The organism is Hydrogenophaga sp. (genome assembly GCF_030373225.1).
Taxonomy (GTDB): Bacteria; Pseudomonadota; Gammaproteobacteria; order Burkholderiales; family Burkholderiaceae_C; genus Hydrogenophaga.
Genome location: NZ_JAUCZG010000028.1, coordinates 1 through 57,671 on the forward strand (window position 1 = coordinate 1; position 57,671 = coordinate 57,671).

Here is a 57,671-nt window from a genome sequence, read left to right on the forward strand (position 1 = left end):
GGCGCCGGGCCGCCCCAAGCCGGATCAGCCCCCTCGGGGGGCAGCGGACCACGCGAAGCGGGGGAGCGTGGGGGCCACGCCCCTAAATCAGACCGATCCAGCAAGCCCGCTGCACGGCGGCCAGCTTGTTGTCGGTCTTGAGCTTGGCCATGGCGTTGGCCAGGTGGTAGTTCACCGTCCGTTCGGAACAGTCCATGCGCAAGGCCGTTTCACGCGCCGTCAGGCCTTCGAAGGCCATGTTCAGGCTCTCCAGCTCGCGCGGGCTCAGGTTGACCCGGGCTTCGGCGATGGCGCGGCGCAACATCGGCCAGATGTTGAATGCCGACCAGGCCAGCGCAGCCGCCTCGGAACGATCGGCGAAGGCGCGCGGGCTGAACATGAAGCACTCGAACGCGCGCCCGGCCGGCAGGCTGAACGCCACCCTCACCAAGGTCTGGTGGCCGTGCGCCAGCCACAGGCGTCGCCACCGGCTCGATTGTTCAAAAACCGATTTGGATATGTCCTGCCACGCCACCAGCGGCGCATCGCTGTCGCGCCAGCTGGCGCCAAAGTCGGCGCTGTCGGCCAGTGCCTGCGCGGCCGACAGCAGACGGGGCGGGTGGACCGCCAGCACTTCCCGCTCTTCCCGGCCGCCGGTGGGCACCGGACCGAGCACCATCACGGCTTCCACACCCTGGTCGTGCAAGGCACACACCCAGTCCGCCAGGATGCTGTCCAGGCTCACGCTGTCAAAGTTGACAGGCAAGGTCATGACCGCAAACACTCTGTTGCAGACACAATGGGCCCGGCGCCGGGGCAACCCATGGGGGCAGTGGTTGTTCTGCAGTTCAAGGAGTACATATTGCCGATGGACCGGTTGAGGTTGCTCAGCGCCAAGGCGCGTTTGTGGCGTTGGTGGCTGGACGAGGTGGTGAATGCGCCTCTGGAGCCGATTCTGCACCCATCGCGCGCCCGGCTGCAGTATCTGGGCGCCTTCACGATCCTCGGACACCTCGCCTTCGGCTGGATCTGGATCGCCTTGCTGCCGCAGCCCTACGAGAACCTGGGCACACGCCTGGCCATGGCCAGCCTGGGCATTCCGCTGCTGGTCGACCTGATCAACCGCGATCTCACGTCGAAAGCCACCCTGTGGATCTATTCGGCAACCTGCTGGTTGCAGTTGCCGATGTTCTTTTCCCTGATGTACTGGCTCAATGGCGGCAACGCCGTGTGGCTCGCCTCCATGGCCTGCATGCTGGTGATCTATTACCACCTCACCGACTGGCGCCTGGCGACGCTGGGTGTGGTGGCTGGCGTGATCGCGAGCATGGGGATGGCCCACACCATGCAGGCCGGTTTCGGCACAGAAGCCACACAGGCCGACCACCTGGTGGTGCTGGCTTTCGCCTGGGGCGCCGCACTCGTGCTGGGCGCTTCCAGCGCCAACCTGCGACGCACCCGCCTGATCAACACCCTCAGCACCATGGGCGTGATGGCGCACGAACTGCGCACGCCGCTGGCCACGGTCCACCTGATGGGTGACGTGTTGCGCAACCTCTCGCAGCACGATCTGCCGGAGTCCAGGCAGAAGAAGTTCGACGAACTGGCCACCCGCCTGCAAAACCTGGTGCGCAGCATGAACCGCCAGATCGACACCCAGATCTCCAACGCACAGCTGACCCGGCTGCCGCGCGACCAGTCGTTGATCCAGGCGGCCGAGCTGGTGCAGGAGGTGGTGCTGAACTATCCGTACCGGTCATCGCGCGAGCGCGACTGCGTGCTGGTGCACATCCAGCAGGACTTCCAGTTCGTGGCATCGCGCCAACTGTTTTCGCAGGTGCTCACCAACCTGCTGAAAAACGCACTGCACGCGCTGGCCTCGGCCAGCCAGGCACCGAGCCCCGGCGACCTCCGGGTGGACGTCGGCGTGCATCACGGAAAGGGCCGCATTGCAGTATCTGACGACGGAATCGGCATTGCTCACGACCAGCAGGCGAGAATCTTCGAGCCGTTCTTCTCGACGCTGGCAGGTGCCGGCAACGGACTGGGTCTCACGTTCTGCAAAAACGTGGTGGAAGCCGCCCGGGGAAGCCTGAGCGTGCACTCCGAGCCCGGACTGGGCGCGGTCTTCATGATCGATCTCCCAATGAACAAACCGACTGTCCCCGCTCCCGTTTCTCCACGCTGACCACCCGATGGCTCTGACGATTCCCCTTTTTCACCGTCCCGGCAGCATCCTGTTCCTCGACGACGACACCGACTACCTCGACATGCTCGGGCTGGTGATTCCGACGCACTGGCAGGTGGAACTGTTTTCCCGTCCGTCCGGCTTCTCGAGCCGCATGCAGCAGGAGCCGGCCCGCTGGGAGGCCGACGCCATGGTGCAGTTGCAGATGCTCGAGCGCTGGCGACAGGGCCAGCCGCTGCTGCCGCAGATCCTGCGCTACTGGGCGGTGAACCCATCGCGCTACCAGTTGGTCAAGACCTGCGTGGTCGACTACGCCATGCCGGGAACCGATGGGCTCAAAGTGCTCAACACCCTGCTCGACTGGCCCGGCTCGCGAGTGCTGCTGACCGGGCAGGCCGACGAGCAGATTGCGATCCAGGCCTTCAACAACGGCCTGATCGACCAGTTCGTGCCCAAGCAGACCGCCGACATCACGCGCCACCTGCTGGGTGTGCTGCGCAAGTTGATGCATGCCCCGCATCCCCGGCTCAACACGCTGTGGCGCAGCGCCTTGCAGCCATCACAACAGTCGCTGCTGCAGATTCCGTCGGTGGCCCAGGCCCTGCAAGCGTTCACGAGCCAGAACTGGGTGGAATACGTGGTGGTGGGTGAGCCGTTCGGCCTGATGGGACTCGACGCCGCGGGTGGCTGCCACTGGCTGCAACTCGAGCCCACCAGCAGCCTGGGCGATCTGGCCGAGCTGGCCGGATCGGCCGGGCTCGGCTTCGACATGATCCGTGCGGTGCAGGCCGGTCAACAGCTCGCGGCGGTGGAGCTGCACCAGCAGCTCGGCCTGGCGGGTCCGATCCGCACCGCACCGGCGTTCGGGCTGGGCGAGGACAAGCTCATCACGGGCGCGGTGTTCTCGCTCGATACCGGCGATCTGCCGCAGCCGATCTATGGCTACCGGCGTTTTCTGGACGCCGAAGGCCATCGCGTCGTTCAGGACAACTGAGCGCAGGCCGCGCGGGCGCGCCGCGCGATCGGCCAGTCCCAGGGCTTGACGATCGGTGCCACCTCGCGCGCCGCAGCGGCCACGTGGTCGAGCTCGGCCCCGGTGAGCGCGGCATGCAGGGTCAGGCGCACCATCGTGCGGTTGCGGCTGGTTGCCGGTGCGCAGAACACCGCACCGAACACGTCGCGCTCCTCCAGCAGGTCACGCAGCACCATGGTGGCGGGTTCGGTGCCCGCTTCCAGCGCGATGATCTGCTCGGTGCCCTGGTGGATCGGATAGCCCAGGTCGCTGAGCATGCCGCGCAACTGGCGGGTATGGGCGTGCAGCCGCTCGCGCTCGGTATCGCTTTGCCGAATCACCTCCAGCGTGGCGTCGAGCGCGGCGATCTCGTGCGGCAACAGGCAGGAGCTGAACATGTTGGGGTAGCTGGTGCTCAGCACGTAGTTGCGCATGGCCGAAGGCACGCTGAGAAATCCGGCGCGCCCGGCAAACGCCTTGGCCAGGCTGGCGGTGATGAAGTGCACGCGATGGGCCAGGCCGAGCTCGGCGCAGAGTCCGGCCCCCTGGGGTCCGTGGGTGCCCAGCGAATGCGATTCGTCCACCAGCGTCATGCAGCCCCGACGCTCGGCCACTTCGACGATCTGCACCAGTGGCGACAGCGCCCCGGTGGTGCTGTAGACCGAGTCGACCACGATCAGACCGGCACCGTGGCGCTGCACCAGCCGCTCCAGGTGATCGGCATCGTTGTGGCGGAAGGGGTAGGTCGTGGCGCCAGCGCGGCGCGCGCCCTCCCACAGCGAGGTGTGGGCCAGCGTGTCCATGTAGATCACGGTCTTGTCGTCGGCGATCGACTGCAGCAGGCCCAGGTTGGCGGCATAACCCGACTGGCAGATCAGACCGTCCTCCTGTCCCAGCATTCGTGCGAGCTTGAGTTCCAGCTGGCGCGCGGGGTGTTCGTCAAGCAGGAACACGCCCGACTGGATGACGAACTCGGCGTCGGTCCTGATGGCAAGTGTCTGTGCCTGCACGATGTCCGGATGGCCGGTGAGACTGAGATAGTCGTTGCCATTGAGGCGAACGGCACCCGGGCCTGCCGCGCGCCCGTGCAGCAGTGAGCGCCCGCTCCACAATGTGTCCCAGCGGTTGGTGAATTCGCGCTGGATGCGCCCGGCCAGATGGTCGGAGATCGGCGGGTGGGCGGGCGCTTTTTCGCGGGTGCAGGCCAACGACGTCATGGGGCAATCCTTTGGAAACGGAAAACCCCATTGAAAAAAGAAATGTGTAAAAAGTCACGGCCACCCTGTCAGGCCTGACAGGGGTTGTGAATCTTTCTTATCAGTTCAGACGCATGCAACCCGACCGGCGGTTGGCGCACCGCTGGAGACCGGCCCTCGCAGTCAGTTCTGCCGCCAGGGCAGTCCCCGCTGGCGCCAGCCGCCAGATTGACCCCGGTGGGCATGCGCGTCCGGGTCGCCTTCAAACCCCTCCAGGATGTTGTAGGCCTCCAACCCGAGTTCGGTGGCGCGCCTGGCCGCTGCGATGGAACGCACGCCGCTGCGGCACAGCAGAACGATCTTCATGCCGCCCGCGGCCTGACGCACCTGGGCGTCGAAATCGGGGTTCATCACCATGCCGGGCCACTGCTTCCAGGCCACCGGCACGGCGCCGGGCACGAAGCCCACCCACTCGCGCTCGGCGTCGGTGCGCACATCCACCAGCACCGCCTCGCCGGCCTGCACCCACTGCCAGGCCAAGGGCGGCGTCACATCGCCAGCGTAACTGCCGGCATGCGGGCCGGCGGCGGGCCGCGGCTCCAGCAGCGACGCACCGCCCGCGTCCTGGCGTTGTCCGGACCTCTGGTTGGCCGGCACCGCCTCGTCGATGCGTCGGGGCTTGGGCAGGTTCAGCGCCTCCATCAGCGCCACGAACTCGGCTTCGGTCTTGCCCGCCACGCGCCCGTTGTGCTGTTTCTCGGCGCCGATGGTGGAGTGATGGCGCCCGTGGTAGTCGTGCCCCGGCCACACGAGGGTGTCGTCGGGCAGGTCGAACAGCACCTGGGTGATGCTGTGGTACAGCGCCTGGGCACTGCCCGACTGGAAATCGGTGCGACCGCATCCACCGATCAGCAGCGTGTCGCCGGTGAAGACATGGTGGCGCCAGACCAGGCACATGCTGCCGGCGGTGTGGCCGGGCGTGTGCAGTGCGCGCAGCACCTCGCCGCCAAAGCTCAGGGTGTCGCCATGGGCCAGTTGCACACCGGCCGTGCCGATGTCGCACCCCTGGGGAGCAGCGGTTTTGGCGCCGGCCAGTTCGGCCAGCTTGCCGGCGCTGGTGATGTGATCGGCATGCGCATGGGTCTCCACCGTCCACACGAGCTTGAGGCCGTATTCGCGCAGGGTGGCCAGATCGCGCTCGATCTGGTCGTCCACCGGATCGATGATCAGGGCATCGCGCGTGGTCTGGTCGAAGAGCACGTAGGTGAAGGTGCTGGACTCGGGGTCGAAGAGCTGGATGGGTTTCATGGAGGCTCCGGGGCAGTTCAGGAAAATCGGGCGAGCAGACCGGTCAGGGCCTCAGACGGCACATCACTTTGCACGATCACACAGGCCGCCCATCTGAAAAAGGTCTTGTCCAGCGCCTTGCTCGCCGCGATGCCTCTTTTGCGGTCGGCGTCGGGAGAGACCACCGCAGCGTTTGGCAAAGGCGGGTGTTGGGGTTCCGGTGGGAGGCCACCGCATGCCAGCAGAATGTCAATCGATTTTCGCCGTTTTAACTCCGCGGGCGCTGCGATCCGGCGTGCACGCACGGTGGATATTTACAACGTATGCAACAGGTCAAAAAAATATTGACGCCCCCATGTGTCAATTTGTTTTTAGAAATCAAGCACCTGGGACAGTTAGGGGAAATGCCGATCGGGAAAACCCGAGCACGCGAAAGCCGGCTTGGCTGTGACCATCGCAGGAGACCCTGTCGGAATACCGACCTCCGTACCGGGGCAGCCCAGCAACATCACAGGAGACACAATGACCCAAGTTCACGAAGACGCTCAATCTCAGGCCAGCAAGGCTCCCGACGCAAACCGCCGCCGCTTCTTTGGCAAAGCGGCCACGGCCGTGGTGGCTGCCCCCCTGATTGGCGCCCCCATGATTGCCATTGCTCAGGCCCCAGTGGTCTTCAAGATGCAGGGATCCTGGGGCCCCAACGAAATCTTCAGCGAAATGGCGCAGCAGTACGTCACCCGCGTGAATGAGATGTCCGGTGGCCGTTTGAAAATCGAATACTTGCCTGCGGGTGCCGTGGTCAAGCCTTTCGAGATCATTGATGCTGTGAGCAAAGGCGTGCTCGACGGCGGTCACCACGTCTCCGGGTACTGGTATGGAAAGTCCAAAGTGGCGTCCTTGTTCGGTACTGGCCCTGTCAATGGTGCCACCCCCGAAATCGGGCTGAGCTGGATCCACACCGGTGGCGGCCAGCAACTGTGGGACAAGCTTGTGGCCAAGATGAACCTGAACGTCGTTGGCTTCTTCTCCTTCCCCATGCCCTCGCAACCGCTGGGATGGTTCAAGCAAGCCCCGCCGAAGACCGCCGCTGCGCTCAAGGGCTTCAAGTACCGCACCATCGGTCTGGCGGCCGACCTGATGCAGGAACTGGGCATGGCCGTTGCACAGCTGCCCGGCGGTGAAATCGTTCCCGCCATGCAGCGCGGTGTGATCGACGCGTTCGAATTCAACAACCCCACTGCCGACATGCGCTTTGGTGCACAAGACGTGTCCAAGTTCTATTCGATGGGCTCCTTTCACCAAGCCCAGGAATTCTTCGAGATCATTTTCAACAAGGACAAGTACAACGCCTTGCCTGCGGACCTCAAGGCCATCCTGAAGTACGCTGCCGAAGCCGCTTCGACCGCCTCCACGGCCCTGGCTCACGAGAACTACTCGAAAGATCTGCAGGAGTTGATCGTCAAACACAAAGTCCAGGTGTCGCGCACCACCGCCGACGTGTACCAGGGTCAACTGGCCGCCTGGGACAAAGTCACGGCCAAGCTGGAGAAAGAAGTCGACATGTTCAAGGAAGTGAACGACTCCTTCAAGGCGTGGTCGCGGCGGGTGGGCTTCTACCACTTCACCAACGAAGCCAACTACAAAATGGCTTTTGAGCACGTACAGAAAACCAAGCTTCCGGTCTAACGACTGGTACACACCCGAAGGCTGTCGGATCTGGTTCCGGCAGCCTTTGTTTTTGTTGGGAAAGAGGTAGATCGCATGGAACTCTGGATTCGCAGGATCGACGTATTGAGCAAATCGATCGGGCACGCTTTTTCGTGGTGTGTGCTGATATTGACCGCATCCACCTGTTACGAGGTATTCATGCGCTATGTGCTCAACAGCCCCAGCGTTTGGGCCTTTGACATGAGTTACATGATGTACGGCGCTTTGTTCATGATGTCGGGCGCCTACGCTGTGTCGCGCAATTCGCATGTGCGCGGCGACTTTCTCTACCGCAAATGGTCCAACCGCACGCAGGCCAAAGTCGACCTGACGTTGTATCTGGCGTTTTATTTCCCGGCCATTTTTGCAATGGTTTTCACCGGCGGTCAGTACGCCTTCGAAAGCGCGAGAATTCTGGAGTCCAGTGTGAACAGCCCTGCTGGTGTACCAGTGTGGCCATTGAAGTCGGTCATATTTTTCGCTGGCCTGACCTTGTTGATCGCTGGCGCGGCCGAGGTGATGCGCTGCCTGGTGTGCATCCGCACCGGCGAGTGGTTGTCGCGAAGCGGCGACGTCGAAGAACTGGAACAGGTCCTGATCCAACAACACACCGAGAAGACCGCGTCATGAGCGACCCCATCATTGCCCTCTTCATGCTGGGCATTTTCATATTCTTTATTTTCCTTGGGTTTCCCATCGCCTTCACCCTGATGGCCATGGGCATCGGCTTCGGCTTTTACGCCTACTTCATACCCGAACAGCTGATCTGGGACAACCGCATTCTTTACCTCTTCACGCAAAACACCTTCAGCGTGATGAACAACGATGTGCTGATATCGATACCCTTGTTCTTGTTCATGGGCTACATCATCGAGCGGGCCAACATCCTGGACAAACTGTTCCTGAGCCTGCAGGTGGGTTTGCGCTTTTTGCCAGGCTCCATGGCTGTGGCAGCCTTGGTGACCTGCGCGCTCTTTGCGACAGCCACCGGCATCGTGGGTGCGGTGGTCACCCTGATGGGCTTGATCGCCTTGCCGCCCATGCTCAAAGCCGGTTATGACCAGAAACTGGCGAGTGGCGTCATCACCGCAGGCGGCACCCTGGGTATCCTGATTCCGCCTTCGATCTTGCTCATCGTGTACGCTGCCACGGCCAGCGTGTCGGTGGTCAAGTTGTACGCTGCGGCCATCATTCCGGGCTTCACGCTTGCAGGCTTGTACCTGATCTACATCATCGTGCGCGCCACCCTGAACCCCTCTTTGTGCCCTAAACCCAAAGACGTGGATCACTACACTGTGCTGCAGAGTGCGCTGATGGTGCTGAAGGCGTTCGTGCCTTTGGCGGCGCTGATCATGGCGGTGCTGGGATCCATTCTGTTTGGCCTGGCCACCCCAAGCGAAGCCGCAGCGATGGGCGCCCTGGGCGGCATCCTCCTGGCCGTTATTTACAGAGCATTCACCTGGCAGCGTCTGCGCGAGTCGGTGTACCTCACAGCTCGCACTTCGGCCATGGTGTGTTTCCTGTTCGTGGGTGCAGCCACCTTTGCGTCGGTGTTCTCGTATTTGGGGGGTGAGCATGTGGTCAAGGACTTCATGCTCGCCCTCAATCTCTCCCCCGTGCAGTTTCTTTTGCTCTCGCAGCTGCTGATCTTCATTCTCGGCTGGCCCCTGGAGTGGAGCGAGATCATCATCATCTTCGTGCCCATCTTCCTGCCACTGCTGCCTTTGTATGGCATCGACCCGATCCTGTTCGGCATCCTGATTGCCATCAACTTGCAAACGTCGTTCCTGACGCCGCCGATGGCGATGTCAGCCTACTATCTGAAAGGGGTTGCACCCAAAAATCTGCATCTTGTGACCATCTTCAAAGGGTGTTTGCCATTTGTCGGCATGGTGTTGTTCACACTGGCCATGACCTATGTCTACCCGGCCATGGTGACCTATTTGCCTGATCAGTTTTTCAACCAGGCGGAGGAAATCGAAAGAGATCCCAACGATGGGTCCATCGTCAACCCCGATTTCTTCAAAACCGAGTGATGACAGACAGCACAAGAAACGTCTCCGAGCTCACCGGCCTGGAGATTCGGGAGCATCTGCTCAGTGGCCAGGAATCGGTGGAAGAGTTCACGGCCAAACTCGGGCGCTTCGCCGATGTGGCAGACCAGGCAGTCAAGGCCTTCGCACACCGCGATGACCGCGTGGTGGCCTTGCAAGCCGACAACCTGCACCGCGAGCGCGCCGCGGGTCACCTGCCTGGGCCGCTCTACGGTGTGCCATTCGGCATCAAGGACATCATCGACACCACAGATTTCCCGACCGAGTACGGCAGCCCGATTCATGCCGGGCGCTATTCTGTGGGCGATGCCACCGTGGTGTCCCGCTTGCGTGCGGCAGGTGCGGTGATCTTCGGAAAAACCGTGACCACCGAGTTTGCGACCTCGCAACCCGGCCCGACACGCAACCCACACAACGTGGAGCACACCCCTGGCGGTTCTTCCAGTGGTTCGGCGGCCGCCGTCGCCGCAGGCATGGTGCCTGTGGCTTTGGGTACGCAGACCAACGGTTCGGTCATCCGGCCCGCTTCGTTTTGTGGGGTATACGCGTTCAAGCCATCCCGCGGCCTGTTGCCACGAACCGGGATCCTTGACCAGTCACCTTCGCTCGACGAAATCGGCGTGTTCGCACGCAACCTTGAAGACATCGCGAAAGTCACCGAAATCATGTCGGGCGACGATGGCCACGACCCAGCCAGCGCACGCCAGCCTCCACGGCTTCTCTACGATGTGGCGATGTCGGAGCCCCCTCTGCAGCCCAAATTCTGTTTCGTCAGAACCCCTTGGTGGAACGACGTGGAGCCCGAGGCGCGTGAGGCCTATGAGGCCTTCGTGGATCATCTGGGTGATTGCGTCGAATACGTTGAATTGCCCGACATTGTGAAAATGACGGCCCTCTGGCTGGCCACCATCAACGAGGTCGAACTCGGCGTGTGCCTGCAGCGAGAGTGGAACCACAGCCGGGAGCTGTTGAGCGAGACCTTGCGCGCGCGCGTCGAAAAATCCATGGCCATTTCAGGCACCGAGTACCTGATCGCCAAAGATCGCATGGTCCATGTCATGAGTGCGTTCGACGAATACTTCGCCTCTTACGATGCGATTTTGTGTCCGGCAGCCTTGGGCACGGCTCCGCACAGTCTGGCGTCCACCGGCAACCCGATCATGCAGACCGCGTGGAGCTTTGCTGGATTGCCCAGCGTCAACTTGCCACTGCTCAACCTATCGAATGGATTGCCACTGGGCGTTCAGGCGGTCGGTTCGTACCGGAATGACGGCCGGCTGCTGCGCTCTTCGCGCTGGTTGGTGTCTGAGTTTTTCAACAGGAACATGTCATGAAATCGTTTCGACGCGTCACGGGCCTCGTTGGTCTGATCTTGATGACCGCATTTTTGGTGCCTTACATCATGAAGCTGCCGCAACTCGACATCACGATCATTCTGCTGGGAGGTTTGGCTCTGGCTGTTTATGACTACTTTTCAAGCGGCGACGATGACCAGTCTCATTGATCGACATTGATCGGTGATTGGGACCATCCGCGCGGCGATACGACCTGGGGCCTGTTGGCGCCTCCACCTGAGGGAAGGTCACAAAGTGGGAGAAAAACGCTACTATTGACGTTTACGTAAACGTCAATCAACAGCGGCTCGCCAGGGTGCGCTGCACACCAAGGAACGCCATGTCCAGCTCCAGCGACGTCGCCTTGCCCTTTCCCGCTTCGGTACTGCAAGCCAACAAAGGCAGTCCATGGCGGGACTGGCAGGTGGCACCCGACAACGGCAACAAGAAACCCAAGGGCGTGTCCCTCAAGTCGTTCAAGCCCGACGCCAAGCCGTTTTCCAGTGGCGACAAGAGCACCGACCAGGCGACCCTGGCCACGCTCACCGAAGAACTCGACGCGCTGCAGAACCTCTTCTACGCCGATGGCCGCTACAAGATGCTGGTGGTGCTGCAGGGCACAGACACCTCGGGCAAGGACGGCACGGTGCGCGGCGTGTTCGCACGCACCAGCCCGCTGGGCGTGCACACCGTGGGCTGGAAGGCGCCCACCGAAGCCGAGCGCGATCACGACTACCTTTGGCGAATCCACCGGATGGCGCCGGGCGCCGGCCAGATCATGGTGTTCAACCGCAGCCACTACGAAGACGTGCTGGTGCCCACCGTCAACGACTGGATCACGCCGCAGCAGACGCTGCAGCGCTACGAGCACATCAAGGATTTCGAACGACTGCTGGCCGAGACCGGCACCGTGATCCTGAAGTTCATGCTCCACATCAGCCATGACGAACAACGCCAGCGCCTTCAGGAGCGCGTGAACGATCCCGAGAAGCACTGGAAATTCAGCCTCGGCGACATCGAGGTGCGCAAGCAGTGGGACGACTACCAGAGCGCCTACGAAGCCTTTTTGAATGCCACCAGCACGCCATGGGCGCCATGGACCGTGGTGCCGGCCGATTCCAAGACCCATCGCAACCTGATGATCGCCACCGTCGTGCGCGACACGCTCAAGGCGCTCGACCTGCGCTTTCCACCCGAAGACCCGACGCTGACCGGCCTGAAGATCGTTTGAGCCACGAACCGACTCCGAGACCGACCCCGACCGCCACCGACAGACCGAGAGATCCACCATGAGCAACCTCGCCGCCGAATACCAGGCCCTGGCCAACTACCGTCCCACGCACAAGGTGCGTTTCGTCACCGCCGCCAGCCTGTTCGACGGGCACGACGCGGCCATCAACATCATGCGGCGCATCCTCCAGAGCATGGGCGCCGAGGTGATCCACCTCGGCCACAACCGCTCGGTCGACGAGGTGGTGACCGCCGCGCTGCAGGAAGACGCGCAGGGCATCGCGATCAGCTCCTACCAGGGTGGCCATGTGGAGTACTTCAAGTACATGGTCGACCTGCTCAGGAGCCGTGGTGGTGAACACATCCAGGTGTTCGGTGGCGGCGGCGGCGTGATCGTGCCCAGCGAGATCCGCGAGCTGCAGGACTACGGCGTGACGCGCATCTACAGCCCCGAAGACGGCCAGAAGATGGGCCTGGCCGGCATGATCGGCGAGATGGTGATGCGCTGCGACCGCGACCTGAGCCCGTTTGCCCCGAAGGCCTTGAGCGCGATCGAGGGCCAGCACGAAATGGGCTGGCGCGCACTGGCGCAGTTGATCACCGCGCTGGAGAACGGCAGCGCCGACGCAGCCATCGTCTCAGCACTGCGCGAGCAGGCCGCGTCGAAAAGGGTGCCCGTGCTCGGCATCACCGGGACCGGCGGCGCGGGCAAGTCCTCGCTCACCGACGAACTCATCCGCCGCCTTCGGCTGGACCAGGACGACAGCCTGCGCGTGGCGGTGATCAGCATCGACCCGAGTCGCCGCAAGAGCGGTGGCGCCCTGTTGGGCGACCGCATCCGCATGAATGCGATCAATCCTTGGAGCCAAGGCCAGCGCGTCTACATGCGCTCGCTCGCCACGCGCGACTTCGGCAGCGAGATCAGCGCCGCCCTGCCCGACGTGATCGCCGCCTGCAAGTGCGCCGGCTTCGACCTCATCGTGGTCGAGACCTCGGGCATCGGCCAGGGCGACGCGGCGATCGTGCCGCACGTGGATGTGCCCATGTACGTGATGACGCCCGAGTTCGGCGCCGCCAGCCAGCTCGAGAAGATCGACATGCTCGACTTCGCCGCCTTTGTCGCCATCAACAAGTTCGACCGCAAGGGCTCGCTTGACGCCTTGCGCGATGTCTCCAAGCAGGTGCAGCGCAACCAGGAAGCCTGGAGCATCCCGCCCGACCAGATGCCGGTGTTCGGCACCATGGCCGCGCGCTTCAACGACGACGGCGTGACCGCGCTCTACCAGGGCCTCAAGGCACGGCTGATCGAGCTGGGGCTGCCGCTGAAAGAGGGTCGGCTGCCGGTGGTCAAGGTCCGCCACAGCACCAACCAGACCCCGCTCGTGCCGCCCGCGCGCACGCGCTACCTGGCCGAAATCAGCGACACGGTGCGCGGCTACAAGAAGAAAGCGGTCGATCAGGCCCGCCTGGCGCGCGAGATCCAGCAACTCAACGCGAGTGCGGCCATGCTGCGGGTGGAGAAACCCGAGCGCTCGCGCGCGGCCGAAGCCGTGATCGATCTCGCGCAGGTGCGCGAACTCGACCAGGACCCGGCAGCCCGCAAGCTGCTGGTGCAATGGCCCGACATGCAGAAGGCCTACGCGGGCGACGAGTACGTGGTGAAGATCCGCGACAAGGAAATCCGCACCGCGCTCACCACCAGGAGCCTTTCGGGCACCGTCATCCGCAAGGTGGCGCTGCCGAAGTACGAGGACCACGGCGAAATCTTGAAGTGGCTGATGCTCGACAACGTGCCGGGCAGTTTCCCCTACACCGCCGGCACCTTCGCCTTCAAGCGCGAAGGTGAGGATCCCACGCGCATGTTCGCCGGCGAGGGCGACGCCTTTCGCACCAACACGCGCTTCAAGCTGCTCTCGGCCGGCACGCCGGCCAAGCGCCTGTCCACCGCGTTCGACTCGGTCACGCTGTACGGCAACGACCCCGATCCACGCCCCGACATCTACGGCAAGGTGGGCAACTCGGGTGTCTCCATCGCCACGCTGGACGACATGAAGGTGCTCTATGGCGGCTTCGACCTGTGCCACCCGGCCACGTCGGTCTCCATGACCATCAACGGTCCGGCGCCCAGCATCCTCGCGATGTTCATGAACACCGCCATCGACCAGAACCTGGAGAAGTTCGAGGCCGAGAACGGCCGTGCACCCACCGACACCGAAGCCGCCAAGATCCGCGAGTGGGTGCTGGCCAATGTGCGCGGCACGGTGCAGGCCGACATCCTGAAGGAAGACCAGGGCCAGAACACCTGCATCTTCTCCACCGAGTTCTCTCTCAAGGTGATGGGCGACATCGCCGAGTACTTCGTGCACCACGACGTGCGCAACTTTTACTCGGTGTCGATCTCGGGCTATCACATCGCCGAGGCCGGCGCCAACCCGATCAGCCAGCTCGCGTTCACGCTCTCCAACGGCTTCACCTTTGTCGAGGCGTATCTGGCGCGCGGCATGCACATCGACGACTTCGCGCCCAACCTGTCGTTCTTCTTCAGCAACGGCATGGACCCGGAGTACACGGTGCTCGGCCGCGTGGCCCGGCGCATCTGGGCCGTGGCCCTGCGCGACCGCTATGGCGCCAACGAGCGCAGCCAGAAGCTCAAATACCACGTGCAGACCAGCGGGCGCAGCCTGCACGCGCAGGAGATCCAGTTCAACGACATCCGCACCACGCTGCAGGCGCTGATCGCCATCTACGACAACTGCAACAGCCTGCACACCAACGCGTTCGACGAAGCCATCACCACGCCCACCGAAGACTCGGTGCGCCGTGCCATGGCGATCCAGCTGATCATCAACCGCGAGTGGGGCCTGGCGAAGAACGAGAACCCCAACCAGGGCGCCTTCATCATCGACGAGCTCACCGAACTGGTTGAAGAAGCGGTGCTGCAGGAGTTCGAGAAGATCGCCGAGCGCGGCGGCGTGCTGGGCGCCATGGAAACCGGCTACCAGCGCGGCAAGATCCAGGACGAGTCCATGCACTACGAGATGCTCAAGCACACCGGCGAGTACCCGATCGTGGGCGTGAACACCTTCCGCAACCCGCATGGCGACGCGACACCCGAGACGCTGGAGCTGGCCCGCTCCACCGACGAAGAAAAGCAGAGCCAGCTCAAGCGGCTGGCCGAATTCCACACCCGGCACGCCGCCGAGGCGCCCGCCATGCTGCACAGGCTCAAGCAGGCGGTGATCGAGAACGGCAACGTGTTCGAGGTGCTGATGCAGGCGGTGCGGGTGTGTTCGCTCGGCCAGATCACCTCGGCCCTGTTCGAGGTGGGCGGCCAGTACCGCCGCAACATGTGAGCCCCCTGTGAGAGCGGGCGTGCAGCGCTGCGTCCTGCTCAACCCGCATGCGCGGGGGGGGCGGGCGATCTCCCTGCTGCCCCTGCTGCAGGCCGCCCTGCCGCCCGACGCGGTGCTGCACGCGCCGCGCGATCTGGTCGAGGCGCTCGCCCTGCTCGAGGCCTTGCCCGAAGGCAGCCGCGTGGTGGCGGTGGGCGGTGACGGCACGCTCAACCGCTGGCTGCCGGCGCTGTTGACGCGGCGGCTGGAGCTGGGCCTGGTGCCCATGGGCAGCGGCAACGACGTGGCCCGCTCGCTGGGCATGCACCGCAGAAAACCACTGGCCGCCCTGGTGCATGCGCTGAACGCCGAAACACGCCCGATGGACGTGGGCTGTGCCCAGTGGCGCGACCCGACGGGTCGCGAATGCCGGGCCGTGTTCCTCTCCAGCTTCACCGCCGGCTTCGATTCGGCGGTGGTGATGCGCACCCTCACCGGGCCACACTGGCTGCGCGGACGGCCGCGCTACCTGTGGGCAACACTGGTCGAACTGATGCACCTGCAGACCTGGACACTGGAGATCACGGCCAACGGCAAACCGCTGCACAAGGGCCCGGCCCTGTTTGCCTCCAGCCTGAACACGCCCACCTTCGGCAGCGGCATGCCGGCAACACCGGCGGCGCGCACCAACGACGGCCTGCTCAACCTGCTGCTGGCCGGCCCTTTTGGTCGCCTGGGTGCGCTGGCCATGCTGCCGCGCCTGCTCACCGGAACTCACCTCGGCCACCCGCGCATCAGCACCCGCGCCTTCGAGACCATGACCCTGAACAGCCACACCGACCTGCCCCTGGCCGCCGACGGTGAGTTCCTCGGGCATGCGCGCCTGCTCGAACTGAGCGTCTTGCCCGGTGCACTGCGGGTGGTCAGCGTCGGCGCCTGACGGCGGCCTGCCTCAAGCCGCCGTGTCGGCCACCGCCAGCGGCAGGTTCAGCAGCAGGTTCTGCGGCTTCAGCTTGAGCAGACCTTCGGCGGTCATGGCCAGGCCCAGGTACACCGGCTTGCCGCGCAAGTCGGCACGCATGTCCAGCGGCTCGTCGAAACCGAGCCGGAACAGGCTGATCAGGCGTTGCTGGCGCTCGGGCGCCACGTCGCGACCGAGGTACAGGTCGTTGAGCAGGGCCGTGGATTCGGCGTCCAGCCCCAGGTGCCAGCGCCAGGCTTCATCGCTGACCCGCGCCTCGGGCCGCACCTGCACCGCCACGCCGTGGAAATGCCGCACCCATTTCTGCAGCACCAGCGCCAGCGCCTTGAGGCCCGATTGCGACCGGTTCATGGTGAGCGTGAGGCCGTGCGAGAGCTCGCGCTGGACTTCGTGCGTGAGGTCGAGCACGAAATTGAAGCGGCCCACGCCCGCGCGGCTCTTGAGATAACGCGCGGCGTTGTCGTCACCCAGCACCTCGATCTGAACCTCTGGAATGGCCGCCCCGCTCTGCATGAGCAGGCGGCCCACCGCCCCCAGACCACCGGTCTCGTTGAGCATGTCCAGCACCTCGCTGTCGCCGCTGAGCACACGCCCGTCCTGCACACGAACGCGCTGGCGGCGAAACAGCATCTCGGCCGCGCGCCACTGCCAGGCGTCGTCCACACCCTCCAGCAGGTTGCACACCAGGGCCTGCACCACCAGATCGAGGAACAGCGGCGGGATCTGCACCGCACCGGCCTTGAAGAAACCGGCGTAGGCCGCTTCCAGCGAACCGGCATGGATCACCGCATCGCGAAAGCCCAGGAACAAACGGTGGTTGGCGCGCGCGTCGGCGTCTTCAAACGCATCGAGTTCGTGCTGCGCCACCGGGCGCGAGGGTGCCTCGGTGAGCGAGGCATGCAAGGCCTGCTCGGCTGCACACGACTCCTCGACCAGGGCCAGTTCGGGCCGCTGCAGCCACAGGCGCCAGTAGGCGTCGGTCGGCACCAGCCAGCCGCGCGGGTCGCGCATCAGGTGGTCGAAGCCGCAGGAAGTCCAGAGGGGTGGGTCTTGGGAAGGCATGGCATCCAACCGCCGCGCGGCGGCGGGTCTCGCAGGAACACAGGGGGCCTGCATTGTCGTTCACCCACCCAGGCCCTTGCCGTCACGGGGGCGGCTGCAAGGCCCGAACGCCGACCGCCCTTCTCAAGGACAATCGCACGATGCAGAAAAACCTCAGCCTCATCGGCGTTCCAACCGACATCGGCGCCGGCGCGCGCGGCGCTTCCATGGGCCCGGAGGCCCTGCGGGTGGCGGGCCTGGCGGCGGTGCTGGAGAGCCACGGCCTGAACGTGATCGACCGCGGCAACCTGAGCGGTCCGGCCAACCCCTGGCAGCCGCCCACCGAGGGCTACCGCCACCTGCCCGAGGTGGCCGCGTGGAACGAAACCCTGCACCACGCGGTGCACGCCGAACTGGCACTGGGTCGCCTGCCCATCGTGCTCGGTGGCGACCACTGCCTGGGTCTGGGCTCGATCAGCGCGGTGGCGCGCCATTGCCGCGACAGCGGCCAACAGCTGCGTGTGCTCTGGCTCGACGCCCACGCCGACTACAACACCGCTGCCCTCACGCCCAGCGGCAACATCCACGGCATGCCGGTGGCGCTGCTGTGCGGCCACGGCCCGGCGCTGCTCACCGGCATCGGTGGCACCACACCCGCCATCAGCGCCAGCGTGGTGCGCCAGATCGGCATCCGCAGCGTGGATGCGGGCGAAAAGCGGCTGGTGCACGAAGCGGGGCTGGAGGTGTTCGACATGCGCTACATCGACGAGATGGGCATGCGCCACACGATGGAGCAGGCACTCGGCGGCATGGACGACAACACCCACCTGCACGTGAGCTTCGACGTGGACTTTCTCGACCCCGACATCGCCCCCGGCGTGGGCACCACGGTGCCCGGCGGGCCGACCTACCGCGAAGCCCAGCTGTGCATGGAAATGATCGCCGACACCGGGCGGCTGGCCTCAATGGACGTGATGGAACTCAACCCGGCACTCGACGTGCGCAACCGCACGGCGGAACTGGCGGTGGACCTGATCGAGAGCCTGTTCGGCAAGTCGACGTTGATGCGGAAAGGGTGACCCCCCGCGCCGCGCTGCGCGCGTCACCCCCCAGGGGGCAATGCCTGTGGCCCGGCAAAGCCGGTTCCACGGCATTCCTGGTCAAGACACGCGAGCCGGACGCTTCAGCTCTGCGCTACCAGTTGCAGGTGCTCGACCACGGGCGGTTGAACGAAAAACGGGCCGACGATGGCGCGCCACTGCGGAAACAGGTCCGAGCCCCGGAAGCCCACCGTGTGGTCTTCCAGCGTGTCCCATTCGATCATCAACAGGTAGCGCCCCGGTGTCTCGACGCTGCGGTTGACCTTGCAGCCCCTGAAGCCCTTTGCCTGCGCGATGACGGTCGTCACCCCGCGCAGGATGGCTTCTTCAAACGCCGACTGTTTGAGGGGATCGATGCGGATGTCCGCGTGTTCGAGAATCATCAAAGGGCTCCTGGTGGGGTGAAGTGGCGCGGCGGTCCGAGCGGATCATATCGACGGCCTTCTCGGCCATCATGATCACCGGTGCATTGGTGTTGCCACCCACCACCGAGGGCATCACCGACGCATCGACCACCCGCAGACCCGACACCCCGTGCACCCGCAGCCGCGCGTCGACCACGTCCATCGAGCCCGCCGCCCCGCCCGGACCCATGCGGCAGGTGCCTACCGGGTGGTAGATGGTGTCGGCGTGGTTGCGCACGAACTGCTCGATCTGCGCTGCGCTCTGCACCTGCGCCGAGGTGGCCGACTCGACGCCGCCAAACCGGGCCAGGGCGGGCTGCTGCAACAGCCGGCGCATCTCCTGGAAGCCGCGCACCAGGCGCGCCGTGTCGTCGGGGTCCTGCAAAAAGGCGGGGTCGATCAGGGGTGCGGCTTGCGGGTCGGCGCTGGCCAGGCGCAAGCTGCCGCGGCTTTTCGGCCGCAGCAGGCACACGTGGCACGAGTAGCCGTTGCCCAGCACCGTCTTGCGACCGTGGTCCACCAGCTTGCCCACCACAAAATGCAGTTGCAGGTCGGGAATGGCCTCCACGGGTGAACTCTTGATGAAGCCACCGGCCTCGGCGAAGTTGGTGGTGAGCATGCCGCTGCGCTGGCGCCGCCATTCGAAGATGCCGCGCACCGCCTTCCACAGGCCCCCGGGCGTGAGACCCAGCAGGTCGGTCACTTTCGGCGCGTTGACCACGATCACCACGTCCACATGGTCGTGCAGGTTCGCGCCCACCCCGGGCAGGTCCAGCACGGGCTGGATGCCGTGCTCGCGCAAATGCGCTGCCGGGCCCACGCCCGAGACCATGAGCAGCTGCGGCGAGCCGAACGCACCGGCGCTCAGCACCACCTCGCCGCCGTCCTTCAGGCGCAGCACCTGCATCGGCCCACGGCCGCCGTTGCTGCGGATCTCCACGCCCACGGCGCGTGGCGGCTGCACTTCGGTGTCCATCACCACGCGGGTGGTCAGCGCCTGGGTGATCACCTGCAGGTTGGGCCGCTGCAGGTTCGGTGTGAGGTAGGCCTTGGCCGCGCTGTAGCGCTCGCCGTTCTTGTGCGTGACCTGGTAGGCACCCACACCCTCCTGCTCGGGCCCGTTGAAGTCGGGGTTGTGTGCGAAGCCGGCCTGCCGACCCGCTTCGATGAACGCGCCCAGGAAGGGATTGGGGCTGCGCAGGTCCATCACGTTGAGCGGTCCGCCCTGACCATGCAGCGCGTCGGCGCCGCGCTCGTTGTGCTCGGCGCGTTTGAAATACGGCAGCACGTCGGCATAAGACCAGCCCGGGTTGCCCTGCGCGGCCCAGCCGTCGTAGTCGGCGGCATGGCCGCGCGCGTAGATCATGGCGTTGATCGAACTCGATCCGCCCAGCACCTTGCCACGCGGCTGGTAGCCGCGGCGGCCGTTCAGGCCGGGCTGCGGCGTGGTGTTGTAGCCCCAGCCATGCATTTCAAACTTGGCGATCACCGCCAGACCAGCCGGGCAATGGATCAGCACACTGCTGTCGGGCGGGCCGGCCTCGACGAGGGCCACCCGGATGGCCGGGTCTTCGCTCAGGCGGCTGGCCAGCACGCAGCCTGCCGATCCGCCGCCAACGATGATGTAGTCGAACATGGGGTGTCTCCGTCGTGTGTGGCGCCCGTCAGACCGTGCGCGACAATTCAGCATCAAGTTAGCACAGGGGTTTGCACCCGGGTAGGCAGTGGCGCCTAGGAATGCGCCTGCCGCGACACCCTCGCGACGCCGGGAAAACCCCATACCCGATACCCCATGTCCACATCTTCAGGAGAAACCTTTTCATGAACAGCATTCAAACCGTCGGCATCATCGGCTCGGGCACCATGGGCAACGGCATCGCACAGGCCTGCGCCACCAGCGGCATCCGGGTGGTGCTGGTCGACATCGCACAGGCCGCCGTGGACAAAGGCCTGGCCACCGTGGCCGGCAGCCTGGACCGGCTGATCAAGAAAGAGAAGATCAGTGCCGCCGACAAGGACCGGGCCTTGTCGCTCATCACCGGCTCGACCAACTACGACGATCTCAAGGGCGCGCAGCTGGTGATCGAAGCGGCCACCGAGAGCGAAGGCCTCAAGGTCAGGATCCTGCAGCAGCTCGACGGACTGCTCGCGCCCGACGTGATCGTGGCGACCAACACCAGCTCGATCAGCATCACCAAGCTGGCCGCCGCCACCCAGCGCCCCGACCGCTTCATCGGCATGCACTTCTTCAACCCGGTGCCCATGATGGCGCTGGTGGAGATCATCCGCGGCCTGCAGACCAGCGACGCCACGCACGACGCGGTCAAAGCCCTGGCCCAGGCCCTGGGCAAGACGCCGATCACGGTGAAGAACGCACCCGGCTTCGTGGTCAACCGCATTCTGGTGCCCATGATCAACGAGGCTTTTTTCGTGCTGGCCGAAGGCCTGGCCACGGCAGAAGACATCGACGCCGGCATGAAGCTCGGCACCAACCAGCCGATCGGCCCGCTGGCGCTGGCCGACATGATCGGCCTGGACGTGTGCCTGGCGGTGATGAACGTGTACGTGGCCGAGTACAACGACAGCAAGTACCGGCCGGCGCCGTTGCTGAAGGAAATGGTGGCGGCCGGCTGGCTGGGCCGCAAGACGGGCAAAGGCGTGTATACGTATTGATCCCCCCGCGCCGCTTCGCGTCACCCCCCAGGGGGCGATGCGCTGCGGCCCGGCGGAGCCGGTTCCGCGGCATCACTGGGTTGGGGCACGCGCCCCGGTCACGCTGCCATATCGACGCGCTCACCAGCCAATGCTCAACCCTTTGTGATCGAAGAATTTCCCGCTGCTGCCTGGAGGCAACGCTTCGATGACAGCGAGAAGATCGCGCGCGGCTTCGTCAGTCGGCCGCACCTGCAGACCGGTCTTGGCAAACGGCTGCGACAGCCCGGTGTCCACCGTGCCGGGGTGCAAGGCCACACACAGGGCTTGCTTGTTGCGCCGGGCGAGTTCAATGGCGGCGGTATGCACCAGCTGGTTGAGCGCGGCCTTGGAGGCGCGGTAGGCGTACCAGCCACCCAGGTTGTTGTCGCCGATGCTGCCCACGCGCGCCGACAGAAACGCCGCCACCGCGCGCCCTTGCCGGGGCAGCAGCGGCAGAAAGTGGCGCATCACCAGCGCCGGGCCGATCGCGTTGATCAGGAAACTGTGTTGCAGGGCGTCGGCACCGAGGTTTTGCCACGAACGCTCCGGCTGCGCATGCTGGCCGCTGGCGGTTTCACCGTGCAGGAAGCCGGTGGCCACCACCAGGCGCTGCAAGGCCAGACCGGTGAGCGCCAGGTGATCGGCCACGTGTTGCGCACAGGCATCCACGCTCGATGCATCGGTGTAGTCCAGCGATGGCTGCGTGCGCCGGCCCAGCGCCAGCACCTCGAAGCCCTGCGCCCGCAGCCCCGTCACCAGCGCGGCTCCAATGCCACCCGTGCCGCCGATCACCACGGCAAGGCCCGCCTGGACAGGATCGGATGCGTGCAAGGGTGTGTTCATGCATTGATTATCGGAACAGGCCTGCTCTCCTGCCCCCGCTCACCGCGATGGCCCCGGCGCACCGCCGGCCAAGTCGGCCCGCGCCACCCTGCGCCACGCACAGGCTTACCATCGAAGCACGAGGCGCAACAGAGTCGGTGGCGCTCGAACCCATTCCAGGATGAGACATGAGCAGTTTTGACTTTGACCTTTTTGTGATCGGTGGCGGCAGCGGCGGCGTGCGTGCTGCGCGCATGGCTGCGCAGCGGGGTGCGCGCGTGGCGCTGGCCGAGGTGCTGGGCACCGACGGCCTGGGCGGTACCTGCGTGAACGTGGGCTGCATCCCGAAGAAGCTCTACAGCTACGCGGCGCATTGCGGCGAGGCTTTTGAAGAGTCTCACGGCTTCGGTTGGGAGGGCGAAAAGCCTGTGCTGAACTGGACCACCCTCAAAACCAACCGCGCCAGAGAAATCAGCCGCCTCAACGGTGTCTACGGCAACCTGCTGCGCGGCTCGGGCGTGACCGTGCTCGACGGCTTTGCGAGCCTCACCGGCCCACATGGCATCGCCCTGGCCACGCTGAACGCCGACGGCTCGCCCGGTCACCAGGCCTTCACGGCACAACACATCCTGATCGCCACCGGCGGCACGCCACACGTGCCGCATTTCGTGGGGCGCGAACACGCGATCACATCCAACGACATCTTCGATCTCGAGCCCTTTCCCAAACGCCTGCTGGTGGTCGGCGGGGGGTACATCGCGAGCGAATTCGCCTCCATCTTCAACGGCCTGGGTGCCACGGTCACGCAGCTCTACCGCGGCGAGCAGATCCTGCGCGGCTTCGACGACGAGATCCGCCACTTCGTGGCCGCCGAGATGCGCAAGGCCGGTGTGGACCTGCGCCTCAACGCCGACGTGGTCGACATCCGCAAGACCGCCGAAGGCCTGCGGGTGGAATGCGAAGGCGGCAGCGTGGTCATGGCCGATGCCGTGCTCTATGCCACCGGGCGCGTGCCCAATGTCAAGGACCTCGGGCTTGAAACAGTGGGCGTGGCCCAGGGCGCGCAGGGCGAGGTGATCGTGGACGGGCATTACCGGACCAACGTGCCTTCGGTGTTCGCCGTGGGCGACGTGACCAACCGCGTGCAGCTCACGCCGGTGGCGCTCGGTGAGGCCATGGTGGTGGTGGACCAGCTCTTCGGACCGGCCGCGGGAAAGGCCCCGCGCAACATGGCCTACGACTTCATCCCCACCGCCGTGTTCACCCACCCGAGCATCGGCACCGTGGGCTTTGGCGAGCAGGCAGCGCGCGAGAAGTTTGGTCAGGTGACGATCTTCCGCAGCGAGTTCAAGGCGCTCAAGCACACGCTCTCGGGCAGCAACGAGCGCACGCTCATGAAACTGGTGGTGGACACCGCGAGCGACCGCGTGGTGGGCCTGCACATGGTGGGCGCCGAAGCGGGTGAGATCGTGCAGGGCTTTGCGGTGGCCATGAAGGCGGGCGCCACCAAGGCGGTGTTCGACAGCACCATCGGCATCCACCCCACGGCGGCCGAGGAATTCGTGACCATGCGCGAGCCGGTGAAAACCTGAAGGGCGCGGCCAATGCGCCGCATTTAGTGTGTTTGCGGTATGGCACCGGATGCCCCCGGGGGTGGAGCATCCACTGCCGGCCCGAGGGGCCGTTTTCCGCCACACACCATGACCTCACCAAACCCCCTTCGCCTCTGTTTTCCTCCCCGCTTCCCGACACGCTTCACCCCGCGTTCATCCTGGTCCGCCAAGGCTGCGGCCGGGTTGCTCGCGGCCTTGCTGGCCGGCTGCGGCGGCGATGCATCAACCGGCTTCGTCACCGCGTCGCTGGCCAGCATCAAGCAGCTCACGCTGGCCTGGCCGTCACAGACCTGGGCCGGCACCGCCCGCGTGCTTGAAGACCCGGACGGCGCGGGCCCGCTGCCTGAAGCCGAGCTGGCGCAAGTGCCGGCCGCCGCCGGACAGGCCACGGTGGAGATCTTTCTGCCGGTGGCCGTGAACGCCCGCTACCGGGTGGCCTTGTGCAGCGGCGGCGACTGCGCGTTTTCCGAACCGCTGGCACTGAACGGCAGGCTCGAAGCCGCCATGGGGTTCATCAAGGCCGAACAGGTGGTTCAAGGTGCGGCGTTCGGCCATGCCGTTGCGCTGTCGCGCAACGGGCGGGTGCTCGCCGTGGGCGCCCTCTACGAAACCCTGGACGCCACATCGGGCCAGGGTGCGCCAGAAACAGGGGTGGTGCATGTGTATGAAAAAAGCACAGCTGGCGGCTGGGTGTTTCGCACCCGTGTGCTGGCGCTCTTTCCGGACGACAGCGACCGTTTCGGCCAGGCCCTGGCACTGTCGGCCGACGGCAGCGTGCTGGCGGTGGGATCGCCCGAGAGCGACGCCGTGGGTACCATCGACGGTGGCGCCAACAACGCCGGCAACCAGACCGGTGGTGTGTACGTGTACCGGCGGCAGGCCAACACCTGGCAGGCCAGCGCCTTTGTGCAGGGCAGCGGCGCCATCAACGGGGACAATTTCGGCTGGAGCGTGGACCTGTCGGACGACGGGCGGACGCTGGCCGTGGGAGCCACCCAGACTTCTTCCCTTACGTTGAATCCGGGGGGGACCGACGACGGCAGAGCCTTCGTTTTCCAGGAGCAGAACGGCCTCTGGACCGAGCAGGCCTCCCTGCGCAGCGACAACCCGGGGACCCGCAACCGCTTCGGGCGCTCGGTGGCACTCACAGCCGATGGCAACACGCTGGTGGTGGGCGCGCCCGGGGATGCGTCGGCGGGCATCGGCGTGTTTCCTGCGCCCTTGACCGACACCAGTTCTCCCTTCACGGGAGCCGCCCATGTGTTTCAACGCACGGGCGCGGTGTGGGCTCGCACCGCCTTCGTGAAAGGGGCGAACAACACGGGGGCGCCACAGTTCGGCGACGCGGTGGACATCTCGGCCGACGGGCAGACCTTGCTCGTTGGCGCGTCCCGGGCCGACCTCGACCGGAGCGGAATGTTCGGCAACGTCTTGTCCAACAGCGGCGCGGCGTATGTGTATGCCGCATCGGCGGGCAGCTGGGTGCAAACCGCCATGCTGCGCGCACCCGTCCCGGCCAACGACGACTTTTTCGGTGAAACGGTCTCCCTCAGCGGCGACGGTGGCACGGCAGCGGTGGGCGCGCGGCTGCAGGACGAAGCGGGCCTGGGTGTGGGCCACACCGGCCCAGGCCTGCGGCTCAGCGATTTCGGTGCGGCCTATGCCTTCACCTTGAACGGCACAGGCTGGGGGCCGGCGGTGGTGCTCAAGCCGAGCGACCCGATCAACGTGGCGGGTAGCTGGCACGGCCGTTCGGTAGCTCTTAGCGGTGACGGGAGAACGCTGGCCGTGGGAGCGAACAATCACGATGGTGACGGGTCCGGCATCCAGAGCGACCCCACGCGCGGCCAGAACATGACCACTCTCAGCTCGGGTGCGGTCTACCTGTATTGAGCGGCTTGCGCCCCACGGCCGACCTTCAGGCCCACAGCAGCGCGATCACCAGCGCGGTGTGCGCCCACAGGCCCGGCAGCAGCCACAGCGCGAAACGTTGCTCGCCCACCAGCACGGCGGTCGCGCTCTTGCTGAGGGCGTGCACCGCCAGCGCCCCCATCACGGCCTGGTGCGCAACAGGGGCTGGCGGCCCTGAGCTGAACACCGCCGCCAGCGCCGAATGCAGGTCGACCAGGGCGCCGAGCAGGCTGCCGACGATCAGGCCGTTGTCGCCCAGCCAGAGCGTGAGTGCGTGCACCAGCGCCTGAATGCCGGCGAGCAGGGCCGCCACCGCCGCGGCGCCCTTCAGGCTGAACATGCGTTCGTCTTTCTCCACCGCCACGGCAGCGGCCTCGGGCGGTGCGCCGCGCACCAGCCACAGCCCCCAGGCCAGCGCCATCAGCACGCCAGCGAGCGCCGGCCACACCAGATGCCCCAGCCAGGCCGGCGCGACGGCGGCGGCCACCAGCAGCAACTGCAGCAGGGTGGACACACAGCTGAGCAGCGCACCCCCGGCCATCAGGCGCGCGCCGCTGCGGCCTTCACGCACCGCCAGGCCCAGCGTGGCGATGGTCGCCGTGCTCGACACAAAGCCCGAGGCCAGCGCCGAGAGCGCCACCGCGTGACGCGCCTGCAGCAGCCGGCGCGCCAGGTGGGCCGCCGCCTGCACGCCCAGCAGCAAGGCCAGCAGCTGCACGATCAGGTGCGGGTTGAGCGTGTCGCCCCACAAGGGCCGGTCGGGCACGAGTGGCAAGGCCAGCAACACGAGTGCTGCCAGCACGATGCCGTCGCGCACCTCGGCCGGGCGCAGCCAGTGCTGCGCAAACGTGTGCAGCCGCTCGCGACCGAACAGCAGGGCGGTGAGGCCCACCGCCAGGCCGGCGGCCAGCGGCAGGCTCCAGTGGCACAGCACACCGATGAGGTAGGTGAGCAACAGCGCCACCTCGGTGGTCACGCCCGGGTCGTCGGAGCGGTCGCGGAAGTAGGCCACCGTGGTGAGAGATGCCACCAACAGGGCGCCCACGACGACAACACCATCGATGTGGGTGATCGCTGCCGCCGCACCGGTGACACAGGTCAGCGCAAAGCTGCGCAGGCCTGCCAGTGCCCGGCCCGGCCCGCTGCCCTTGCGGCGTTCGCGCTCGATGCCGATCAACAGCCCGCAGCCCAGTGCCGCGGCCAGCGTGGCAGCGGCCTGGGACAGTTCGGCTGGGGCGAGGCTCATCGTGTCACGCGGGTTCATGGGTGCAGGGCCACAATAAGCCCCATGCACAAGACACCCGACTTTACCGCTCCGATCTTCCTCGGCGACCCGGCCGCCGCGCTGCGCCAGGTGCAACGCATCTACCACGACAACGTCGAATTCCTGCGCCAGGCCATGCGCGACTTTGTCGGTGGCGGCGACTTCACCCACGCCCGCGTGCGCGCCTGTTACCCCTACGTGAGGCTGCACACCCACAGCGTGTCGCGCCAGGGCATGAGCAACCTGCCGGTGAGCCGCCTGAGCTACGGCTTCGTGGCCGGCCCCGGGCGCTTCGAGACCACGCTCACCCGCCCCGACCTGTATGCCGAGTACTACCTCGAGCAGTTCCGCCTGCTGCTGGCCAACCACGGTGGCGAGCTCGAGATCGGCACCAGCACCCAGCCGATTCCGATCCACTTCTCGTTTGCCGAACACGACCACGTGGAAGGCAGCCTCAACGCGGAACGCCGCGCCTTCATGCGCGACGTGTTCGATCTGCCCGACCTCACCGCCATGGACGACGGCATTGCCAACGGCACGCACGAGCCCCGCCCAGGCGAGGCACACCCGCTCTCGCTGTTCACCGCGCCGCGCGTGGACTACTCGCTGCAGCGTCTGCGCCACTACACCGGCACCGCACCCGAGTGGTTCCAGAACTTCGTGCTGTTCACCAACTACCAGTTCTACATCGACGAGTTCATCAAGCTCGGCCACGCCGAGATGGCCAGACCCGACAGCGAGTACGTTGCCTTCGTCGAACCCGGCAACGTGGTGTTGCGCCGCACCGGCCTGGCCACCGAGGCCATCGACGAACTTGGCCACCCACCACCGCGCCTGCCGCAGATGCCGGCCTACCACCTGATGCGCGCCGACCGCAGCGGCATCACCATGGTCAACATCGGCGTGGGCCCGGCCAACGCCAAGACCATCACCGACCACATCGCCGTGCTGCGCCCGCACGCCTGGCTCATGCTCGGCCATTGCGCCGGCCTGCGCACCAGCCAGCAGCTCGGCGACTACGTGCTGGCGCACGCCTACGTGCGCGAAGACCATGTGCTCGACGAAGAACTGCCACTGTGGGTGCCGATTCCTGCGCTGGCCGAGATCCAGCTCGCGCTCGAAGCCGCGGTGGCCGACGTGACTGGCGTGCCACCGCAAGAGCTCAAGCGCATCATGCGCACCGGCACCGTGGCCAGCACCGACAACCGCAACTGGGAGCTGCTGCCCGACAACAAGCCGCAACGGCGCTTTTCACAGTCGCGCGCGGTGGCGCTCGACATGGAAAGTGCCACCATCGCCGCCAACGGCTTTCGCTTCCGCGTGCCCTACGGCACCCTGCTGTGCGTGAGCGACAAGCCGCTGCACGGCGAGATCAAGCTGCCCGGCATGGCCAACCACTTCTACCGCGAACGGGTGGACCAGCACCTGCGCATCGGCATCCGCGCCATCGACAGGCTGCGCGAAGGCGGCGCCGACCAGTTGCACAGCCGCAAGCTGCGCAGCTTTGCCGAGGTGGCGTTTCAGTGAGGCTCAGCGCCCCGGCCGGGCTTCAGGTCCGGTCCTGGCGCCAGAACGAGGCGCCGGGGGCTGGCGACGCTCAGACCGCCTTGTAGAAGATGTAGTCGGCCTGGTACTTCACGATCTGCTTGCTGCCCAGGTTGGCGGCGCCGCAGGCCATGGCGGGCGCCACACCACCGACGGTGGCCACGCGCTGCACGTAGGTCACACCGGTCATGGCGCCACTGCCCATGGCCGGATTGGCTTTCACGAGTTGCAGCGGGATGTTGCCGGCGGCAGACGGGGCCACGGCCACTTGTGTGCCGGTGAACTTCGAACCGTCCAGGCTGGCCCAGGTGGCGGGCGGGCCGTAGTAGGTGCCCACCTGTTTGCCGGCGCGGTCCATCAGTCTGGCGTCGGGGCCGACGAACACCCATTCGAACTGGCCAGCCATGGTGGCCTTGGCGCGGCATTCGTAGGTGATGTCACCGGCGCCCACGGTTTCCATGACGACCTTGTGGCCCATGGGCACCTGCACGGAAGCGGGCAGCATGGACTGCGAATACATCATGGGCGCAGGGCCGGTGGCGCAGGCACTCAGGGCAAGGGCGGCGACGGCGGCCAGGGTGGACTTGATCAGCATGGGAATACTCCTCGAAAGTGGTGGGTGGACAGCGACGCGAATCGCGCGCCGCTGTGACCTATACGCAGCCAGACGGCCACTGGATTCAGCCGGTGAAAAAGATGTCTGCCGGTGCCTTGGGTGCGCTTGCGTACGGTGCGGGGCATCGGCAATGCGTAAGCTGCAACCACATGAACCTTCGCCCCGACAGCACCAACGACCGGCACGCACCCGCTGCGTCGAAGGCTGCACGACCACCCCTGATGCGGCTGACCAGCGCAGGCAAGCGCTACGACCAGGGCAGCACCACCCAGCAGGCGCTGCATTCGGTGGACCTGGACATCCACCGGGGCGAGTTTGCCGCCATCGTGGGGCCCAGCGGATCGGGAAAAACGGCCCTGATGAGGATGCTGGGTCTGCTCGAAGCCCCCACCAGCGGCGGCTACCACTTTCAGGGGGTGCCCGAACAATCCCTGTCGGACGAGCAGCGGCTGTGGCTGCGCCGGCGCTTCTTCGGCTTCGTTCCACAAGAGTTCAACCTGCTGCGCAGCGCCTCGTTGCAAGGCAACGTGGCCCTGCCCCTGATGTACCGCGGCCTGCCGGCCGAGCGTTGCCGGACGGCCGCGATGCGTGCGCTCACGCTGGTCGGGCTGGAGGATTGCGGGCACAAGATGCCCGACGAGCTGAGCGGTTCGGAACGGGGCAAGGCCGGCATCGCCCGCGCGCTGGTCTGCAACCCCAGCGTGTTGCTGGTGGACCGGGCCACCCGGCCGTCAGACCAGCCTCTGTGCCCCGACATCGGCGCCCTGCTGCGCCAGCTCAACAGCGAACACCAGACCACGGTGGTGCTGGTGACCCAGCAGGCCAGTGCCGCCACCTGGGCCCAGCGCACGGTGTCGCTCAATGGCGGCGCGGTGGAGCAGGACGTCAGCCAGGAAGCCGCCAGCGCCCTGCACTGAGGCTCAGGCAGCGCGCGGCTTGACCAGCGCGGCCGACTGTTTGGCGCGCGTGCGCGCCCGTTCCACGTCGGCGTCAAAGGCCAGCGCCACGCCCATGCGCCGTTTGACGAAGCTCTCGGGCTTGCCGAACAGGCGCAGCTCGGTCTGCGGCACCCGCAGGGCCTCGTCCACACCGTCAAATGCGATGCCGGCGGCATCCACCCCACCGTAAATGACCGCGCTGGCCCCCGGGCTCTTGAGTGCGGTGTTCACCGGCAGGCCGAGGATGGCGCGGGCGTGCAGCTCGAACTCGTTCTGCCATTGCGTGATCAGGGTCACCATGCCGGTGTCGTGCGGGCGGGGGCTGACCTCGCTGAACCAGACCTGGTCGCCCTTGACGAACAGCTCCACACCATAGAGGCCCTGGCCACCGAGATCGTCGGTCACGGCCTTGGCCACCCGGCGCGATTCGGCCAGCGCGGCAGGGGTCATGGGGTGGGGCTGCCAGCTCTCCACGTAGTCGCCACTCACCTGAACATGGCCGATGGGTTCGCAGAAATGCGTCTCGACCTGCCCGTCGGCGCCGAGCGCGCGCACCGTGAGCTGGGTGATCTCGTAGTCGAAGTGAATGAAGCCTTCCACGATGACACGGCCCGGGCCGACACGCCCGCCCGACATGGCGTGGTCCCAGGCTTTCTGCACATCGGCGGGCCCGTCGATCTTGCTCTGGCCCTTGCCGCTGCTGCTCATCACCGGCTTGACGATGCAGGGATACCCGATTCCACCGTCGATCGCTGCCTGCAGCTCCTGCAGCGAATCGCAGAACTTGTACGGGCTGGTCGGCAGGCCCAGGGACTCGGCGGCCAGGCGGCGAATGCCTTCGCGGTCCATGGTCAGGCGCGCGGCGCGCGCCGTGGGAATCACGCGCACCACACCGGCGGCTTCGAGCTCCTGCAGCACGGGTGTGGCAATCGCCTCGATCTCGGGCACCACCAGGTGCGGGCGCTCGGCCTCGATCAGGGCCTTGAGCCGGGCCGGATCGCTCATGGTGATGGTGCGCGCGTGGTGCGCCACCTGCTGGCCGGGCGCGTTGTCGTACCGGTCCACCGCGATCGTCTCGACCCCCAGGCGCTGGAGTGCGATCAGCACCTCCTTGCCGAGTTCACCGGAGCCCAGCAGCATGACCTTGGTGGCCGAAGGTGACAAAGGGGTGCCGAGCGTGGTCATGGGGGAGCTCCAGAAAAGGGGGAGGGAATCAGAGGGCGCTGCCCATGGCCTCGCCCAGGCGCACGCTGTTGCCGGGTGCCCAGTCGGGGCTGAAGGTGATGGTGTCGCGCGGCCACAGCAGCACCACGGTGGAGCCGAGCAGGAATCGACCCATCTCCTGGCCGCGCTCGAAGTCCACCGGTGCATCGTCGTAGTTCCAGCTGCGCACCTGCCCCGGGCGCGGCGGGTTGACCACGCCGTGCCAGGTGGTGGCCATGCTCCCGACGATGGTGGCACCCACGAGCACCTGAACGAAGGGCACGGTGGTGTCGCCCACCTGCAGGTCGAACACACACACCACGCGCTCGTTGCGCGCAAACAGGCCGGGCACGCCCTGCGCCGTGGCCGGGTTCACTGAAAACAGCTCGCCCGGCACGTGAATCATCTGGCGCAGCCGCGCGGCTGCCGGCATGTGGATGCGGTGGTAGTCCCTGGGACTCAGGTAGAGGGTGGCGAACGATCCGTGGTCGAACAACCCCGCGAGTTCGGCGTCACCACCGAGCAGCGCCCGCGTGCTGTAGAGATGACCCTTGGCCTGGTAGATCTGGTCGCGCTGGATGGCGCCGAACTGGCTGATCGCGCCGTCCACCGGGCAGACAAAGGCCGCCTCGGCCAGCGGCCGCACGCCGGGCTTGAGCGCGCGGGTGAAGAACTCGTTGAAACAGGCGTAGGCAGCGGGGTCCGGGTTCGCAGCCTCGGCCATGTTCACCCCGTACCGGCGGATGAAGCGGCGGATGATCCACTGCGTGATGGCGCCCCAGCGGCCGTTGGCCACCCAGCCGCCGAACTCGGTGAGCGCGCGCTTCGGTAACAGGTATTGCAGGGAAACGGCAAAGGACATGGGTGAGGCGGTGGAGACATGACCCTGGCGGGCAGCCCCGCATTGTAGGGGCCGCCCCCGCAGGCGCGTCCCCGCGGGGGCACAATGCCGCACCATGACGCAAGCCCTGTTTGAATGCCAGCACCTCGTCAAACGCTACGGCGACAGCACGGTGGTCAACGACCTGAGTTTTGCCATCCACCCCGGCGAATGCCTGGGCGTGATCGGGCCGAACGGCGCCGGCAAGACCACCACCATCCGCATGTGCCTGGGCCTGACCACCCCGGACGCCGGCAGCATCACCGCCTTTGGACTGGACATGCCGCGCGACGCCCTGACCATCAAGGCGCAGCTTGGCGTGGTGAGCCAGATGGACACGCTGGACCCCGACTTCGACTGCGCCGAGAACCTGCTGGTGTACGGCCGCTACTTCGGGCTGCCGGCGGCCCAGGTGCGCGCCCGCATCCCGCAGCTGCTCGAATTTGCCGCGCTCACGCACAAGGCCCGGGCCAAACCCGGCGAGCTCTCGGGCGGCATGAAGCGGCGCCTGTCGCTGGCGCGCGCGCTGGTCAACGATCCGCGGCTGCTGATGCTCGACGAGCCCACCACTGGCCTGGACCCGCAGGCACGCCACCTGATGTGGGAGCGGCTGCAAATGTTGCTGCAACAGGGAAAGAGCATCTTGCTGACCACGCACTTCATGGACGAAGCCGAGCGCCTGTGCTCGCGCCTGCTGGTGCTCGACCACGGCCGCAGAATCGCCGAGGGTCGCCCGCGCGAGCTGATCGCACAGCACCTCGAGCCCGATGTGGTGGAGGTGTACGGCCACGGCGCGCTGGCGCTGGCCCAGGCCGATGAACACGCCGCCACACGGGCGCTCGCCGCCCGCGTGGAGGTCAGTGGCGAGACGGTCTTCTTCTACACCGCGCAGGCCCTGCCGCTGCTGGCGGCGCTGGGGGCGCATCCACAGCTGCGCACGCTGCACCGCCCGGCCAACCTGGAGGACCTGTTCCTCAAGCTCACCGGGCGACAAATTCGGGAAGACGGTTGATGGCGAGGGCTTCGACAGGCTCAGCCCGAACGGATACCCTGGCACACCCCACATGAACACGACAACGCCCCTGCCCCGCAACCTGTCTCACTGGTCACCTCCGCAGATTTCGATGCGATGGTGGCCGGTTTTTCTTCGCAACCTGCTGGTCTGGAAGAAGCTGGCCATTCCCAGCCTGGTGGGCAACATCGCCGAACCGCTGATGTGGCTGGTGGCGTTCGGCTACGGCATGGGGGCGCTGGTCGGGCAGGTCACCATCAGCACGCCGCAGGGCAGCGTGGCCGTGCCCTACATCCTGTTTCTCGCCAGCGGCAGCATCTGCATGAGCGCCATGAACGCGGCCAGCTTCGAAGCGCTGTACTCAGCCTTCTCGCGCATGCATGTGCAGAAGACCTGGGACGGCATCATGAACGCGCCGGTCAGCCTGGACGACGTGGTGCTGGCCGAAATGTTGTGGGCCGGCTTCAAGGCGCTGTTTTCGGTGACCGCCATCATGGGCGTGATGCTCGCGCTGGGCATCAGCCATTCACCCAAGCTGCTGCTGGCCTGGCCGGTGCTGCTCGGGGTGGGCATCACGTTTTCGTGCATCGCCCTGGTGTTCAACGCCCTGGCCAAGGGCTACGACTTCTTCACCTACTACTTCACGCTGTTCCTGACGCCGATGATGTTTCTCTCGGGTGTCTTCTTTCCGCGGGAACAGCTGCCGGTGCTGGTGCGCCACTTCTCCGACTGGCTGCCGCTGACGAACGCGGTGGAGCTGGTGCGGCCCCTGTTCATGGACCAATGGCCCACACAGCCCTGGCTGCATGTGGGTGTGCTGCTGGTCTACACCGTGGGCGGCTTCTGGCTGGCGCTGTCGCTGACCCGCAAACGCTTCTCGAAATAAGGGAAGCCAACCCAAGGACACCGCAGAACCGGCTCTGCCAGGCTGCAGGTGTTGCCTCCCGAGGGGGAGGCGCCGAAGGCGCTTCGGAGGGAGGCCTCAATGCACCGTTTGCAGCGCGGGCTGGGCGTCCATGTAGAGCTCGGAGCCGGTGTCCATGAACTCTTCGGCTTCGATCACGGCGTCGAAGTCGCGGGCGGCCTCGAAGATCTTGGGAATCAGGGGTTTGTCCAGCGGGCGGCAGATGCGCTGGCGCAGGCCGCGAAGGTTGGCGCTGGTCTCCATCGCGTGGATCACGGCTTCCGGATCGAGCATGAGGACAAAGGGGTTGAGTCGGCTGGACGTGGTGGACATGGTGGGCTCCTTGGGGCAATGCAGAGATGTTTCAGATGGGGTGTCGATGAAACAAACTGTATCGGGGGGTCCCCGAGCCGTTAAGTCGGCGCAGCCCCATTCCTGTTGTCAGAAGTTGCCTGACACGGCGTGTGCTCCCCCTACAGGCCGGACGTGAACAAAGTCACGGTCCGGAGCGCAGCGCCTCCACGCTGGCGCGCACCACCGACTGCACGCTGCCGGTTTCCCTGAACTGGTTGCGCAGGAAGGTGGCGTGGTTGCCGGCGCGGGCAGCGGTGCGCTCGATTTCGTCGAGCGCCGCCAGCGAATTCAGCGCCTGGCCGTGCGGCGCGAGATGGCGCAGCGTGGCCAGGATGTCCTCGCGGATGCTGATCTGCTCGCGCGTCTTGGGGTTGACCATCATGCCGTCGAGTCCGAAGCGGCAGGCCTGGAAGCGGTTGTAGGTGTAGACGAGGTAATCGTCTTCTTCGGGCGGCGGCTCGCTGCGCTCCAGCAGATGGCGGCACAGCGCCTGCAGATAGCAGGCCAGGCCGGCCGCGCGCTCCACGGTCAGCGGCGTGTCGCACACGCGCAGCTCGATCGTGCCGTACTCGGGCTTGGGCCGGATGTCCCAATAAAAGTCCTTCATCGACTTCACCACGCCGGTGCTCTCCATCTTGGTGAAGTACACGTTGGCGAATTCCTCCCAGCTCAGCACGAAGGGCGCGCGGCCGCTCAGCGGGAAGGCGAACACCGAGTTCAGGCGAGCCGAGTCGAACAGCGTGTCCACGCCCTGCGAAAACGGCGACGAGGCCGACAAGGCGATGAAGTGCGGCACGTAGCGGTTGAGTGAATGCAGCAGGAACAGGGCTTCATCGGCGTTGGAGCAACCGATGTGCACGTGCTGGCCGAACACGGTGAACTGCTTGGCCAGGTAGCCGTACAGGCCGGAGAGTTCCTGAAAACGAGGCTTGGAGAAGATGCGCTGCTCGAACCAGCGCTGGAACGGGTGGGTGCCGCCACCGGCAATCTCGATGTTGAGCCGGTCGCCGGCGCGCACCAGCGTGTCGCGGATCTGCTGCAGCTGCGCCAGCAGCGGGCCGTGTTCGCGCTGCACGTCGGTGGCGATCTCGATCATGCTCTGCGTCATCTCGGGCGTGACCACCCCCGGAAAAGGCTTGCGTTTGAGCAGTTCGAGCAGGTCGTTGGCGCTGCTGGAGAGGTCGAGGTCGTAGGTGTTGACCAGCTGCAGCTCGAGCTCCACACCCATGGTCAGCGAGTCGGAGGATTTGAAAACTTCCAAAGGCATGGTTTATTCCTTGGTCACGTGGGTTTCCTGCGCGGTCATCAGTGCGCGCTGCGTGACCATCGGGCCCAGCAGTTCCTGCACCACCATCATCCCGGCCATCGCCGAGAGCACCGCCACCGCCGGCGCAAAACCATAGATGCGGCTCTGCTCGAGCAGCAGGATGGCGAAGGCCGACATGGGCGTGAGCGCCAGACCGGTGAGCAGGCCCTTGCGTTCGGTGATGCCCGACAGCCGCGCGGCCACCAGGTTGCAGCCCACCTTGGAGGCGGTGCGCACCGCGATCAGCAGCAGGCCCATGAGCATGCCGGCGCCCACATCGGCCCAGTTCAGCAGCGAGGCGATGTAGACGAACAGAAACACCGACAGCAGGTCGCCTGCGGTGCCGAAGTCGCGCTGCGCGTTGGTGAGGTGCACACGCCGCTCGCGCGCCACGATGCCGAACGAGAGCGCCGCCAGCAGCGGCGACAGCTTCAGGCCGTAGGCGGCGGTGGTGAGCAGCAGCACGGCCAGCGCAAACACCACCGTGACACCGTGTTCGTGCGTCATGCGCTGGCGCAGCATCCAGGGCACGACCACCCCCAGCAGCGCGCCGATGGCCACCGAGGTTGCGACGATGTACATGCTGCCGAAGGCCGCCAGCACCAGGTCCCCCGAGGTGTTGAGGTACCAGTAACCCACCACCAGCTTGAGCGCCACCACCGACAGGATGCAGTTGATCGCGCACAGGTGCAGCACGCGCTCGGTCACCTGGCCGGCGCTGCGCAGCTCGTTGGCCACGCGCACCACGCCGGCGGGCGAGGCCGAAATGGAGAGTGCCGCGATGATGAGGCGGTGATCCACCGGCAGGTCGAACCAGCCGCTGACCCAGTAAATCGCGGCAAACGTGATGAGCGACTCCACCACGCCCAGGGCCAGCATCCAGGGGTTGTGGCGGAACCAGCGCAGGTTGATGCGGTAGCCAAGTTCGAACAGCACCAGCGAGAGCGCCACGTTGGCCAGGAACGGCAGGCCGGGCACATCGGTGGTGAGGCCGGGCAGGTTGATCAGGCCGCCGATCAGGCCCACCGCCACGTAACTGGTGACGCGGGGAATGTGCCAGCGCTCGAACAGCAGCTCGGCCAGAAACCAGGCCAGCAGCAGCACCAGCGGCCAGGCAATGGACTGCAGCAGGAAGGCAAAATCGGTGACCATGGGCAGGCTCTCCTGGATGGGGTCTGTGGGATGGCGCCCCCGGGTGCAGGACACCACGGGACCACCAGGCAAACCGGCATCAGCGTGGCGCTGACTTGTACACCGGGAAGATGGCAAACAGGAGGCCCGAAGGACCACCGCGAAACACCAGACCGGCGCGTGCGCCAGGCTGTGTGCGACCGAACCGGCTCAGGCCGCCACCGGGGAAGAACCGGCTGCGGCCTGATCGACAGCAAACCGCGTCTTGAGTTCCGGCAGACCCAACTCGTCGAGCACCTCGGTCAGTCGCTGCCGGGCCTGCTGGCGTGCACCGTTTCGGTCGTGGGCCATTCTACGGGCGAGGATCAGTTCGTTCTTCATCGAGTGCTCCCACCCCACCAGCTCGGTCACTGTCACGCTGTAGCCACTGGCTTCGAGTTGCAGGCAGCGCAGCACGTTGGTGATCTGGCTGCCGAATTCGCGCGTGTGCAGCGGGTGGCGCCAGAGCTCGGCCAGCGGCGAGCGCGACAGGCTCAATGCCTTGTGCTGGCGCAGCACGCTGGCCACCTCGGCCTGGCAGCAGGGCACCAGCACCATGTGGCTGGCGTGTTTCGCCAGGCCGAAGGCAATGGCGTCATCGGTGGCGGTGTCGCAGGCGTGCAGCGCGGTGACCACGTCGATGCGCGCCGGCAGGCCCGGGTGGGTGAGCGCCTCCTGCACGGTGGTGGCCAGAAAGTCCATGCGCTCGAAGCCCAGCCGCTGCGCCAGCGCGCGCGACTTGTCCACCAGATCGGCCCGGGTCTCCACACCGATGACCCGGCCCGTGGCTCTGGACTTGAAGAACAGGTCGTACAGGATGAAGCCCAGGTAGGACTTGCCCGCGCCGTGGTCGGCCAGCGTCACGTCGCCGCGCGCGGCCAGCACCTCGGCCAGCAGCGGCTCGATGAACTGCACCAGGTGGTAGACCTGCTTGAGCTTGCGCCGCGTGTCCTGGTTGAGCTTGCCTTCGCGGGTGAGGATGTGCAGTTCCTGCAGCAGGGCCACCGACTGGCCTTCGCGCAGCTCGGGCAGCTGTTCCTGCAAGGTGGGCGTCGGGCGGCTGGGCGTCTTCGGTTTCGGCATGGGGTCGATGATAGGTGCGCGCGCACGGCGGCGGGCCCGGCAACGGTGACAATCGACCATGACATTGCCCATGACGCCCGACACCGCGGCCACCGCCGAGCATCCCTACCGCGCCCTCACCCCCGACGTGGTGCAGGACGCACTCGCCAGCATCGGCCTGTGGGGCGACGGTCGCCTGGCGGCCCTCAACAGCTTCGAGAACCGCGTCTACCAGATCCACCTCGAGTCGCCGGTGGAGGGGCATGCGCAGGTGGTGGCCAAGTTCTACCGGCCCGGGCGCTGGAGCGACCAGCAGATCGCCGAAGAACACGCCTTCGCGCTCGAACTGGTCCAGGCGGAGATTCCGGCGGTGCCGCCGCTGCGGGTCAACGGGGCCACGCTGCACCACTTCGGCGGCTTCGCGTTCGCGGTGAGCCCGCGCCGGGGCGGCCGGCGGCCCGAACTCGACGACTTCGACGTGCTCGAATGGATCGGCCGCTTTCTGGCGCGCATCCACAGCGTGGGCGCGGCCCGGCCGTTCGAGGTGCGGCCAGCGCTGGACGCGGCCAGTTTCGGCCACGAGCCGCGCGACTGGCTGATGGAACACGCGGCCGTGGCACCCGAGGTGCGCACCGCCTGGGCGGCCGCGCTCGAAGAGGCCCTGACGCTGATCGAAGCCCACCCGGTGCTGCGGCCCGGCGCGCAGATCCCGCCGGAGGGCATCCGGCGCATCCGGCTGCACGGTGATTGCCACCCGGGCAACATTCTCTGGACCCCCGAAGGCCAGCCCGGTGCGGGCCCGCATTTTGTGGACCTGGACGACGCGCGCACCGGCCCGGCCGTGCAGGACCTCTGGATGCTGCTGTCCGGCGATCGCCGCCAGCAGACGCAGCAACTCGGTGCCCTGATCGATGGCTATGAACAGTTCCGGCCCTTCGACCGCCGCGAACTGGCGCTGATCGAGCCGCTGCGCACGCTGCGCCTGATCCACTACAGCGCCTGGGTGGCCCGCCGCTGGGACGACCCGGCCTTCCCGATCAACTTCCCCTGGTTCGGCAGCCGCGACTACTGGCAGGGACAGGTGGACATGCTGGTGGAACAGATCGAGGAAATGCAGGGCGAGCCCTTGATGGCCTGAGGCCACCCGCCCCCGGTGCCGAAAGCCCCCACGACTTCGATGCCATTCGGACAATTCAATTGCACACAATTTAATTGCCAACGACAATCAGCGCATGACTTCGCGCTCATTGCCCACACCCGACCAGGCCCTGCACCTCGACCACCAGCTGTGCTTTGCGCTCTACTCGGCCTCGCTGGCGATGACCAAACTCTACAAACCCCTGCTCGACGAGATCGGCCTGACCTACCCGCAGTACCTCGCCATGCTGGCCCTGTGGGAAGAAGACGGGCTCGCGGTGTCCGATCTGGGCCACCGGCTGCACCTCGATTCCGGCACCCTCACCCCGCTGCTCAAGCGGCTGGAGTCGGCCGAGCTGCTGACCCGCCTGCGCGACCCGCAGGACGAGCGCCGGGTGCTGATCCGGCTCACCGCGGCGGGTCGCAAGCTCAAGGCACGGGCTGTCCGCATCCCCGGCTGCGTGCTCGAGGCCTCGCAGTGCCGGCTGTCCGACGCGATGGCGCTCACCCACCAGCTCCAGTCCCTGCGCGACCGGCTGACGGCCTGACCTGGCCTCCCGCCTCCCCACCTCTTTTCATCAACCCGCTGACTGTCAGCGAACCCACCAGGAGTCTCCATGCCCACCCAGCTCGACAAGGTCGTCTACACCGCCCGCGCCCACACCACCGGAGGCCGCGAAGGCAGCTCACGTTCCGACGACGGCATGCTCGACGTCAAGCTGTCACCCCCCAAGGCCATGGGTGGCTCGGGTGCCGCCACCAATCCCGAACAGCTCTTTGCCGCCGGCTATTCGGCCTGCTTCATGGGTGCCCTGAAACACGTGGCCGGCATGAAGAAGGTGGCGGTGCCGGCCGATGCCTCGATCGACGCCGAGGTGGACATCGGACCGATCCCGGCCGGCTTCGGCATCGCTGCCCGTCTCAACGTGAGCCTGCCCGGCATGGACCGCGCCGTGGCGCAGGACCTGCTGGACACCGCCCACCAGGTGTGCCCCTACTCCAACGCCACCCGCGGCAACATCGAGGTGACGATCACGCTGCTCTGAGCGGCGCACCGACGGCAAAAAGCCCGTCCGGCGTGAGCCGGGCGGGCTTTTTTTGTGGCCGGCCGCCGGCCGGCGGTGCTCACCGGTCCGGGTCGTGGATGGTGGTGCTGGTGCCCACGCCCACCCCGACACGGGCCTTGCTGTTGCCGATCGGGGTGCTGGCCCCCACGCCGGCACCCACGCTGACCGCCCCGCGCTGGTTCACACCCACACCCACGCCGACCGGGCCCACGCCGGTGCTCACGCCGGCATTGACGCCGCCCGAGCCCACGCCCACGCCGATGGAGAACGGACCCACCGGAATGCCCACGCCCACCCCCACCGAACACGCCGGGAGCAAGGCAAGGGCACACAGGGCAGCGGCCAGGCGTCTGGCCCAACGCAGTTGCAAACGGGCGGCAAATGAGAGATTCGGCATGGCATTCCCCGGTGGATCAGGCACAAGGGTACTTCACCCCCGTTGACTGAGCGCGAGCGGGCGCCTTGGTTCCACGGCGGCGACGAAGCGCCCTCAGGCCGTGGCCTGGCCCAGGCGCTCCATGGCAGCGGCGAGCCAGTCGTCGCGCAAGGCCTGCGCTTCGGCCAGCCGCACCCGCCAGCCGCCCGCCTCCGGCGTCACCTGGGCCTGCCCCTCCTGCCAGAGCAACCAGGCCAGCCAGGCGCACTGTGCCCCCGTGGGGGCCTGGCCGGCGGGCGCGACCAGCAGGCCCGAGAACACCGCCGCATCGGACACCCGCACAGCATCGCCATCGACCTCACCACCGACCGAGCGCGCCAGTGCCAGCAGGGCGCCTGCCGGCTCACCGCGTGCACCCAGCGACTGCACCCCATCGCGCAGCAGCGCGGCCATCGCGGCGCCACGCCGGGCCTCGGCCTGCAACAGGTCGGCGTGGTCCCAGCGGTTCCAGTCCACCGGGGGCTCGGTGCCGCCCACCATGAGCGCCGCCTCGGCAAAGCGGTACAGCGCCTGGTCGGGCGCAACCCCGCGCAGCGCCGCCCCCACCATGAACAGGGCGGCCAGCCGGTTGGCCAGCAGACGGCTTTGCTGGGCCAGCAGCTTGTCGCGCATCAACCCGTCGCGCTCGCTGCGCAAGGCGGCCAGCTCCAGCGCGTTCTTCAGGTCGGCGCGCAGGCTCTCCAGCTCCCAGGGCTTGTTGATGTAGCGGTAGATCTCGCCGGTGTTGATGGCCTCGATCGCGTCGCCCAGTTCCGAATAGGCGGTGGTCAGCATGCGCACGATGCCGGGGTAGTACTCGCGGGCGTGGCGCAGCAGTTCGTTGCCGCGTTCGCCGGGCATGCGCTGGTCGCAGACCAGCACCGCCACGTCGGCCCCATGGGCCAGCAGGACGGCCCGCCCCTCCTCCACCGAGCCGGCGGTCAGCACCGGGGCCAGCGGGCTGACCAGGCGCTCGAAGTACTTCAGCGCCATGGCCTCATCGTCCACATACAGGATCTTCGTGGGTGTCATCGGGTCTCCTCGACCGGGGTGTCGTCTGGCGACGGTGGGAAATAAAGGGTCACGGTGGTGCCCTGACACAGGATGGAGTGCACGGCGATGTCGCCACCCAGCGTGGTCATCACGCGCTGGCAGAACAGCAGGCCCATGCCGCTTCCGCCGCTGTGGGCGCGCGTGGTCACGGGCTCGCGCGTGAGGCGCTGCAGCACCTCGGGCGCGATGCCCGGGCCGTTGTCGATCACGCGCAGGGCCGGCTGTGCCGGCAGCCCAGGCAGCATGGCCACATGGTGCAGCGCCAGATGCACCCGGGGCTGACCGGGGGGCTCGGCCCGCAGGGCCAACAGCGCGTTCTTGACCAGCGTGCACAGCACGAGATAGAGCAGGTCGCGCCGGCCGGGCAGGGTGAAGTCGGCCTCCAGCTCGGCCGAGAGCCATTGCGCCTCGCCGGTCTCGAACGGGTATTCGTGCCGGACCGCCTGCACCAGTTCGCTGGCGCGCAGGCTGGCGGAGGTGTCACCGCGGCTGGCGTCGCGCGCCGTCTGCACGAAGGTGGACACCAGCGACTGCGCGTATTCGGCGCGCCGCTGCGCGGCTTCGATCATGAACAGCACATCGCCCGGCTTCTGCTGGGCGATGTAAGCCACGCCGCCAACGCCGTCGGCGTGGTCGCGGTGGTTTTCGCGCATGGCCGAGAGGTAGCCGCGCACCGTGGCCAGCGGAGACGTGACCTCGTGGGCCAGAAAACCCAGCGTCTCGCGCAGGGCCGACTCGCGCCGCGCGATCAGCGACTGGTCGCGGGTACGGCGCACGCTCGACGCCAGCGCCTCGCGCAGGGCCTGGCGGGTCAGGGGCTCGTCCAGCGGCTTCTCCAGGATCTTCTCCACATGACCCTGGTTGACCGCGGACATGGCCACGTCCTTGTCGGCATAGGCCGACACCAGCAGGCGCGCCACGTGGGGATACCGGTGTCTCACCTCGACCAGCAGAGCGATGCCGTCGCGCACCGGCATGGCGTAGTCGGTCAGCAGCACCGCCACCTCGTGGCCGCGCTCGCCCAGCAAGGCCAGGGCTTCGTCCACGCCGGCAGCGGTCAACACGGTGAACTCCGTGCCGTACAGGCGCGCAAACCACTTGCACGCCTGCGGCTCGTCGTCCACCAGCAAAATCGCATGCGGGCCCGACAAGCCCCGCGCTGCACCGGTTGGATCAACCATCATGGTGGCCTCGGCAAGTCAAAGGTGAATTCGGTCCAGGCGCCCGGTTCGCTGTCCACCGACAGCGTGCCCCCGTGGCGCTGCACGATGCCGTAGCTCACGCTCAGGCCCAGCCCGAGGCCGGCACCCACATCGCGTGTGGTGAAAAAGGGCTCGAACACCCGCCCGATGTTTTCCGGGGCAATGCCCGTGCCGTTGTCCCGCACCTTCACCTGCAGGCGAGGGCCATGGGGCGCCACGGTCACGCTGATGCGGGGCTGCTCCCGCCGCGCCGCCTGCAGGGCGTGCGCAGCGTTGCTCAGCAGGTTGATCAGGACACCGATGATGGCCGGCTCGTCGCCCAGCACATGCGTGTCCTGCGGCAACTCCACCGGAACGTCGATGCCGTTGAGTTCGTAACCGGCCAGCCGCAAGGCCGATCGCAAGGCGTTGCCCAGCAGGAAAGGACGCTGGGCATCCTGACCGGGCTTCTGGTAGGCGAAGGTCTTGAGGTCGGAGACGATGTTCTGGATGCGCTGCATGCCCTCTCGCGCATCGCCCAGGCTCTCCTTGAGCATGGCGTCGCCCTCCACCCCCGGGCAGGTCAGACCCATGTCGATCGCCATCAGGCTGTAGTTCACCGGGTTGTTGAGTTCGTGCAGCAGGCCGGCAGACAGTGTGCCGATGGCGGCCATCTTCTCGCGCTGGATCAACTGGCCCTTGACCTCGGCCAGCGTGGCGTTGATCTCGTGCAGCGAGGCGTTTTTCTCCAACACCTCGTGCTGCAGCGAGAACAGGCGGATGCGGGCCTTTTCGTTGAACCAGGTGCACACCGCGCTGGCTGCGGCGGAAAACAGGATGAACAGCGAATTGGTCACCAGTCGCGAAGTGTCGTCGGTGGTACCGGGGTGCAGCACACAGGCCGCCACATACAGGCCCAGAGTCAGCACGCCGAACCCCACACCCTCGAAGAAGGTGATCGGCAGGATGATGCCCACCGCGTAGAGCGCCAGGTGCAGGCCGACGAAATAGATCGAGCCGGCACCGTCGGTGACGAAGATCATCCAGGCGATCATGATCTGTGGCAGCAGCAGCCACAGCATGGTGAGCATGCGCACGTTGCTGCGCCCGAACGGCGTGAACAGCACGAAGAACACGCCCAGGGTGAGCAGCGCCACGAACACGCGCAGCAGGGAAAACTCCAGCAGGCGCTCCGGGTACGAAAAATAGTCCAGGCCAAAACCCGCCAGCACGAGCACGATGGAGGTGACGCTGCCGGCCTTGCTGTAGGTGAGCCGGAAGTCCGAGAGCTGTTGCTCGTAGGGCGAACCCGGGCGGCTAACCATTTTCCAGTGCCAGCGCTTTCAGGCGCGCATTGACCACCAGCTCGGCAAAGATGTTCACGCCGGTGGGATCGGTGTAGAGCGTCACCGGCGCATCGACCTCTTCGAGCACCGAGCGCATCTGCGCTTCGTCGCGGTAGATCAGGTGCCATTCCAGCAGGTGCTCCATGCCGTAGCGCTCCGGGTTGTCCGAATGCACATTGGTCACCAGCAGCTGGGCGCCCGGGTTGCTGCGCGACATGAAGTAGCGGATCAGCCGCGAGCACACCTTGTCCGACAGGTAGTCGAACAGGCCCGCACAGTAGATGGTGTCAAAGCCCTGTCCATCGGGCGGGGCCGTGTCGCGCGTGGCCCGCTTGAGCAGTTCGTGCACCGATTCCTGCACATAGCTCACGTCGACCTTCACGCCATGGGCGGTGGCGACCTCTTCGATCTTCTGCTGCGTGTAGCGCAGCGTCTCCAGACTGAAGTCGATGAGGGTGAACTTCAGGCGCGAGAGGTCCACACCGGCGGCGATCAGTTTCTGGATTTCCACACCGGGACCACATCCGACGTTGAGCACCCGGATCACGCGTTCCTGCGCGGCGGCGTTGAGCGCGGCCTTCTTCAGGAAATCCACCAGGATGTCGATGCGGTTGCGGTGCGCCACGGCCACCGCCGCCTTCAGGAACATCGCATTGATCAGCTGGATGTAGGTGGTGCTGCCCTGGCGCGGGTCGCCCAGGATCTGGTTGACCATCTCGTAGTCGCCGGCATAGCCCAGCGGCTTGGCAAAGGTGCGGTACACAAAGGGCGCGCGCAGCAGCAGCGGGTGCAGCGCGGTCTGGGCGTAGGCGCGGTGCAGCAGCGAGTCTTCTTCGGGCAGGCGCGAGGCCTCGTCTTCCAGCCGGACCAGAAACGCCTTGCCCTTGATCATCAGCGGTTCGGCAATGGCCTCGAACACGGCATCGCTCAGGCGTCCGCCGGCGTCGCGCGGGAGCGAATCGACCATGTCGGCCTGGTCGATCCAGCGCGCCGTCTCTGACAGGAAAGCACGGAACTCGCTGATGGTGACCTGGTAGCTCTGCTTGATCTTGAAGCGCGATTCCCAGTCGGCCACGAACCGCGCGGCCTCCTCGCGCACCTGGCGCACATCGCCCCGGATGGCGTTGAGGTCGGACCATTCGTCAATGAGCGCCACCGACACCACCGCCATCAGGCCGGTGTTGAGCAGGCTCACCACCACCGCCTTGCCCTTGTAGATGATGCGGTCGCCCGAGCGGATGGTCAGTTCCCCGAGCACCTCGCTGACCTGCACGATGGAGTACGGGTTGTAGATCTCCATCACCAGCGAGCGGCGCTGCAGGCTGGTCAGGGTTCCGCGGGCGCTCTCTCCCTGGCTGTTGCGAAAGGTGACGACGTGATCGAATGGGCGCTGAAGGTACACGGTAGGACCGGTTGGCTGTGTTGAGAATCAGTTGCAATGCACTGGCCCTTGGAAGAACCCCCCGGGGCACAGTGTAGTCATCCGCCCCGCCCCGCGGCGCCACCATCACCTGCTCACAACAGCAGCGAATTCACGCGCTTGACATACGCGGCCGGATCGTCCGGCAAACCGCCTTCGGCCAGCAGCGCCTGATCAAACAGGATGTGCGCCAGGTCGTCAAAGTGTTCGCTGCTCTCCAGTTTCTTCACCAGCGCGTGTTCGGCGTTCACCTCCAGGATCGGCTTCACTTCGGGTGCCGGCTGACCGGCCTGCTTGAGCATGCGGGCCAGCTGCGTGGACAAGTCCCCGTCTTCCACCACCAGGCAGGCCGGCGAGTCCACCAGGCGCGAGGTCACGCGCACGTCCTTGGCCTTGTCTTTCAGGCTCTCCTTCAGGCGCTCGAGCACCGGCTTGAAGACCTCGGCCGCCGCCTCTGCGGCTTTCTTCTCTTCTTCATCCTGCAGGCTGCCCAGGTCGACCGCGCCCTTGGCCACGCTTTGCAGCGGCGTGCCGTCGAACTCGGTGAGGAAGCTCAGGGCCCATTCGTCCACACGGTCGGTCATCAGCAGCACCTCGATGCCCTTCTTGCGGAACACCTCGAGCTGCGGGCTGTTGCTGGCCGCGGCCAGGTTGTCGGCGGTGATGAAGTAGATCGTGGCCTGGCCTTCCTTCATGCGGGCCTTGTAGTCGGCCAGCGACGTCATTCCGCTGACGGCGGTGCTGGCAAAGCGCAGCAGCCTGGCGAGCTTGTCGCGGTTGGCGAAGTCTTCGCCCAGGCCTTCCTTGAGCACCGCGCCGAACTCGGCGTAGAAGCCGGTGTACTTTTCGGTGTCCTTGCTCATGTCGTCCAGCATGGCCAGCACGCGGCGGGTGTTGCCCTCGCGGATGGCCTTCACGTCGCGGCTCTCCTGCAGCAGTTCGCGGCTCACGTTGAGCGGCAGATCGGCCGAGTCGACCACGCCCTTGACCCAGCGCAGGTAGGCCGGCATGAGGGCTTCGGCCTCGTCCATGATGAACACGCGCTTCACATACAGCTTGATGCCGGCCTTGCGATCGCGGTTCCACAGGTCTTGCGGCGCCTTGGCCGGGATGTAGAGCAGCTGCGTGTACTCGGTGCTGCCTTCGACCCGGTTGTGGCTCCAGGCCAGTGGCGCCTGCGTGTCGTAGCTCAGGTTCTTGTAGAACTCGGCGTACTGCTCGTCGCTGATGTCCTTCTTGCTGCGCGCCCACAGCGCGTTGGCCGAGTTCACGGCCTCCCACTCGTCGAGCTTCACCTGCGCGCCCTTCTCGGCGTCCCACTCTTCCTTCTGCATCAGGATGGGCAGGCTGATGTGGTCGGAGTACTTGCCGATGATGGACTTGAGCTTCCAGCGATCGAGGTAGTCACCGGCATCCTCGCGCAGGTGCAGGATCACGCTGGTGCCGCGCGCCGCGCGCTCGATGGTTTCCACTTCAAAGTCGCCGGTGCCGCCACTGGTCCAGCGCACGCCGTCGGCCGCCGGCAGGCCGGCTCGGCGGCTTTCCACCGTGATCCTGTCGGCCACGATGAAGCCCGAGTAGAAGCCCACACCGAACTGGCCGATGAGCTGCGCGTCCTGCTTCTGGTCGCCACTGAGGTGGCTCATGAAGTCCTTGGTGCCGCTTTTGGCAATGGTGCCCAGGTGGTCGATGGCCTCCTGAGCGCTCATGCCGATGCCGTTGTCGGTGATGGTGATGGTGCGGGCCTCGGTGTCGAAGGCCACGCGCACCTCGAGGTTGGGCGCGTCTTCAAACAACGCCGCGTTGTTCAACCCCTCGAAGCGCAGCTTGTCGCAGGCGTCCGACGCGTTGGACACCAGCTCGCGCAGAAAGATGTCGGGGTTGGAATACAGCGAATGGGTGACCAGGTGCAGCAGCTGTGCCACCTCGGCCTGGAACGACAGGGTTTGTTTGCTCATGGGAGTTCATTGAAAGGAAAACGGGGAACGCTTGCGGGGCGAAAGCATGCACAAGGTGCGTGGAGCACGGAATTATGGGCGGCGGCGGTGATTTCAAGCCGCAGCACCTTGGCAAGGGGCGCCCGCGCTCTGTCCGATTGCTGCATCGGCGGTATTTCCGGTGTGTCTCCACCCCCCTAGCCTGTTCGGGCTTTGCGCCACGAACAAGCAAGAGGGATGAACCAGAATTGACACCGCACCACGATGTGGGGCCGGCCCATGCCCTGCGCACCGAAGAAGTTGTCTGGCTGCTGGGCAGCCTGGCGGGCTTGCACCGAAAGCCCTTCGATGCCGAACTGCTGACCCGGCGTTTTGCCCCGCCGTGGGACCTGCCCACGCTGATCGAGGCCCTGGCCGGCCTCGGGCTCAAGGCACACGCCGTGCCCTGGCCCGACCCAGCGTATCCACCCCCGCCCCTGCCCGCCGTGGCGTTTGCGCGCGGCGCCTTGCCAGACAACGCCTGCACGCCGCTTCTGGTGGCCAGCCGGGGCGACGGGCCACTGGGCGTGTTCCGACCGGGCGAAGCGCCGTGCGAGCTGAATGACCTGCACGACTTGAGCCATGACGTGGAGCCATGGCTCCTGCTCTGCGCCGAGCAAGGCCCCCGTGCGCCGGCCGGGCCCGGCGAAGCCGGCAGCGCCCAGGCGGGAGAGCCCCACGCCAGCACCGCCAGCCCGGGCACAAGCCCGGGCTTCGGCTTTGCATGGTTCATTCCAGAGCTCGTGCGCCACCGCCAACTGTGGCGCGACGTGCTGCTGGCCAGCCTGGCCATTCAGCTGGTGGCTCTGGCCACGCCGCTGTTCACGCAGGTGATCATCGACAAGGTGATTGCCCACCACAGCGTGAGCACGCTCTGGGTGCTGGGTGTGGCGCTGGTGGTGTTCATGCTGTTTACCAGCACCTTGACCTGGCTGCGCCAGTACCTGGTGCTGCACACCGGCAGCCGCATGGACGCGGTGCTGGGAGAACAGGTCATGCGCCACCTGCTGCGCCTGCCGCTGCCCTACTTTGAAGCCCGCCCCACGGGAACGCTGGTGGCGCGGCTGCAGGGGGTGGAAACGCTGCGCGAATTCGTCTCGGGCGCGGCCGTCACGCTGCTGCTGGACCTGCCCTTCCTGTTCATCTTTCTGGCCGTCATGTTCTGGTACAGCTGGGTGCTATCCCTGGTGGCGGTGGGCCTGCTGCTGCTCATCGTGCTGGTGAGCCTGCTCATGGTGCCGGTGTTTCGCCAGCGGCTGGACCGCCAGTTTCTGCTGGGCGCGCACAACCAGGCGTTTCTGACCGAATACCTCTCGGGCATGGCGACGGTGAAGGCACTGCAGATGGAGCCCGACGTGGACAAACGCCATGGCACTCTGCTCGCGCAGTACCTGCAGGCCAGCTTTGCCACGCGCCAGCTGGGCAACACATACCAAGTGTGCGCCACGGCACTGGAGCAAACCATGACCCTGGCCATCCTGATCGTGGGCGCTTGGACAGTGATGCACAGCGACGCCTTCACCGTGGGCATGCTGGTGGCATTCCAGATGTTTGCCAGCCGGCTGAGCCAGCCGCTGATGCGCCTGGTGGGCCTGTGGCAGGAATTTCAGCAGGCCAGCGTTGCCGTGCAGCGCCTGGCCGACGTGCTGGACATGCCCACCGAACCGGTGAGCCTGGTGCCCCGGCGCGCGGCCGGCGGCACCGGCCACATCGAGGTGCAAAACCTCGGCTTTCGCTACAGCCAACACCACCCCTGGCTGTACCAGGGCCTGAACCTGACGCTGCCGCCCCGACAGCTCACCGTGCTCATGGGCCCGTCGGGCTGCGGCAAAAGCACGTTGGCCAAGCTGCTGCTGGGGTTTCATCTGGCCGAACAAGGCCGCATCACCCTGGATGGCCACGACATCCGCCACCTGGCGGCCAACGAACTGCGCGCGCACTTCGGTGTGGTGCCGCAAGAGACGGTGCTGTTCTCGGGCACCGTGCTCGACAACCTGCTCATGGCGCACCCACACGCCAGCTTTGAAGACGCCATGACCGCCTGCCGCGCGGCCGAAATCCACCACGTCATTGAACAACTGCCGCAGGGCTACCAGACCGAAATCGGCGAACGCGGCACCGGCCTGTCAGGCGGGCAACGCCAGCGCATCGCCATTGCCCGCGCCCTGCTCAAGCGGCCCCAGGTGCTGATTTTTGATGAAGCGGTGTCCAACCTCGACCAGGAAACGGCTGAGCTGTTCGCGCAAACGATCAATCGGTTGAAGGGCAAGGCGACGTTGGTTTTTATTACGCATCAGGTGCCCAGGGGGTTGGCGGTGGATGCCGTTATTCGCCTCGATGAACGCAAGAATTCCGAAGGAGGAAATATTCAGACTCCATAGATCTTCATTTCCCGATCGGGCGTGAACAGATGTACAGGCTCAATGAAATAGCAGCCAAGTATCCACTTGATGAGGATCGATCATGAACGCTATCGGAGACGTCAAAGATGCCGGAACACTTGCCAATCATATTTACGACACAGGCGGCGCCTCATGATGACAAATCATCAGATCACGAATTTTTGCATCCTTTCCATATTTTCCGTATTTTCTTTAGCAGGTTGCGAAAAAATGCATTCGCCGGAAGCACAGTTCGAGACTGTATTCATTGTTGCGTATACCAAAGGTAATTTGAAAGCAACCGATGACCTCGCGATGCTTTCCGATGGCCGTCATATTCAGATCAGATCCAATCCCTTTTTAAGCTTGATTGGATACTCAAGAATCCGAGTGCCGGAATACATCAAAAAGCGAAACTTTTGGCAACTTATCAAAGACACAAGCAAAGTTTCGCAACTACAAGGAATGGAGGGGCAACTATTTCATCGGAATGGGGAGCTATGCGTCAGTCAGAACTGTTTTGCATTGATGGCTATTTGCCCATCGGTCCAAAACCTGATAGCAGGCGAAAAGTGCACTTCATATCATTCAAATTGAGGAAACCAAATCATGTCAACCCTTGGCGTACGCATAATCTATTCGGGCAACGGTAGCAGTGTTGGCCACATGTACACCGTTTTCAAGAACGGCACCGGCAATATCGAAGCCGTATATGGACATTACCCTGATGGAGTTGACAGTCAACAAGATCTTTTGAGATTTGAAAGCAAATTGCCTGGACAAGAAGGCTATCCAGACTTTGCTCGCGACTTTCCCATTTCTCAAAATGCCTACGACCGAACATTGGGGTCGGCGAAAGCTGCTGAACGCTCCAAGGGTGATCCCTCAAATCAATGGGGGTGGTACGACCCGTTCAGCAATTCGTGCGTTGATTTCGCTTGGTGGTTGATGAGAGAGGCGGGAATATCGGCTCCTACTGACCAATTCGAGGGGTACTTTTGGCCAAAAGACAATCGAATTCCATTGGACGACCACTACTACAACCACTTTCGACGCCCAGAGTTCAATCGCGAGTTTCGCGGGAATTGGAACCAAGCCAAAACCTGGACCTGGCCCCGCGACCCGCTGATCCTCGACCTGGACGGCAACGGCCTGCAAACGGTGGGCCTCTCCGCCAGCGACGCCTGGTTTGACCACGACGGCGACGGCGTGCGCACCCGCACCGGCTGGGTCGGCCAAGGCGATGCGCTGCTGGTCTGGGACCGCAACGCCAACGGCAGCATCGACACCGGGGCCGAACTCTTTGGTGACTTCACGCCTTTGCCCAATGGAGCGCTGGCACCCAACGGCTTTGCCGCCCTGGCCGAGCTGGACACCAATGGCGACGGCGTCATCGATGCATCCGACCCCGCCTTTGCCGAACTGCGCCTGTGGCTCGACCCCAATGGCAACGCTGCCACAGAGGCCGGCGAACTGATGAATCTGGCGCAAGCGGGCATCGCGTCCTTGAGCCTGGGTCACACCCTGATGAATCAGCGCCAGGCCAATGGCAACTTGCTCGCTCGCCAAGGCAGCTTCACACTCGCAGACGGCTCGCAGACCTCCATGGGTGAATTCCATCTGTCGGTGGACACCTTCGATACGCGGTTCACCGAACAGATCGAAGTGCACGACGACATCGCCGTGCTGGCCCATTTGCCTGGATCAGGCGCCGTGCGCGATCTGCACCAAGCCGCTGCGCTCTCGCCCGATCTGGCCGATGTCTTGCAGCGCTTTGGCGCCGCGACCACGCGCAGCGAGCAGACCGTATTGGTCGACGAACTGCTGCTGGCCTGGGCTGGCAGCTCGGGCATGGCCGCTTCCATGGAGGCGCGCACCGGGGCCGCATTGCGGGTGGAATACAGCGGATTTGGCAACGTCCTGCGCTCGTCGCACATCGTCACCGCCTCCGTACGCGCCTCGCCTGTGTTGCAGCAGGCCGCGCTGTACACCGATGCCGGGGCGGCCTACTTGTCCGAAACGTATCGCCAGCTGATCAACGACTGGACGCACAAACTGCATGTGCTGGAGGCTTTCAACGGGCAGTACTTCTACAACCTTCCAGGCCAGGGCAGCCAGACGGCGGGAGCCAACTGGGGCTTGAGCTACACGGCGCCCAGCGGCAGTGCGCCGGGTGTGGTGGAGCTGAATTTCTCGGCCGCTCAGCTGCAACTGCTGGACGAGGCTTATGCCAGCCTGAGAGAAAACACGTATGCCGGTCTGGTGCTGCATACACGGCTCAGGCCCTACCTGAACATCATCGATCTGGTCGTGGACGCAAACGGCCTGCGGCTTGACGCCAGCCGCCTCAACACCGTTCTCAAAGCGGCACTTGAGAGCAACGCAGATGGCGCATTGCCCGATCTGCTGGATCTGTATCTGTATGCCGGTGACTTTTTGCGCGATACCAACTGGATCGGCTTCACGCAGCTGGACCAGATCATGAACGGGTTCGACTTGACACCGGAACTGAGCGCGCTGCTGGTTAACGCAGGTGTCCTGGTTTTGGGTGCCACAGACGACAAGGCGTCTCTGGGCAAAGACCAGCATTCGGCGCTGGGTGGCGCAGGAAATGACGTGGTGCAGGGCAACCACCTGAACAACATCCTTTTCGGTGGGGCAGGCGACGATCAGCTTCACGGTCAAGGCGCAGACGACTGGTTGGTGGGAGGTGCGGGCAACGACCACTTGATGGGTGGCGCCGGCTCTGACACCTACCGCTTTGGCCGGGGCGATGGAAACGACACCATCACCGAGGACACCTGGACACCTGGAGAAACCGACCGGATTGAACTCAAGGCAGGCTTGTCAGCGGACGACGTGCGCCTGCAGCGCGTCCGCAGCGTGAACGGCTGGCTCACGACGGACGATCTGGTGCTCACCATCCGCGACACCGACGACACCGGCGACACGCTGACAGTGAAGAACCACTTCAACCAGAGCAACCGGTATGCGGTGGAACAAGTCGCCTTTGCCGACGGCACGGTGTGGGACGCCGAGGCCATCCGCTCGCGGGTTTTGCTGGGCGAGGCCGAAGACGAAGACCTCCAGGGATTCTTCGGACGAGACAACCGGATCAGCGGTGGCGCGGGCAACGACCGCCTGCGCGGCTCGACAGGCGCCGACACCCTCGAAGGCGGCACCGGCAATGACGTTCTTGAAGGCGGATCGGGCGCCGACACGTACCGCTACCAGCTGGGCGACGGCACCGATCGCATCGCGGAGAACTGGGACCGCAGTGGCCACGATGTGTTGGAACTCGGCGCAGGCCTCAACCCGGGCAATGTGCAGTTGTTCTGGACCCGGCAGTACCACCTGCGTGTGGTGCTGCCCGACGGTGGCCAGATCGTTGTGGAGCATCAGGCAAACGGCGAGGGCCCCGGCATCGAGGCGATTCGCTTTGCCGATGGCACGCAATGGGATCTGGACGCCCTGTACGCCCGCACAGCCATCACCACCGATGGCGACGACGATCGGGTGCTGGGCACACGGAACGACGTGGTGGACGGCGGCGCGGGCAACGACCAGTTTCACAACCTCGGGGGTTATGACACCTTCGTGTTCGGCCTGGGCGACGGACACGACGTGATCCATCCCACCGGCGGAGCGCTCCGGTTCAAGGAAGGCCTCGTCCAGAATGACGTGCGATTCACCACCGAAGGTTCCGACCTGGTCGCCTACCTGAAGAGCAGCGGCGACACCCTGCGACTGAAGGACTGGACGACCGACTGGAAGCGCATCACGGGCTTTGAATTCGCCAACGGCACGGTGCTCAACACCAGCCAGGTCTCGGCTCTGGCGGGTGCGGGCGACGACCTGCAGTTGCTCTTCGGCTCACCCAGCGGCGACACCCTGACGGCCACAGGCCCCCGGGCGGTGGTGCATGGAGAAGGAGGCAACGACACGCTGAGCGGCGGGCCTGGCAACGATGTTTTGTACGGTGGCGGTGGCGACGATGTGCTGGACGGCGGCGCGGACAACGACAGGCTGCAAGGTGATGCAGGCCGCAACACCTATGTGATGCGCCGCGGCATGGGGCTGGACACGGCCATCACCGGGTCGCTGGCCACCGCGCAAGACCTGGTGGTGCTGCCCGAAGGCGTGCGCCTGCAAGATGTCACGGTGGGCCTGCAACTCTCTGGCCCTGCCGAGGCGATTCCCGACGGCAACAGTCTCTTTGACCGGGTGGTCATCGGCATCGGCCAGAACGACGCCCTGGTGATCCGGGGCTTCGACCCCGTCTCTCATCAAAACCTCGACGTGATGCAGCAGGCCGCGCAGACCTTCCGTTTCGCGGACGGCACAGAACTCACCCTGACCGAGCTGCTGGCGCTCTCCAATCCGGGGCGGCTGGGGGAGCACTACCTGGGACGGCAATCGGCGGTCGACATCCGGGGCAGTGCGGGCGACGACAACATCAACGAATGGTATGGCCACGCCCCTACCCGCCGCGTTGCAGCGGGCGACAACAACGACCGGGTGAGCGTGGGCCGCAACGACCACCTCGTCTCTGGCGGCTGGGGCAACGACCACCTCGACACCATGGGCGGCGAAGACGTGGTGGCCAGCGATGCGGGCGACGACGTGATCGACACCGGCAGCCAGAACGACGTGGTGCTGTTCAACCGGGGTGACGGGAACGACCAGGTGGACTTCGGCACCGGCACCGACACCTTGTCGTTCGGCGCAGGCATTGCGCCCGAAGACTTGTCGATCGCGCTGTCGCCCGATGGGCACTGGCTGATCCTGGTGGACGGCGGGGCCGGCGGTTCGGTGCAGGTGCGCCCCTTCGACGTCGACAACCCCAACCCAACCACCAGCCTGCGCCTGCAGTTCGTCAGCGCAACGGGCGAGGCACGGGTGTTCGACTTCTCGGCCTGGGTCCGGCAGCACCAGACCGCTCTGCTGGCCACGTCAACCGCTTCGGCGCTGGCCTTCGACGGTTCGGGTGTGGAGATCACAGGCGCGGCGGCCCTGGCTGGCGGCCTGGCGGCGGTGGCCCACGCGCAGACGGGCGATCTGTTCGGCGCCGCCACGCTGGTTCGGGCTTTGCCCGGCGACCTGAGCGACTGGATCCACGGCACCGACGATGCCGACGTGATCAACGCGGGCGCCGGCCACGACCACGCGATGGGGCATGCTGGCAACGATATGCTGCAGGGTGGCGCCGGAGACGATGTGCTGTACGGCGGCGAGGGCGACGACGTGTTGGTGGGTGGCGAAGGCAACGACCAGCTGTTGGGCGGCGTGGGCGCCGACACATTGTGGGGCGGTGGTGGCACCGACGTCCTCATGGGCGGCTTGGGCGGCGACACCTATCGTTTCGAGCTGGGCGACGGCAACGTGACCATTGAAGACGGCCACGAGCTCATCGAAGGCATGGGCAGCTCGGCCTTTGAAGACGACGAAGAAGGCGAAATGATCGACAGCGCGCCCAACGTGCTGGCCTTCGGCGACGGTATTTCCCGGCAAGACCTGGTGTTCACCGAAGTGGGCAACGACCTGGTCATCACGCTCGAACATTCGCCGCAGGACCGCCTGGTGCTCAAGGGCTTCGACCCGGGCCGCGCCACCTTCACACACTCGGTGGACGTGTTCCGCTTCCACGACGGGACGGAGATCGTGGAACTCGACACCACGCAGGTGGGCGTGACCGAGTACGCCGGCGACGACGGAGCCTGGCTGTTCGGCACGCCCGTGTCCGACCGCCTCATTGGCGGAGCAGGCCATGACCGGCTCTTTGGCCGGGGGGGCGCAGACCGGCTGGCCGGTGGCGTGGGCTCGGACACCTACCACGTGCAAGCGAGTGCCACACCCGAGAAGCCCACCCAGACCGTGATCGCCGAGGTCTGGCGCCCGCAAGACATCAACGTGCTGAACATCGATGGTGATGTGACCGGCCGTGATTTGTGGCTGGCACTTGAAGGAGACGACCTCGTTCTGCGCATGGGCCCCAATGGCGACAGCGTGCGCTTCGTCGGCTTCGATCCGCGTGTGCCGGGCATGCAGGCACCGGTGGAACGCATCGAGTTGGGTGGCACGGGCGAAGTGATCCATTTCAACGACCTGCTGGCGCTGGGCATTTTCGACCAAGACGCAACCTTGCCTGATCTTCTCGTCAACGTGGGGGACGGCGTGATCGATGTCGATGGCACAAACGCGACGAACCTGTCTGGCACCTTGGCCTTCGACCCCGACATCGACAGCGCCGCCATCCAGCGCGATCTGCGTTTCGAGCCGGACGGTGCGGGCGGGTACCGGCTCCTGCTGTCGTATGGCGGCGAAGGCGATGTCGTCCGCATCGCCGGCTTCAGTCCCGCTGATGCTGCCGCCGCGCTGCCATGGCTGTTGCGCTACCGGTTTGCAGACGGCCCGGCGATCGAGCACACCGAATGGATGAAGGATGGCGTTCATGTGGTGGAAGGCGACAGCGCCGCCGACGCGCTCTCGGGTACCAACCTGAGCGATCTGCTGTACGGGTACACGAGTGACGACCTGCTGGCGGGTGGCGCAGGCGAAGACGTTCTCACGGGCGGACCGGGGAATGATGTGTTGCGTGGCGGTCAAGGACGGGATGCCTACGTGGTCAACCGCGGTGACGGACAGGACACCATCGAGGACAGCGTGGGTGACAGCATGGGCAACTCGCTCACGCTTGGTCAGGACATCACGCTGGAAGACCTGTCGTTTGACATCGTCGGCGCGGACATGCACATCCGCCACGGAGTGGGAGACGAAGTGCTTGTGCGCAACTTCGCGCCAGAAGGTGCACAAGGCCCCTGGGTGATCGACAGCCTGGAGTTTGCGGACGGCTCGTCGGTCCTCCTGCGCGAGCACCTCAACCGCGCGCCCGAGTTGGTCAACCCTGTGCCCGACCAAGTGGTTGATGAGGGAACACCGTTCCTGTTGGTGCTTCCGCAAGGTCTGTTCTCTGATGCTGACGGCGATGCCGTCACTTGGCGGCTTGGGATCGAGGCCGGCAGCAGCCCAGGGGACTGGCTGCGTTTTGATGACGCTTCACGCACCCTCTACGGCACACCCGGCTTCGATGCAGCGGGCGATTTCCAGGTTCTGGTCCAAGGCATGGACAGTTTGGGCGCGTCCGGCTTTGACCGATTCAACGTGCGGGTCGACGGCGTTCCTCAACCGGAAGCGCCCAACAGAAACCTCCCCCCCACCCTCAACCCCGACACCGCCACTTTGCTGGCCAACGCCACCGCACCCGTCACCGGCAACGTGTTGCACAACGACACCGACCCCGACGGCGACACGCTCGTTCTGCTGAACACCGGTGCGCATCAAGGCCTTCTGGGGGTGCTCACCTGGCATGCCGATGGTGCCTACAGCTACGCGCTGGACGCCGCTTCGCCCGCTGTGCGTTCGCTAGGTGCGGGGCAAACCGCCACCGAGCACTTTGCCTACACCGCCACCGACGGTCAGGCGCAGGCGCAGGCACAGAAACAGGCACAGGGTGGGCTGGCGATCACGGTGGAAGGCGTCAACGATGCGCCTGTGA

44 protein-coding genes and 2 pseudogenes (1 of these 46 running past the window's edge) are annotated in these 57,671 nt (G+C 65.7%); 23 read left to right on the forward strand and 23 right to left on the reverse strand.

Annotated elements, in window-relative coordinates:
* Window positions 1-82: 82 nt before the first annotated feature.
* Window positions 83-751, reverse strand: a complete 669-nt coding sequence (locus tag QUV35_RS14630; protein WP_300875575.1) for a helix-turn-helix transcriptional regulator — start codon at window positions 749-751, stop codon at window positions 83-85.
* 51 nt (window positions 752-802) lie between these two features.
* Here QUV35_RS14630 and QUV35_RS14635 point away from each other — a divergent pair, with 51 nt between their 5' ends.
* Window positions 803-2,167, forward strand: a complete 1,365-nt coding sequence (locus QUV35_RS14635; RefSeq protein WP_300875578.1) for a HAMP domain-containing sensor histidine kinase — start codon at window positions 803-805, stop codon at window positions 2,165-2,167.
* Between the two features lie 7 nt (window positions 2,168-2,174).
* Complete coding sequence (locus QUV35_RS14640; RefSeq protein ID WP_300875581.1) at window positions 2,175-3,161, forward strand: response regulator; 987 nt, start codon at window positions 2,175-2,177, stop codon at window positions 3,159-3,161.
* Here the strand turns inward: QUV35_RS14640 and cqsA are convergent.
* The 4 genes and pseudogenes from cqsA to QUV35_RS14660 form a co-directional block, all read right to left on the reverse strand.
* Window positions 3,149-4,396 carry an alpha-hydroxyketone-type quorum-sensing autoinducer synthase gene (cqsA, locus tag QUV35_RS14645; protein WP_300875584.1) on the reverse strand — a complete coding sequence of 416 codons (1,248 nt, stop codon included), beginning with the start codon at window positions 4,394-4,396 and terminating at the stop codon, window positions 3,149-3,151. The two genes, QUV35_RS14640 and cqsA, sit on opposite strands and share 13 nt — an antisense overlap.
* Before the next feature lie 162 nt (window positions 4,397-4,558).
* Window positions 4,559-4,978, reverse strand: coding sequence for a rhodanese-like domain-containing protein (locus tag QUV35_RS14650; protein ID WP_300875695.1), 420 nt, complete (start codon window positions 4,976-4,978; stop codon window positions 4,559-4,561).
* Window positions 4,979-5,002: 24 nt separating this feature from the next.
* Window positions 5,003-5,683 (reverse strand): annotated as a pseudogene (locus tag QUV35_RS14655) (MBL fold metallo-hydrolase); the annotation flags it as partial.
* Window positions 5,684-5,700: 17 nt separating this feature from the next.
* Window positions 5,701-5,847 carry a hypothetical protein gene (locus tag QUV35_RS14660; protein ID WP_300875587.1) on the reverse strand — a complete coding sequence of 49 codons (147 nt, stop codon included), beginning with the start codon at window positions 5,845-5,847 and terminating at the stop codon, window positions 5,701-5,703.
* Between the two features lie 262 nt (window positions 5,848-6,109).
* Between QUV35_RS14660 and QUV35_RS14665 the strand changes: the two genes are divergently transcribed.
* The 8 genes from QUV35_RS14665 (at window position 6,110) to QUV35_RS14700 (ending at window position 16,259) form a co-directional block, all read left to right on the forward strand.
* Window positions 6,110-7,348, forward strand: a complete 1,239-nt coding sequence (locus tag QUV35_RS14665; RefSeq protein ID WP_300875697.1) for a TRAP transporter substrate-binding protein — start codon at window positions 6,110-6,112, stop codon at window positions 7,346-7,348.
* Between the two features lie 75 nt (window positions 7,349-7,423).
* The gene (locus QUV35_RS14670) at window positions 7,424-7,999 is read left to right on the forward strand and encodes a TRAP transporter small permease subunit (protein ID WP_300875590.1); all 576 of its coding nucleotides are present in this window, start codon (window positions 7,424-7,426) and stop codon (window positions 7,997-7,999) included.
* Window positions 7,996-9,405 carry a TRAP transporter large permease subunit gene (locus QUV35_RS14675; RefSeq protein ID WP_300875593.1) on the forward strand — a complete coding sequence of 470 codons (1,410 nt, stop codon included), beginning with the start codon at window positions 7,996-7,998 and terminating at the stop codon, window positions 9,403-9,405. Before QUV35_RS14670 ends, QUV35_RS14675 begins: the two co-directional genes overlap by 4 nt.
* Window positions 9,405-10,757 (forward strand): amidase, encoded by a 1,353-nt coding sequence (locus tag QUV35_RS14680; RefSeq protein ID WP_300875596.1) that lies wholly within the window; start codon window positions 9,405-9,407, stop codon window positions 10,755-10,757. Before QUV35_RS14675 ends, QUV35_RS14680 begins: the two co-directional genes overlap by 1 nt.
* Complete coding sequence (locus QUV35_RS14685; protein ID WP_300875599.1) at window positions 10,754-10,927, forward strand: hypothetical protein; 174 nt, start codon at window positions 10,754-10,756, stop codon at window positions 10,925-10,927. The genes QUV35_RS14680 and QUV35_RS14685 overlap by 4 nt, the downstream gene beginning before the upstream one ends.
* Before the next feature lie 170 nt (window positions 10,928-11,097).
* The gene (locus QUV35_RS14690; RefSeq protein ID WP_300875602.1) at window positions 11,098-11,988 is read left to right on the forward strand and encodes a PPK2 family polyphosphate kinase; all 891 of its coding nucleotides are present in this window, start codon (window positions 11,098-11,100) and stop codon (window positions 11,986-11,988) included.
* A gap of 58 nt (window positions 11,989-12,046) precedes the next feature.
* Window positions 12,047-15,340, forward strand: a complete 3,294-nt coding sequence (gene icmF / locus QUV35_RS14695; protein WP_300875604.1) for a fused isobutyryl-CoA mutase/GTPase IcmF — start codon at window positions 12,047-12,049, stop codon at window positions 15,338-15,340.
* 19 nt (window positions 15,341-15,359) lie between these two features.
* Window positions 15,360-16,259: a diacylglycerol kinase family protein gene (locus QUV35_RS14700; RefSeq protein WP_300875607.1), complete on the forward strand. Its 900-nt coding sequence runs from the start codon at window positions 15,360-15,362 to the stop codon at window positions 16,257-16,259.
* Between the two features lie 12 nt (window positions 16,260-16,271).
* On the opposite strand, the gene QUV35_RS14705 is transcribed toward QUV35_RS14700, so the two are convergent.
* Window positions 16,272-17,363, reverse strand: a complete 1,092-nt coding sequence (locus tag QUV35_RS14705) for a DUF6352 family protein (RefSeq protein WP_300875610.1) — start codon at window positions 17,361-17,363, stop codon at window positions 16,272-16,274.
* Between the two features lie 140 nt (window positions 17,364-17,503).
* Between QUV35_RS14705 and rocF the strand changes: the two genes are divergently transcribed.
* Entirely contained in the window at window positions 17,504-18,421 is a 918-nt protein-coding gene (gene rocF / locus QUV35_RS14710) for an arginase (protein ID WP_300875612.1), read from the forward strand.
* Between the two features lie 104 nt (window positions 18,422-18,525).
* On the opposite strand, the gene QUV35_RS14715 is transcribed toward rocF, so the two are convergent.
* Entirely contained in the window at window positions 18,526-18,825 is a 300-nt protein-coding gene (locus QUV35_RS14715; protein ID WP_300875614.1) for an antibiotic biosynthesis monooxygenase family protein, read from the reverse strand.
* The gene (locus tag QUV35_RS14720; protein WP_300875617.1) at window positions 18,770-20,482 is read right to left on the reverse strand and encodes a choline dehydrogenase; all 1,713 of its coding nucleotides are present in this window, start codon (window positions 20,480-20,482) and stop codon (window positions 18,770-18,772) included. The genes QUV35_RS14715 and QUV35_RS14720 overlap by 56 nt, the downstream gene beginning before the upstream one ends.
* A gap of 185 nt (window positions 20,483-20,667) precedes the next feature.
* Between QUV35_RS14720 and QUV35_RS14725 the strand changes: the two genes are divergently transcribed.
* Window positions 20,668-21,519 carry a 3-hydroxybutyryl-CoA dehydrogenase gene (locus tag QUV35_RS14725; protein ID WP_300875620.1) on the forward strand — a complete coding sequence of 284 codons (852 nt, stop codon included), beginning with the start codon at window positions 20,668-20,670 and terminating at the stop codon, window positions 21,517-21,519.
* Between the two features lie 120 nt (window positions 21,520-21,639).
* On the opposite strand, the gene QUV35_RS14730 is transcribed toward QUV35_RS14725, so the two are convergent.
* Window positions 21,640-22,383 carry an SDR family NAD(P)-dependent oxidoreductase gene (locus tag QUV35_RS14730; RefSeq protein WP_300875623.1) on the reverse strand — a complete coding sequence of 248 codons (744 nt, stop codon included), beginning with the start codon at window positions 22,381-22,383 and terminating at the stop codon, window positions 21,640-21,642.
* A gap of 167 nt (window positions 22,384-22,550) precedes the next feature.
* Between QUV35_RS14730 and gorA the strand changes: the two genes are divergently transcribed.
* Together gorA and QUV35_RS14740 are read left to right on the forward strand one after the other, a co-directional pair.
* The gene (gene gorA / locus QUV35_RS14735; protein ID WP_300875625.1) at window positions 22,551-23,954 is read left to right on the forward strand and encodes a glutathione-disulfide reductase; all 1,404 of its coding nucleotides are present in this window, start codon (window positions 22,551-22,553) and stop codon (window positions 23,952-23,954) included.
* Between the two features lie 108 nt (window positions 23,955-24,062).
* Window positions 24,063-25,868 (forward strand): FG-GAP repeat protein, encoded by a 1,806-nt coding sequence (locus QUV35_RS14740; protein WP_300875628.1) that lies wholly within the window; start codon window positions 24,063-24,065, stop codon window positions 25,866-25,868.
* Window positions 25,869-25,893: 25 nt separating this feature from the next.
* On the opposite strand, the gene QUV35_RS14745 is transcribed toward QUV35_RS14740, so the two are convergent.
* Complete coding sequence (locus QUV35_RS14745) at window positions 25,894-27,132, reverse strand: DUF4010 domain-containing protein (RefSeq protein WP_300875631.1); 1,239 nt, start codon at window positions 27,130-27,132, stop codon at window positions 25,894-25,896.
* A gap of 42 nt (window positions 27,133-27,174) precedes the next feature.
* Here QUV35_RS14745 and QUV35_RS14750 point away from each other — a divergent pair, with 42 nt between their 5' ends.
* Complete coding sequence (locus tag QUV35_RS14750; RefSeq protein WP_300875634.1) at window positions 27,175-28,677, forward strand: AMP nucleosidase; 1,503 nt, start codon at window positions 27,175-27,177, stop codon at window positions 28,675-28,677.
* A gap of 70 nt (window positions 28,678-28,747) precedes the next feature.
* Here QUV35_RS14750 and QUV35_RS14755 read toward each other — a convergent pair whose 3' ends face one another.
* Window positions 28,748-29,290 (reverse strand): DUF3455 domain-containing protein, encoded by a 543-nt coding sequence (locus QUV35_RS14755; protein ID WP_300875636.1) that lies wholly within the window; start codon window positions 29,288-29,290, stop codon window positions 28,748-28,750.
* A gap of 170 nt (window positions 29,291-29,460) precedes the next feature.
* Between QUV35_RS14755 and QUV35_RS14760 the strand changes: the two genes are divergently transcribed.
* Window positions 29,461-30,228 (forward strand): ATP-binding cassette domain-containing protein, encoded by a 768-nt coding sequence (locus QUV35_RS14760; RefSeq protein WP_300875638.1) that lies wholly within the window; start codon window positions 29,461-29,463, stop codon window positions 30,226-30,228.
* Between the two features lie 3 nt (window positions 30,229-30,231).
* Here the strand turns inward: QUV35_RS14760 and purT are convergent, their stop codons facing one another.
* Together purT and asd are read right to left on the reverse strand one after the other, a co-directional pair.
* Window positions 30,232-31,434 carry a formate-dependent phosphoribosylglycinamide formyltransferase gene (purT, locus tag QUV35_RS14765; RefSeq protein ID WP_300875640.1) on the reverse strand — a complete coding sequence of 401 codons (1,203 nt, stop codon included), beginning with the start codon at window positions 31,432-31,434 and terminating at the stop codon, window positions 30,232-30,234.
* Between the two features lie 28 nt (window positions 31,435-31,462).
* On the reverse strand, window positions 31,463-32,314 hold the full coding sequence (gene asd, locus QUV35_RS14770; protein ID WP_300875642.1) for an archaetidylserine decarboxylase: 852 nt from the start codon (window positions 32,312-32,314) through the stop codon (window positions 31,463-31,465).
* Between the two features lie 94 nt (window positions 32,315-32,408).
* On the opposite strand from asd, the gene QUV35_RS14775 reads away from it, so the two are divergent.
* The gene (locus QUV35_RS14775; protein WP_300875645.1) at window positions 32,409-33,344 is read left to right on the forward strand and encodes an ATP-binding cassette domain-containing protein; all 936 of its coding nucleotides are present in this window, start codon (window positions 32,409-32,411) and stop codon (window positions 33,342-33,344) included.
* 52 nt (window positions 33,345-33,396) lie between these two features.
* Window positions 33,397-34,230: an ABC transporter permease gene (locus QUV35_RS14780; protein WP_300875647.1), complete on the forward strand. Its 834-nt coding sequence runs from the start codon at window positions 33,397-33,399 to the stop codon at window positions 34,228-34,230.
* 96 nt (window positions 34,231-34,326) lie between these two features.
* Here the strand turns inward: QUV35_RS14780 and QUV35_RS14785 are convergent, their stop codons facing one another.
* The 4 genes from QUV35_RS14785 to QUV35_RS14800 form a co-directional block, all read right to left on the reverse strand.
* The gene (locus tag QUV35_RS14785) at window positions 34,327-34,581 is read right to left on the reverse strand and encodes a hypothetical protein (protein WP_300875649.1); all 255 of its coding nucleotides are present in this window, start codon (window positions 34,579-34,581) and stop codon (window positions 34,327-34,329) included.
* Window positions 34,582-34,744: 163 nt separating this feature from the next.
* On the reverse strand, window positions 34,745-35,869 hold the full coding sequence (locus tag QUV35_RS14790) for a YbdK family carboxylate-amine ligase (RefSeq protein ID WP_300875651.1): 1,125 nt from the start codon (window positions 35,867-35,869) through the stop codon (window positions 34,745-34,747).
* Window positions 35,870-35,872: 3 nt separating this feature from the next.
* Entirely contained in the window at window positions 35,873-37,060 is a 1,188-nt protein-coding gene (locus QUV35_RS14795) for a cation:proton antiporter (RefSeq protein WP_300875654.1), read from the reverse strand.
* A gap of 189 nt (window positions 37,061-37,249) precedes the next feature.
* Window positions 37,250-38,161 (reverse strand): SAM-dependent methyltransferase, encoded by a 912-nt coding sequence (locus QUV35_RS14800; protein ID WP_300875657.1) that lies wholly within the window; start codon window positions 38,159-38,161, stop codon window positions 37,250-37,252.
* A gap of 70 nt (window positions 38,162-38,231) precedes the next feature.
* Between QUV35_RS14800 and QUV35_RS14805 the strand changes: the two genes are divergently transcribed.
* The 3 genes from QUV35_RS14805 to QUV35_RS14815 all read left to right on the forward strand — a co-directional run bounded on the left by QUV35_RS14805 (window position 38,232) and on the right by QUV35_RS14815 (window position 40,323).
* Window positions 38,232-39,278: a serine/threonine protein kinase gene (locus QUV35_RS14805; protein WP_300875659.1), complete on the forward strand. Its 1,047-nt coding sequence runs from the start codon at window positions 38,232-38,234 to the stop codon at window positions 39,276-39,278.
* 94 nt (window positions 39,279-39,372) lie between these two features.
* Window positions 39,373-39,825, forward strand: coding sequence for a MarR family transcriptional regulator (locus tag QUV35_RS14810; protein ID WP_300875662.1), 453 nt, complete (start codon window positions 39,373-39,375; stop codon window positions 39,823-39,825).
* A 69-nt stretch (window positions 39,826-39,894) separates the two neighbouring features.
* The gene (locus QUV35_RS14815; protein ID WP_300875665.1) at window positions 39,895-40,323 is read left to right on the forward strand and encodes an organic hydroperoxide resistance protein; all 429 of its coding nucleotides are present in this window, start codon (window positions 39,895-39,897) and stop codon (window positions 40,321-40,323) included.
* An 82-nt stretch (window positions 40,324-40,405) separates the two neighbouring features.
* On the opposite strand, the pseudogene QUV35_RS14820 reads toward QUV35_RS14815, so the two are convergent.
* From QUV35_RS14820 to htpG, 6 genes and pseudogenes are all read right to left on the reverse strand, one after another.
* Window positions 40,406-40,741, reverse strand: a pseudogene (locus QUV35_RS14820) (hypothetical protein); the annotation flags it as partial.
* 93 nt (window positions 40,742-40,834) lie between these two features.
* Window positions 40,835-41,791 (reverse strand): response regulator, encoded by a 957-nt coding sequence (locus tag QUV35_RS14825; RefSeq protein ID WP_300875667.1) that lies wholly within the window; start codon window positions 41,789-41,791, stop codon window positions 40,835-40,837.
* Window positions 41,788-42,996 carry a hybrid sensor histidine kinase/response regulator gene (locus tag QUV35_RS14830; protein WP_300875669.1) on the reverse strand — a complete coding sequence of 403 codons (1,209 nt, stop codon included), beginning with the start codon at window positions 42,994-42,996 and terminating at the stop codon, window positions 41,788-41,790. The genes QUV35_RS14825 and QUV35_RS14830 overlap by 4 nt, the downstream gene beginning before the upstream one ends.
* Complete coding sequence (locus tag QUV35_RS14835) at window positions 42,993-44,318, reverse strand: ATP-binding protein (protein ID WP_300875672.1); 1,326 nt, start codon at window positions 44,316-44,318, stop codon at window positions 42,993-42,995. The genes QUV35_RS14830 and QUV35_RS14835 overlap by 4 nt, the downstream gene beginning before the upstream one ends.
* Window positions 44,311-45,741: a class I SAM-dependent methyltransferase gene (locus QUV35_RS14840; protein ID WP_300875674.1), complete on the reverse strand. Its 1,431-nt coding sequence runs from the start codon at window positions 45,739-45,741 to the stop codon at window positions 44,311-44,313. Before QUV35_RS14840 ends, QUV35_RS14835 begins: the two co-directional genes overlap by 8 nt.
* Before the next feature lie 113 nt (window positions 45,742-45,854).
* Window positions 45,855-47,717: a molecular chaperone HtpG gene (htpG, locus tag QUV35_RS14845; RefSeq protein ID WP_300875677.1), complete on the reverse strand. Its 1,863-nt coding sequence runs from the start codon at window positions 47,715-47,717 to the stop codon at window positions 45,855-45,857.
* A gap of 227 nt (window positions 47,718-47,944) precedes the next feature.
* Here htpG and QUV35_RS14850 point away from each other — a divergent pair, with 227 nt between their 5' ends.
* On the forward strand, window positions 47,945-50,116 hold the full coding sequence (locus tag QUV35_RS14850; protein ID WP_300875681.1) for a peptidase domain-containing ABC transporter: 2,172 nt from the start codon (window positions 47,945-47,947) through the stop codon (window positions 50,114-50,116).
* 1,023 nt (window positions 50,117-51,139) lie between these two features.
* Window positions 51,140-57,671, forward strand: the 5' portion of a protein-coding gene (locus QUV35_RS14855; RefSeq protein ID WP_300875683.1) for a calcium-binding protein. Its footprint extends 788 nt past the window's final position; only the first 6,532 of its 7,320 coding nucleotides appear in the window; it begins with the start codon at window positions 51,140-51,142; its stop codon lies off the right edge, out of view.

What these genes read in the sequence shown, in the direction of transcription:
- QUV35_RS14630 (WP_300875575.1), bottom strand. Translation starts at nt 751, where the DNA reads ATGACCTTGCCTGTCAACTTTGACAGCGTGAGCCTGGACAGCATCCTG.
- QUV35_RS14635 (WP_300875578.1), top strand. Translation starts at nt 803, where the DNA reads ATGGGGGCAGTGGTTGTTCTGCAGTTCAAGGAGTACATATTGCCGATG.
- QUV35_RS14640 (WP_300875581.1), top strand. Translation starts at nt 2,175, where the DNA reads ATGGCTCTGACGATTCCCCTTTTTCACCGTCCCGGCAGCATCCTGTTC.
- cqsA (WP_300875584.1), bottom strand. Translation starts at nt 4,396, where the DNA reads ATGACGTCGTTGGCCTGCACCCGCGAAAAAGCGCCCGCCCACCCGCCG.
- QUV35_RS14670 (WP_300875590.1), top strand. Translation starts at nt 7,424, where the DNA reads ATGGAACTCTGGATTCGCAGGATCGACGTATTGAGCAAATCGATCGGG.
- QUV35_RS14675 (WP_300875593.1), top strand. Translation starts at nt 7,996, where the DNA reads ATGAGCGACCCCATCATTGCCCTCTTCATGCTGGGCATTTTCATATTC.
- QUV35_RS14680 (WP_300875596.1), top strand. Translation starts at nt 9,405, where the DNA reads ATGACAGACAGCACAAGAAACGTCTCCGAGCTCACCGGCCTGGAGATT.
- QUV35_RS14685 (WP_300875599.1), top strand. Translation starts at nt 10,754, where the DNA reads ATGAAATCGTTTCGACGCGTCACGGGCCTCGTTGGTCTGATCTTGATG.
- QUV35_RS14690 (WP_300875602.1), top strand. Translation starts at nt 11,098, where the DNA reads ATGTCCAGCTCCAGCGACGTCGCCTTGCCCTTTCCCGCTTCGGTACTG.
- icmF (WP_300875604.1), top strand. Translation starts at nt 12,047, where the DNA reads ATGAGCAACCTCGCCGCCGAATACCAGGCCCTGGCCAACTACCGTCCC.
- QUV35_RS14705 (WP_300875610.1), bottom strand. Translation starts at nt 17,363, where the DNA reads ATGCCTTCCCAAGACCCACCCCTCTGGACTTCCTGCGGCTTCGACCAC.
- rocF (WP_300875612.1), top strand. Translation starts at nt 17,504, where the DNA reads ATGCAGAAAAACCTCAGCCTCATCGGCGTTCCAACCGACATCGGCGCC.
- QUV35_RS14715 (WP_300875614.1), bottom strand. Translation starts at nt 18,825, where the DNA reads ATGATTCTCGAACACGCGGACATCCGCATCGATCCCCTCAAACAGTCG.
- QUV35_RS14720 (WP_300875617.1), bottom strand. Translation starts at nt 20,482, where the DNA reads ATGTTCGACTACATCATCGTTGGCGGCGGATCGGCAGGCTGCGTGCTG.
- QUV35_RS14725 (WP_300875620.1), top strand. Translation starts at nt 20,668, where the DNA reads ATGAACAGCATTCAAACCGTCGGCATCATCGGCTCGGGCACCATGGGC.
- QUV35_RS14730 (WP_300875623.1), bottom strand. Translation starts at nt 22,383, where the DNA reads ATGAACACACCCTTGCACGCATCCGATCCTGTCCAGGCGGGCCTTGCC.
- gorA (WP_300875625.1), top strand. Translation starts at nt 22,551, where the DNA reads ATGAGCAGTTTTGACTTTGACCTTTTTGTGATCGGTGGCGGCAGCGGC.
- QUV35_RS14740 (WP_300875628.1), top strand. Translation starts at nt 24,063, where the DNA reads ATGACCTCACCAAACCCCCTTCGCCTCTGTTTTCCTCCCCGCTTCCCG.
- QUV35_RS14745 (WP_300875631.1), bottom strand. Translation starts at nt 27,132, where the DNA reads ATGAGCCTCGCCCCAGCCGAACTGTCCCAGGCCGCTGCCACGCTGGCC.
- QUV35_RS14750 (WP_300875634.1), top strand. Translation starts at nt 27,175, where the DNA reads ATGCACAAGACACCCGACTTTACCGCTCCGATCTTCCTCGGCGACCCG.
- QUV35_RS14755 (WP_300875636.1), bottom strand. Translation starts at nt 29,290, where the DNA reads ATGCTGATCAAGTCCACCCTGGCCGCCGTCGCCGCCCTTGCCCTGAGT.
- QUV35_RS14760 (WP_300875638.1), top strand. Translation starts at nt 29,461, where the DNA reads ATGAACCTTCGCCCCGACAGCACCAACGACCGGCACGCACCCGCTGCG.
- purT (WP_300875640.1), bottom strand. Translation starts at nt 31,434, where the DNA reads ATGACCACGCTCGGCACCCCTTTGTCACCTTCGGCCACCAAGGTCATG.
- asd (WP_300875642.1), bottom strand. Translation starts at nt 32,314, where the DNA reads ATGTCCTTTGCCGTTTCCCTGCAATACCTGTTACCGAAGCGCGCGCTC.
- QUV35_RS14775 (WP_300875645.1), top strand. Translation starts at nt 32,409, where the DNA reads ATGACGCAAGCCCTGTTTGAATGCCAGCACCTCGTCAAACGCTACGGC.
- QUV35_RS14780 (WP_300875647.1), top strand. Translation starts at nt 33,397, where the DNA reads ATGAACACGACAACGCCCCTGCCCCGCAACCTGTCTCACTGGTCACCT.
- QUV35_RS14785 (WP_300875649.1), bottom strand. Translation starts at nt 34,581, where the DNA reads ATGTCCACCACGTCCAGCCGACTCAACCCCTTTGTCCTCATGCTCGAT.
- QUV35_RS14790 (WP_300875651.1), bottom strand. Translation starts at nt 35,869, where the DNA reads ATGCCTTTGGAAGTTTTCAAATCCTCCGACTCGCTGACCATGGGTGTG.
- QUV35_RS14795 (WP_300875654.1), bottom strand. Translation starts at nt 37,060, where the DNA reads ATGGTCACCGATTTTGCCTTCCTGCTGCAGTCCATTGCCTGGCCGCTG.
- QUV35_RS14800 (WP_300875657.1), bottom strand. Translation starts at nt 38,161, where the DNA reads ATGCCGAAACCGAAGACGCCCAGCCGCCCGACGCCCACCTTGCAGGAA.
- QUV35_RS14805 (WP_300875659.1), top strand. Translation starts at nt 38,232, where the DNA reads ATGACGCCCGACACCGCGGCCACCGCCGAGCATCCCTACCGCGCCCTC.
- QUV35_RS14810 (WP_300875662.1), top strand. Translation starts at nt 39,373, where the DNA reads ATGACTTCGCGCTCATTGCCCACACCCGACCAGGCCCTGCACCTCGAC.
- QUV35_RS14815 (WP_300875665.1), top strand. Translation starts at nt 39,895, where the DNA reads ATGCCCACCCAGCTCGACAAGGTCGTCTACACCGCCCGCGCCCACACC.
- QUV35_RS14825 (WP_300875667.1), bottom strand. Translation starts at nt 41,791, where the DNA reads ATGACACCCACGAAGATCCTGTATGTGGACGATGAGGCCATGGCGCTG.
- QUV35_RS14830 (WP_300875669.1), bottom strand. Translation starts at nt 42,996, where the DNA reads ATGATGGTTGATCCAACCGGTGCAGCGCGGGGCTTGTCGGGCCCGCAT.
- QUV35_RS14835 (WP_300875672.1), bottom strand. Translation starts at nt 44,318, where the DNA reads ATGGTTAGCCGCCCGGGTTCGCCCTACGAGCAACAGCTCTCGGACTTC.
- htpG (WP_300875677.1), bottom strand. Translation starts at nt 47,717, where the DNA reads ATGAGCAAACAAACCCTGTCGTTCCAGGCCGAGGTGGCACAGCTGCTG.